General features: G+C 63.7%; 48 protein-coding genes. 30 read left to right on the top strand and 18 right to left on the bottom strand.

Going from position 1 to position 53,391, the window contains the following annotated elements:
• The 8 genes from ACIP1G_RS07140 to ACIP1G_RS07105 all read left to right on the top strand — a co-directional run.
• A partial coding sequence (locus ACIP1G_RS07140; protein WP_400735009.1) for a hypothetical protein occupies positions 1 to 194 on the top strand: 194 nt, incomplete at its 5' end.
• A protein-coding gene (gene prfB / locus ACIP1G_RS07135) for a peptide chain release factor 2 (RefSeq protein ID WP_400735007.1) occupies positions 173 to 1,268 on the top strand; the annotation gives its coding sequence in 2 pieces (ribosomal slippage) (positions 173 to 244 and positions 246 to 1,268; 1,095 coding nt in all). The genes ACIP1G_RS07140 and prfB, both read left to right, overlap by 22 nt.
• 92 nt (positions 1,269 to 1,360) lie before the next feature.
• The gene (gene lysS / locus ACIP1G_RS07130) at positions 1,361 to 2,863 is read left to right on the top strand and encodes a lysine--tRNA ligase (protein WP_400735005.1); all 1,503 of its coding nucleotides are present in this window, start codon (positions 1,361 to 1,363) and stop codon (positions 2,861 to 2,863) included.
• 208 nt (positions 2,864 to 3,071) lie between these two features.
• Positions 3,072 to 3,776, top strand: coding sequence for a TetR/AcrR family transcriptional regulator (locus ACIP1G_RS07125; protein ID WP_400735003.1), 705 nt, complete (start codon positions 3,072 to 3,074; stop codon positions 3,774 to 3,776).
• 29 nt (positions 3,777 to 3,805) lie between these two features.
• Positions 3,806 to 4,354: a hypothetical protein gene (locus ACIP1G_RS07120; protein WP_400735002.1), complete on the top strand. Its 549-nt coding sequence runs from the start codon at positions 3,806 to 3,808 to the stop codon at positions 4,352 to 4,354.
• A 151-nt stretch (positions 4,355 to 4,505) separates the two neighbouring features.
• Positions 4,506 to 5,783 (top strand): flavohemoglobin expression-modulating QEGLA motif protein, encoded by a 1,278-nt coding sequence (locus ACIP1G_RS07115; protein WP_400735000.1) that lies wholly within the window; start codon positions 4,506 to 4,508, stop codon positions 5,781 to 5,783.
• Positions 5,755 to 6,678, top strand: a complete 924-nt coding sequence (locus tag ACIP1G_RS07110) for an alpha/beta hydrolase (protein ID WP_400734998.1) — start codon at positions 5,755 to 5,757, stop codon at positions 6,676 to 6,678. Before ACIP1G_RS07115 ends, ACIP1G_RS07110 begins: the two co-directional genes overlap by 29 nt.
• Positions 6,675 to 7,001 carry a hypothetical protein gene (locus tag ACIP1G_RS07105; RefSeq protein ID WP_400734996.1) on the top strand — a complete coding sequence of 109 codons (327 nt, stop codon included), beginning with the start codon at positions 6,675 to 6,677 and terminating at the stop codon, positions 6,999 to 7,001. Before ACIP1G_RS07110 ends, ACIP1G_RS07105 begins: the two co-directional genes overlap by 4 nt.
• Positions 7,002 to 7,154: 153 nt before the next feature.
• Here the strand turns inward: ACIP1G_RS07105 and ACIP1G_RS07100 are convergent, their stop codons facing one another.
• From ACIP1G_RS07100 to ACIP1G_RS07090, 3 genes are all read right to left on the bottom strand, one after another.
• Positions 7,155 to 7,946 carry an OmpA family protein gene (locus ACIP1G_RS07100; RefSeq protein ID WP_400734994.1) on the bottom strand — a complete coding sequence of 264 codons (792 nt, stop codon included), beginning with the start codon at positions 7,944 to 7,946 and terminating at the stop codon, positions 7,155 to 7,157.
• A gap of 50 nt (positions 7,947 to 7,996) precedes the next feature.
• A complete protein-coding gene (locus tag ACIP1G_RS07095; protein WP_400734993.1) occupies positions 7,997 to 8,410 on the bottom strand; it encodes a DUF4398 domain-containing protein in 414 nt (137 codons plus the stop codon).
• A 574-nt stretch (positions 8,411 to 8,984) separates the two neighbouring features.
• Complete coding sequence (locus ACIP1G_RS07090; RefSeq protein WP_400734991.1) at positions 8,985 to 9,326, bottom strand: pilin assembly protein; 342 nt, start codon at positions 9,324 to 9,326, stop codon at positions 8,985 to 8,987.
• Between the two features lie 267 nt (positions 9,327 to 9,593).
• Here ACIP1G_RS07090 and ppc point away from each other — a divergent pair, with 267 nt between their 5' ends.
• From ppc to ACIP1G_RS07055, 7 genes are all read left to right on the top strand, one after another.
• The gene (gene ppc / locus ACIP1G_RS07085; protein ID WP_400734989.1) at positions 9,594 to 12,221 is read left to right on the top strand and encodes a phosphoenolpyruvate carboxylase; all 2,628 of its coding nucleotides are present in this window, start codon (positions 9,594 to 9,596) and stop codon (positions 12,219 to 12,221) included.
• Positions 12,222 to 12,478: 257 nt separating this feature from the next.
• Entirely contained in the window at positions 12,479 to 13,129 is a 651-nt protein-coding gene (gene adk / locus ACIP1G_RS07080; protein ID WP_029885102.1) for an adenylate kinase, read from the top strand.
• 308 nt (positions 13,130 to 13,437) lie between these two features.
• Positions 13,438 to 14,112: a tRNA (adenosine(37)-N6)-threonylcarbamoyltransferase complex dimerization subunit type 1 TsaB gene (gene tsaB / locus ACIP1G_RS07075; RefSeq protein ID WP_400734987.1), complete on the top strand. Its 675-nt coding sequence runs from the start codon at positions 13,438 to 13,440 to the stop codon at positions 14,110 to 14,112.
• A gap of 131 nt (positions 14,113 to 14,243) precedes the next feature.
• The gene (locus ACIP1G_RS07070; RefSeq protein WP_400734985.1) at positions 14,244 to 14,534 is read left to right on the top strand and encodes a hypothetical protein; all 291 of its coding nucleotides are present in this window, start codon (positions 14,244 to 14,246) and stop codon (positions 14,532 to 14,534) included.
• 3 nt (positions 14,535 to 14,537) lie between these two features.
• The gene (locus tag ACIP1G_RS07065) at positions 14,538 to 15,407 is read left to right on the top strand and encodes a DUF72 domain-containing protein (RefSeq protein ID WP_400734983.1); all 870 of its coding nucleotides are present in this window, start codon (positions 14,538 to 14,540) and stop codon (positions 15,405 to 15,407) included.
• A gap of 30 nt (positions 15,408 to 15,437) precedes the next feature.
• A complete protein-coding gene (locus ACIP1G_RS07060; protein WP_400734981.1) occupies positions 15,438 to 16,268 on the top strand; it encodes an oxaloacetate decarboxylase in 831 nt (276 codons plus the stop codon).
• Positions 16,268 to 16,957: an extensin family protein gene (locus ACIP1G_RS07055; protein WP_400734979.1), complete on the top strand. Its 690-nt coding sequence runs from the start codon at positions 16,268 to 16,270 to the stop codon at positions 16,955 to 16,957. Before ACIP1G_RS07060 ends, ACIP1G_RS07055 begins: the two co-directional genes overlap by 1 nt.
• 2 nt (positions 16,958 to 16,959) lie before the next feature.
• Here ACIP1G_RS07055 and ACIP1G_RS07050 read toward each other — a convergent pair whose 3' ends face one another.
• Positions 16,960 to 17,580: an energy transducer TonB gene (locus tag ACIP1G_RS07050; protein WP_400734977.1), complete on the bottom strand. Its 621-nt coding sequence runs from the start codon at positions 17,578 to 17,580 to the stop codon at positions 16,960 to 16,962.
• A gap of 103 nt (positions 17,581 to 17,683) precedes the next feature.
• On the opposite strand from ACIP1G_RS07050, the gene ACIP1G_RS07045 reads away from it, so the two are divergent.
• Positions 17,684 to 18,460 (top strand): class I SAM-dependent methyltransferase, encoded by a 777-nt coding sequence (locus ACIP1G_RS07045; RefSeq protein WP_400734975.1) that lies wholly within the window; start codon positions 17,684 to 17,686, stop codon positions 18,458 to 18,460.
• Between the two features lie 123 nt (positions 18,461 to 18,583).
• On the opposite strand, the gene ACIP1G_RS07040 is transcribed toward ACIP1G_RS07045, so the two are convergent.
• A complete protein-coding gene (locus tag ACIP1G_RS07040) occupies positions 18,584 to 19,225 on the bottom strand; it encodes a TetR/AcrR family transcriptional regulator (protein WP_400735285.1) in 642 nt (213 codons plus the stop codon).
• A gap of 710 nt (positions 19,226 to 19,935) precedes the next feature.
• On the opposite strand from ACIP1G_RS07040, the gene ACIP1G_RS07035 reads away from it, so the two are divergent.
• Together ACIP1G_RS07035 and ACIP1G_RS07030 are read left to right on the top strand one after the other, a co-directional pair.
• Entirely contained in the window at positions 19,936 to 21,036 is a 1,101-nt protein-coding gene (locus ACIP1G_RS07035) for an efflux RND transporter periplasmic adaptor subunit (RefSeq protein ID WP_400734974.1), read from the top strand.
• 6 nt (positions 21,037 to 21,042) lie between these two features.
• A complete protein-coding gene (locus ACIP1G_RS07030; RefSeq protein WP_400734972.1) occupies positions 21,043 to 24,108 on the top strand; it encodes an efflux RND transporter permease subunit in 3,066 nt (1,021 codons plus the stop codon).
• 138 nt (positions 24,109 to 24,246) lie between these two features.
• On the opposite strand, the gene ACIP1G_RS07025 is transcribed toward ACIP1G_RS07030, so the two are convergent.
• Together ACIP1G_RS07025 and plsB are read right to left on the bottom strand one after the other, a co-directional pair.
• Positions 24,247 to 24,933, bottom strand: coding sequence for a DUF4197 domain-containing protein (locus ACIP1G_RS07025; protein WP_400734970.1), 687 nt, complete (start codon positions 24,931 to 24,933; stop codon positions 24,247 to 24,249).
• Positions 24,934 to 25,380: 447 nt separating this feature from the next.
• Positions 25,381 to 27,867, bottom strand: coding sequence for a glycerol-3-phosphate 1-O-acyltransferase PlsB (plsB, locus tag ACIP1G_RS07020; protein ID WP_400734969.1), 2,487 nt, complete (start codon positions 27,865 to 27,867; stop codon positions 25,381 to 25,383).
• A gap of 233 nt (positions 27,868 to 28,100) precedes the next feature.
• Between plsB and ACIP1G_RS07015 the strand changes: the two genes are divergently transcribed.
• The gene (locus ACIP1G_RS07015) at positions 28,101 to 28,310 is read left to right on the top strand and encodes a cold-shock protein (RefSeq protein ID WP_003252255.1); all 210 of its coding nucleotides are present in this window, start codon (positions 28,101 to 28,103) and stop codon (positions 28,308 to 28,310) included.
• 111 nt (positions 28,311 to 28,421) lie between these two features.
• Here ACIP1G_RS07015 and ACIP1G_RS07010 read toward each other — a convergent pair whose 3' ends face one another.
• The 4 genes from ACIP1G_RS07010 to ACIP1G_RS06995 form a co-directional block, all read right to left on the bottom strand.
• Positions 28,422 to 28,799: a hypothetical protein gene (locus ACIP1G_RS07010; protein WP_051097386.1), complete on the bottom strand. Its 378-nt coding sequence runs from the start codon at positions 28,797 to 28,799 to the stop codon at positions 28,422 to 28,424.
• Between the two features lie 17 nt (positions 28,800 to 28,816).
• Positions 28,817 to 29,629, bottom strand: coding sequence for a putative RNA methyltransferase (locus tag ACIP1G_RS07005; RefSeq protein ID WP_400734967.1), 813 nt, complete (start codon positions 29,627 to 29,629; stop codon positions 28,817 to 28,819).
• Positions 29,629 to 30,780 carry a succinyl-diaminopimelate desuccinylase gene (dapE, locus tag ACIP1G_RS07000; protein ID WP_400734965.1) on the bottom strand — a complete coding sequence of 384 codons (1,152 nt, stop codon included), beginning with the start codon at positions 30,778 to 30,780 and terminating at the stop codon, positions 29,629 to 29,631. The genes ACIP1G_RS07005 and dapE overlap by 1 nt, the downstream gene beginning before the upstream one ends.
• Positions 30,781 to 30,980: 200 nt before the next feature.
• Positions 30,981 to 33,572 (bottom strand): glycosyltransferase, encoded by a 2,592-nt coding sequence (locus ACIP1G_RS06995; RefSeq protein ID WP_400734963.1) that lies wholly within the window; start codon positions 33,570 to 33,572, stop codon positions 30,981 to 30,983.
• Between the two features lie 119 nt (positions 33,573 to 33,691).
• On the opposite strand from ACIP1G_RS06995, the gene tcdA reads away from it, so the two are divergent.
• Positions 33,692 to 34,501 carry a tRNA cyclic N6-threonylcarbamoyladenosine(37) synthase TcdA gene (gene tcdA / locus ACIP1G_RS06990; protein WP_400734961.1) on the top strand — a complete coding sequence of 270 codons (810 nt, stop codon included), beginning with the start codon at positions 33,692 to 33,694 and terminating at the stop codon, positions 34,499 to 34,501.
• Positions 34,502 to 34,714: 213 nt separating this feature from the next.
• Here tcdA and ACIP1G_RS06985 read toward each other — a convergent pair whose 3' ends face one another.
• The 4 genes from ACIP1G_RS06985 to ACIP1G_RS06970 form a co-directional block, all read right to left on the bottom strand.
• Positions 34,715 to 35,125, bottom strand: a complete 411-nt coding sequence (locus tag ACIP1G_RS06985) for a SufE family protein (RefSeq protein WP_400734959.1) — start codon at positions 35,123 to 35,125, stop codon at positions 34,715 to 34,717.
• On the bottom strand, positions 35,122 to 36,327 hold the full coding sequence (locus ACIP1G_RS06980) for a cysteine desulfurase (RefSeq protein ID WP_400734958.1): 1,206 nt from the start codon (positions 36,325 to 36,327) through the stop codon (positions 35,122 to 35,124). Before ACIP1G_RS06980 ends, ACIP1G_RS06985 begins: the two co-directional genes overlap by 4 nt.
• Positions 36,328 to 36,408: 81 nt before the next feature.
• Positions 36,409 to 37,443 carry a 2,3,4,5-tetrahydropyridine-2,6-dicarboxylate N-succinyltransferase gene (gene dapD, locus ACIP1G_RS06975; RefSeq protein ID WP_400734956.1) on the bottom strand — a complete coding sequence of 345 codons (1,035 nt, stop codon included), beginning with the start codon at positions 37,441 to 37,443 and terminating at the stop codon, positions 36,409 to 36,411.
• A gap of 31 nt (positions 37,444 to 37,474) precedes the next feature.
• Positions 37,475 to 37,822, bottom strand: coding sequence for an ArsC family reductase (locus ACIP1G_RS06970; protein WP_400735284.1), 348 nt, complete (start codon positions 37,820 to 37,822; stop codon positions 37,475 to 37,477).
• Positions 37,823 to 38,415: 593 nt separating this feature from the next.
• Here ACIP1G_RS06970 and ACIP1G_RS06965 point away from each other — a divergent pair.
• Positions 38,416 to 40,062, top strand: coding sequence for a Na+/H+ antiporter (locus tag ACIP1G_RS06965; RefSeq protein WP_400734955.1), 1,647 nt, complete (start codon positions 38,416 to 38,418; stop codon positions 40,060 to 40,062).
• A 121-nt stretch (positions 40,063 to 40,183) separates the two neighbouring features.
• Here ACIP1G_RS06965 and dapC read toward each other — a convergent pair whose 3' ends face one another.
• Genes dapC through map form a run of 3 tightly spaced genes read right to left on the bottom strand, consistent with a single transcriptional unit; the run spans position 40,184 to position 44,937 of the window.
• Complete coding sequence (gene dapC, locus ACIP1G_RS06960; protein ID WP_400734953.1) at positions 40,184 to 41,380, bottom strand: succinyldiaminopimelate transaminase; 1,197 nt, start codon at positions 41,378 to 41,380, stop codon at positions 40,184 to 40,186.
• A gap of 30 nt (positions 41,381 to 41,410) precedes the next feature.
• Complete coding sequence (locus ACIP1G_RS06955) at positions 41,411 to 44,113, bottom strand: [protein-PII] uridylyltransferase (RefSeq protein ID WP_400734951.1); 2,703 nt, start codon at positions 44,111 to 44,113, stop codon at positions 41,411 to 41,413.
• Between the two features lie 41 nt (positions 44,114 to 44,154).
• Complete coding sequence (map, locus tag ACIP1G_RS06950) at positions 44,155 to 44,937, bottom strand: type I methionyl aminopeptidase (RefSeq protein WP_346644351.1); 783 nt, start codon at positions 44,935 to 44,937, stop codon at positions 44,155 to 44,157.
• A gap of 346 nt (positions 44,938 to 45,283) precedes the next feature.
• Between map and rpsB the strand changes: the two genes are divergently transcribed.
• The 9 genes from rpsB to ACIP1G_RS06905 all read left to right on the top strand — a co-directional run.
• A complete protein-coding gene (rpsB, locus tag ACIP1G_RS06945) occupies positions 45,284 to 46,021 on the top strand; it encodes a 30S ribosomal protein S2 (RefSeq protein ID WP_016501167.1) in 738 nt (245 codons plus the stop codon).
• Positions 46,022 to 46,206: 185 nt separating this feature from the next.
• Positions 46,207 to 47,070, top strand: a complete 864-nt coding sequence (gene tsf, locus ACIP1G_RS06940; protein ID WP_400734949.1) for a translation elongation factor Ts — start codon at positions 46,207 to 46,209, stop codon at positions 47,068 to 47,070.
• A gap of 180 nt (positions 47,071 to 47,250) precedes the next feature.
• Positions 47,251 to 47,994 carry a UMP kinase gene (gene pyrH, locus ACIP1G_RS06935; protein ID WP_201203084.1) on the top strand — a complete coding sequence of 248 codons (744 nt, stop codon included), beginning with the start codon at positions 47,251 to 47,253 and terminating at the stop codon, positions 47,992 to 47,994.
• Positions 47,991 to 48,548, top strand: coding sequence for a ribosome recycling factor (frr, locus tag ACIP1G_RS06930; protein ID WP_400734947.1), 558 nt, complete (start codon positions 47,991 to 47,993; stop codon positions 48,546 to 48,548). Before pyrH ends, frr begins: the two co-directional genes overlap by 4 nt.
• Positions 48,549 to 48,563: 15 nt before the next feature.
• The gene (gene uppS, locus ACIP1G_RS06925) at positions 48,564 to 49,319 is read left to right on the top strand and encodes a polyprenyl diphosphate synthase (protein WP_400734945.1); all 756 of its coding nucleotides are present in this window, start codon (positions 48,564 to 48,566) and stop codon (positions 49,317 to 49,319) included.
• Entirely contained in the window at positions 49,319 to 50,134 is an 816-nt protein-coding gene (locus ACIP1G_RS06920; protein ID WP_400734943.1) for a phosphatidate cytidylyltransferase, read from the top strand. The genes uppS and ACIP1G_RS06920 overlap by 1 nt, the downstream gene beginning before the upstream one ends.
• A complete protein-coding gene (gene ispC / locus ACIP1G_RS06915; RefSeq protein ID WP_400734941.1) occupies positions 50,131 to 51,321 on the top strand; it encodes a 1-deoxy-D-xylulose-5-phosphate reductoisomerase in 1,191 nt (396 codons plus the stop codon). The genes ACIP1G_RS06920 and ispC overlap by 4 nt, the downstream gene beginning before the upstream one ends.
• A 70-nt stretch (positions 51,322 to 51,391) precedes the next feature.
• On the top strand, positions 51,392 to 52,744 hold the full coding sequence (rseP, locus tag ACIP1G_RS06910) for an RIP metalloprotease RseP (RefSeq protein WP_400734939.1): 1,353 nt from the start codon (positions 51,392 to 51,394) through the stop codon (positions 52,742 to 52,744).
• Positions 52,745 to 52,817: 73 nt separating this feature from the next.
• Positions 52,818 to 53,391 (top strand): POTRA domain-containing protein (locus ACIP1G_RS06905; protein WP_400734937.1); only part of this gene is annotated, 574 nt, incomplete at its 3' end.

The following is a 53,391-nucleotide window of genomic DNA, read 5'->3' as shown; positions in this document are numbered from 1 at the left end:
CAGCCGGTGCCATGTACCGCGTCGCCTTCTTCGCGGGTAAATCCGCTCCTACAAAGTCCGAGCAATTCCTGGATGTGCTATTCACACGCTACCGCCCGGCGGGTCTGCCGCCCTGCGGCGGACTCGGTTATACTCGCAGGCTTTTCACCGAATTCGTGCGAGTAGCCAGCCCATGGAAATCCAACCGATCCTGAACACCATCAAGGACCTCACCGAGCGTTCCCAGTCTATTCGGGGGTATCTTTGACTACGATCACAAGCATGACCGCCTGATCGAAGTCAACCGCGAGCTGGAAGACCCTAACGTCTGGAACAAGCCCGAGTACGCCCAGGCCCTGGGCCGCGAGCGGGCCATGCTGGCGCAGGTGGTCGAGACCCTGGACAAGATGTCCAATGGCCTGTCTGACTGCAAAGACCTGCTCGACATGGCCGTCGAGGAAGAAGACGAAAGCGCCGTCGGCGACGTCGTGACCGAGCTGGAAGGCCTGGAAGAAAGCCTGGCCCAGCTTGAGTTCCGTCGCATGTTCAGCGGCGAGATGGACATGAACAACGCCTACCTGGACATCCAGGCCGGTTCCGGCGGTACCGAAGCGCAGGACTGGGCCAACATCCTGCTGCGCATGTACCTGCGCTGGGCCGACAAGCGTGGTTTCGATGCCACCATCATCGAGCTTTCCGAAGGTGAAGTCGCCGGTATCAAGGGCGCCACCGTGCACATCAAGGGCGAGTACGCCTTCGGCTGGCTGCGTACCGAAATCGGCGTGCACCGCCTGGTGCGCAAGAGCCCGTTCGACTCCGGTGCCCGTCGCCATACCTCGTTCTCGGCGGTGTTCGTCTCGCCCGAGATCGACGACAAGGTCGAGATCGATATCAACCCGTCCGACCTGCGCATCGACACCTACCGCTCCTCCGGTGCCGGTGGCCAGCACGTTAACACCACCGACTCGGCGGTACGTATCACCCACGTGCCGACCAACACCGTGGTGGCCTGCCAGAACGAACGCTCCCAGCACGCCAACAAAGACACCGCCATGAAAATGCTGCGGGCCAAGTTGTACGAGCTGGAAATGCAGAAGCGCAATGCCGCTTCGCAGGCACTGGAAGACAGCAAGTCGGACATCGGCTGGGGCCACCAGATCCGCTCCTACGTGCTGGATGACTCGCGTATCAAGGACCTGCGTACCGGCGTCGAGCGCAGCGACTGCAACAAGGTTCTGGACGGCGACATCGACCAGTACCTGGAAGCGAGCCTCAAGCAGGGCCTGTAAGCCGCACACCACTGCCGCGCTACCGGCCAATTGCCGGTAGCGCGTGCCCTGCCCGACAAGGGCAACGAATACCTGATGGAAAGAATGACGACATGAGCGACCTCAAGACCGAATCGCAAGACCTGCAACAGGAAGAAAATGCCCTGATCGCCCTGCGCAAGGAAAAACTTGCCGCCGAGCGCGCCAAAGGCAATGCCTTCCCCAATGACTTCCGTCGCGACAGCTACTGCAACGACCTGCAGAAACAGTACGCGGACAAGACCAAGGAAGAGCTGGAAGCAGCCGCGATCCCGGTCAAGGTAGCTGGCCGCATCATGCTCAACCGTGGCTCGTTCATGGTCATTCAGGACATGACTGGCCGCATCCAGGTCTACGTCAACCGCAAGACCCTGCCGGAAGAAACCCTGGCCGCAGTAAAAACCTGGGACCTGGGCGACATCATCAGCGCCGAAGGCACCCTGGCCCGTTCCGGCAAAGGCGACCTGTACGTCGAGATGACCAACGTGCGCCTGCTGACCAAGTCGCTGCGCCCGCTGCCCGACAAGCACCACGGCCTGACCGACACCGAGCAGCGCTATCGCCAGCGTTACGTCGACCTGATGGTCAACGAAGAAACCCGCCACACCTTCCGTGTGCGTTCGCAGGTGATCTCGCACATTCGCAAGTTCCTCATCGAGCGCGACTTCCTTGAAGTCGAGACGCCGATGCTGCAGACCATCCCGGGCGGTGCCGCCGCCAAGCCGTTCGAAACCCACCACAACGCCCTGGACATGGCCATGTTCCTGCGCATCGCGCCGGAGCTGTACCTCAAGCGCCTGGTGGTTGGCGGCTTTGAAAAAGTGTTCGAGATCAACCGCAACTTCCGTAACGAAGGCGTTTCGACTCGTCACAACCCAGAATTCACCATGCTTGAGTTCTACCAGGCCTACGCCGACTACAACGACAACATGGACCTCACCGAGGAACTGTTCCGCGAGCTGGCGCAACTGGTACTGGGCAGCACCGACGTGCCATACGGCGACAAGGTGTTCCACTTTGGCGAACCGTTCGTGCGCCTGTCGGTGTTCGACTCGATCCTCAAGTACAACCCTGAGCTGACCGCTGCCGACCTGCAGGACGTCGACCGTGCCCGTGACATCGCCAAGAAGGCCGGTGCCAAGGTTCTGGGCCACGAAGGCCTGGGCAAGCTGCAGGTGATGATTTTCGAAGAGCTGGTCGAGCACAAGCTGGAGCAGCCGCACTTCATCACCGAGTACCCGTTCGAAGTGTCGCCGCTGGCCCGTCGCAACGACGACAACCCGGCTGTTACCGACCGCTTCGAGCTGTTCATCGGTGGCCGTGAAATCGCCAACGCCTACTCCGAGCTCAACGATGCCGAAGACCAGGCCGAGCGCTTCCTGGCCCAGGTGGCCGAGAAGGACGCTGGTGACGACGAAGCCATGCACTACGACGCCGACTTCGTTCGCGCGCTGGAGTACGGCATGCCGCCGACTGCCGGTGAAGGCATCGGCATCGACCGCCTGGTGATGCTGCTGACCAACTCGCCGTCCATCCGCGACGTGATCCTGTTCCCGCACATGCGTCCGCAGGCCTGAGTGAATTGAACGAGCCGCCTTTCGAGGCGGCTTTTTCTTGCCTGAAGCTTTATGTTGTCTGTACCGGCCCCTTCGCGGCTAAAGCCGCTCCTACAGGGATTGCACAGGGCCTGAATGCTGTGCGGTCCTTGTAGGAGCGGCTTTAGCCGCGAAAGGGCCGGCACTGAAGAAACACTGCCCATGAGGTACCCCACCCGTGACACCCGCCATGCCTGACCAGGGCGCCGCCGGCATCGCCACCGCCGTCGCCGAAAGCGTGCAATACCAAGGCCGCAAGACTGCCCGCCAAGGCAGCGAACAGCGCCGTCAGCTGATCCTCGACGCCGCCATGCGCATCGTTGTGCGCGATGGCGTGCGCGGCGTTCGCCACCGCGCCGTGGCCGCCGAGGCCGGTGTGCCACTGTCGGCCACCACCTACTACTTCAAGGATATCGAGGACCTGCTCACCGATACCTTCGCCCAGTACGTCGAGCGCAGCGCCGCCTACATGGCCAAGCTGTGGGCCAACACCGAGGTGGTGTTGCGCGAGCTGCTGGCCCAGGGTGATGGCAGCCCGCAGGCACGGGCCCGGCTGGCTGACGAGGTGGCGCGCATGACCGCCGACTACGTCCAGCGCCAGTTGCTCAACCGCCGTGACTTCCTGATGGCCGAGCAGGCCTTCCGCCAGGAGGCGCTGCTGTGCCCACGCCTGGCCGAGCTGGTGTGCGCCCATGAGCAGATCCTGCTGCACGGCACCCGGCAATTGCTGCAGGTGGTAGGCTCGCGGCAACCGGAACAGGACGCCCAAATGTTGACGGCGATTATCGAGCAGATGGAATATCAGGGCCTGCTCAAGGATGCGAATGCGCAAGCCGATGGGCAGATGCTCGCTATGCTTACCCGATACCTGCAGCTGGTGCTGGCATCGGCCTGAGCCGAGACCGACTTTTCAAGGAGAACCTGATGAAAGCCTGGAGTGTGGTGTTGTTGACTCTGTCATTCCTGCTGCTGGGCGGTTGTCTGGTGACCTTCCACGAGCCTTTGCCCAGCAACCAGGCGGCGCCCAAGGCCCTGCTCGGCAAGTGGAGCAGCAAGGACGCCTGGGGTGAGCCGCTGAAGCTTACCATCAGCCGTAGCGGCGGCGATGCCTACAAGGCCGTGGCCACGGCCAAGGGCAAGGCCCCTGAAGAATACGTGTTCACCGTGTCGCGCCACGGCAACCGCTGGTACCTGTCGGCCGGTGTGCCCAAGCGCCTGGGTGGCAACTTCCTGATCGGTGGTTTCGACATCGTCGATGGCAAGGAACTGGTGGTGTACAACCTGGATGTCGAGCAGGTGCAGCAGGCGGTGGACAAGAAGGAACTGACCGGGCGTGGCACCGAGGTGCCGGAAGATAACGGTGACGGCGTGCTGATCGACAGCCCGTCGGCGCGGGTACTGGCCTACCTGGACGACCCGGCCAACTCCGACCTGTTCGTTGAAGTGGCGCGGTTCCAGCGTTCCGGCAAGTAATTACCTGTGCCGGCCTCTTCGCGGCTAAAGCCGCTCCTACATCGATATCACAGCCTTCAGCCCTGATGCAGTCGTTGTAGGAGCGGCTTTAGCCGCGAAGAGGCCGGTACAGGCATAGCAAAGCTTGGCCCTTTCGAATAAGGAGTCCCCGGTGGACGAATACCAGCAAACCATCCGCGCCCTGTCCGACCGCATCGTCGCGGCACAGACCCCGATCCGGGTGCTGGACGCGGTGAAATGGGACGACAACATCCGCCAAGGCTTCCTCAAGGCCAAGGGCAAGGAGCCGCCGGCGGTCGACCGCGCCTATTACCAGTCGCGCCCGCTGTCGTTCGACTCCAGCGCGGTCAAGGCCGAGTTCCAGGGCATCGAGCGCGACATCATTCGCCAGCTCGGCCAGTTCAACCCGGTCGGGCAGATCATGAAGCGCATGTGCCGCGAATACCGCATGGTGGTGCGCATGCTCGAAGCGCGGGGCACCGAAGACTTCGGCCTGATCTCCCAGGAACTGTACGGCGCGGCCTCTGATGCCTTCCACGCCGGTGACCCGACCCTGGCCGACCTCGGCATGATGTTCTCCGACTACCTGAATAACATCGACGGCCGTGGCGACCTCAAGGATGAGCCGAAGAACCTGACTGCCAAAGAGGCCGTGGACATTCTCCAGCGCCGGCTGAACAAGGTGTTCGGCGAAGCCGAGGAAACCATTCGGGTGTTCGAGTCCGACGGCATCGTCGCCGATGCTGCGGCCGGTGCCGACTACATCAAGGTGCGTGCCGACGCCATGTTCAACGCCCGCGACGTGCGCGCCCTGGAAGTGCACGAAGGGCTGGTTCACGTGGGCACTACACTGAATGGCCAGAACCAGCCCATCTGCACCTTCCTGGCCAAGGGCCCGCCCTCGTCGACAGTGACCCAGGAAGGCCTGGCCATCCTCATGGAGGTGATTGCCTTTGCCTCCTACCCCAGCCGCCTGCGCAAGCTGACCAACCGCACCCGCGCCATCCACATGGTCGAGGAGGGCGCCGATTTCATGCAGGTCTATGGCTTCTTCCGCGAGCAGGGCTTCGAGATGGCGCAAAGCTACAGCAACGCCAGCCGGGTGTTCCGTGGCTCGGTGCCCAATGGCCTGCCATTCACCAAGGACTTGTCCTATCTCAAGGGCTTCATCATGGTTTACAACTACATTCAGTTGGCCGTGAAGAAGGGCAAGCTCGAACAGATCCCGCTGCTGTTCTGTGGCAAGACCACCCTGGAAGACATGCGTACCCTGCGCCAGTTGGTCGAAGAAGGCCTGGTCGAGCCGCCCAAGTACCTGCCCGAACAGTTCCGCGACCTTAACGCACTGTCGGCCTGGATGTGCTTCTCCAACTTCCTCAACCACCTGAGCCTGGATCGCATTGAAGCTGACTACGCGAACATACTCTGAGCGCTGCCGCCTGCTGGCCCTGGCCTTTGTCCTGCTGGGGCTGGGCGGTTGCAGCAGCCTGCTGTTCTATCCCGATCGCGGCCAGGCGTTCACCCCCGAGCGGGCCAAGCTTGAATACCGCGATGTCAGCCTGGTCACGTCAGACGGCATCCGCCTGCACGGCTGGTGGCTGCCGGCCAAGGCGGGTGTCGAGGTCAAGGGCACGGTGCTGCACCTGCACGGCAATGGCGGCAACCTGCCTGGGCACCTGGGCGGCAGCTACTGGCTGCCGGAGCAGGGCTACCAGGTACTGATGATCGATTACCGGGGCTATGGCCTGTCCGAGGGCGAGCCGAGCCTGCCTGAGGTGTACGAGGACATCGCTGCGGCCATGGCCTGGCTGGACCAGGCGCCCGAGGTCAGGGGCAAGCCGCTGGTGCTACTGGGGCAAAGCCTTGGCGGCGCCATGGCCATTCACTACCTGGCGGCTCACCCCGAGCAGCGTCAGCGCTTCAGCGCGCTGGTGTTCGACGGCGTACCGGCCAGTTACCGTGCGGTGGGGCGTTTTGCCCTCAGCACCTCGTGGATGACCTGGCCGTTGCAGGTGCCGCTGTCGTGGCTGGTACCGGACGGCGACAGCGCGATCCGCTCGATTGAGCAACTGAGCAGCCCGCCCAAGCTGTTCTTCCACAGCATCGACGACAAACTGGTGCCGATGGACAACGGTATCCGCCTGTACCAGCACGCGCCAGCGCCGCGGGTGTTGCAACTGACCCGTGGTGGCCACGTGCAGACCTTCGCCGACCCGACGTGGCGCCAGGTGATGCTGCGTTTCCTTGACGACCCCAGCCATTTCAACGGCCTGCGGCGGCTGGCCGAAGTGCCCAACTACCCTGACGAGAAGACCAAGCAATGAGTGAAGAACGCAACGCCATCCCGCTGATCCTGACCGGCGTCGGCAGCATCATCGTGACGGTGGGGGCCTTGTGGTATTACGGTTACCTGCATTTCGCCAAGCCCGAGGATGCCCTGTTGCTGCAGGACTTCACCATGCTCAAGACAATCCCCGGTGAGGACTACAAGGTCTCGCTGGACCCGGCGCCACAAGTGGCCCAGTGCGTCGATGGCGTGCTGGTGCTGTTCGACACCGCGCAAAAAGGCCTGACCGGCGTGCTGGTGGACAACCGCAAGCGCGCGGTGCGTTGCATGGGTGAGGAAACCCCGCAGCAGGTGCAATAAGCCATTTTCTCTACTGCCTGTACCGGCCCTTTCGCGGCTAAAGCCGCTCCTACAACGATCGGTGTAGGAGCGGCTTTAGCCGCGAAGAGGCCTGATCAGGCAAAAGAAAGCCCCGCCTGGATCGCGGGACTTTGTCATTTCAGCCAACCGCTCTTACTGGCTTACCTGGCTCACCGAACGTGGCGCCACCGGCTGGTTGTCGTTGGAAATAGTCACCTCCACCCGACGGTTCTGCGCACGCCCCGAGTTGCTGCCGTTATCCGCCACCGGGTACTCCTTGCCATAACCCTGGGACACGATACGCGCCGGGTCGACGCCTGCACGCACCAGTGCCATGCGCACGCTGTTGGCGCGGCGCTCGGACAGGGTTTGGTTGTAGTTGGCCGAGCCGACGCTGTCGGTGTAGCCCTCTACAATCACTTTGCGCTCCGGGTTTTCCTGGAGGAACTGGGCCAGCTTGGTGACGTTCGGATAAGCGTTGCTCTTGAGTTCAGCCTTGTTGAAGTCGAACAGCACATCGCCGAAGGTGACCAGCGTACCGCGGTCGGTCTGCTTGGCGTTGAGGCTGTCCTGCAACTTGGCGATCTGCGCGTCGCGGGCGTCCAGCTTGGCCTGCGCGCGTTGGGCCGCGGCGTTCTTCAGCTCACCTTCGGCGGTGCGCAGGGCGATGGTCTGCTTGGCCACTTCGACGCGCTGGTTGGTCAGGTAGGCAAGCTGGTCGACCTTCTGCTGGTTTTCACGGTCCATGTAGGCCTTGTCAGCCTTGTTCAGCCAGTCCTGGGCGTCCTTGGTTTCCAGTGCCGCAACCTTGCTCGCTTGCGGGTCGCTCTGCAGCGCGGAGAAATTGGTGCGGGCCGCTTCCAGGTTGGCGTTTGGGTCGTGCGAGCAGGCGGCAAGGCCGACACTCAGGGCCAGCAGGGCGGGAATCATGACGGAGTTACGCATAGTGTTCATCCTTTGATCGTGTGCGAAAGCCAAGGTTGGCGGGGCAGGGCTCACTGAGCGCTACGCAGGCCTTCCTCGCGTACGTCCTGAACGCCCTGGCGGGCATCCTGCACGGCCTTCTGGGCCTTGGCCGCCTGGGCCTTGCGTTCGGCGAGGCGGGCATCCCACTCGGCCTGTTCGGCCAGGCGCCTGGCGTCGTCGAAGTGCTTGTCGTGCATGGCGATTTCGGCCTGCTTGAACTTGTCCTGGGCCGCTTTCATTTCCACGGCGGCAAACTCGGTGCCGCCAGCGCTGACGGCAGAATTCACGGCGGACTGGGTGAGCGCATACTGCTCGGTAGGCGGGTTGCCCGCACAGCCGGCCAGGACCAGGCTACTGCCAAGGGCCAGCGCGGCCAGCTTGAACCCGCGCACATGCGTGGATGAGGGGTTGCAAATGCGGGCTTTCTTGGTGGTCAGTTCCATTGGATCACTCCTGTTTACGACGATGTCCGTAGCAGTCCATCGCTCAATCCCTGACAAAACCGCGCGCTTCAGCTCAACGGTGCACAACGGCAGGGTGTGCAGGGTTTTAGCGTGATGGCTATACGCTGTGACTGAGGCGTTTTTTGGATAGTTCAGAAAAATCTGATCGGGGGGAGTGATTTGGGGGGCATGCCTTGAGATTTTCAGCGCCTGGTAGATCGAGCGCCGCCAGGTGTTCACCGAAACATTTTTAGCGCCTATGAGATCGAGCGCCGCCCGCGCGGCGCTTCGCGGCTAAAGCCGCTCTTACGTCTGTTTCGGGCCAGTCCATCCTGTGCCGGGCGCGCGCGACCGCCTTGTTTGTACGACGCGATATCGAGGTTTGCGCCAAGGCGTTCGCGCGCAAATCCCACAGGAATAATTGGCCCGAAACAAATGTAGGAGCGGCTTTAGCCGCGAAGCGCCGCGCGGGCGGCGCTCGATCTCATAGGCGCTAAAAATGTTTCGGTGAACACCTGGCGGCGCTCGATCTCCCAGGCGCTGCAATACCAACGCCCTACACACCGAGCATCCGCTATTCGCTATCGGCGGCAGGGTTGCTCAGGCTGTGCAGGTGCTGTCGTGACAGGGATAGAAAACGCGGCGTAGGGCCAATGTCCTCGTACAGCGGGTCGCCTTCTTCATCAGTGGCGATGACCTGGCGGCCCTGCACATAGGGAAAACTGGCTTCCAGTTCTTCAAGGGCCGCCGCCACCAGTTCGCCGAGCAGTTCCTCGGCGGTGCGCTTGGGGTACATGTCGATCAGCGCGGCCAGGCGCGCTTCGGACTCCAGGTCCAGGTGCAAGACATGGCCCGTGCGGCTGAGGGTGCCGGCGGCATTCTGTTCCCAGTGCTGGGCGAGTTCACGGATTTTCATGATGACCTCTTTTGATGCCTGGAATGGCTGCAGTGCATGGGAGTGCTGTGCTTTTACTCTAGTTTGCTTTGGCAGATCGCGGCTTGCCATTGCTGCTCGGCTGTGGGCACTCTTGGGGGCATGTATCGCGGCCCCCTTTTGTAGGAGCGGGTTCACCCGCGAACACCGGCGCAGCCGGTGCCCGACACCGCGTTGGATTCTTCGCGGGTGAACCCGCTCCTACATGGGATCGCGTGAAGCCGGGAAGGGATGTAACGGAGAGGGCCAATGACCGATATCGATGTGCGTTTGCGTGAAGATGTCCATGTGTTGGGTGAGCTGCTCGGCGAAACCATTCGCCAGCAGCATGGCGAGGCGTTTCTGCAGAAGATCGAGGACATCCGCCACAGCGCCAAGGCTGACCGCCGGGGTGCTGGCGAGCAGCTGAGCTCGACCCTGGCAGACCTGGCCGAAGAAGACTTGCTGCCGGTTGCCAGGGCTTTCAACCAGTTCCTCAACCTGGCCAACATGGCTGAGCAGTACCAGCTGATTCGCCGCCGCGACGCTGGCCAGCCCGAGCCTTTCGAAGCGCGAGTACTGCCCGAGTTGCTGGCGCGTCTGAAACAGGCCGGCCACAGCAACGATGCCCTGGCCCGGCAACTGGCCAAACTCGATATCCAGCTGGTGCTCACCGCGCACCCCACCGAGGTGGCCCGCCGCACCTTGATCCAGAAGTACGACGCCATTGCCGGCCAGCTGGCCGCCCAGGACCACCGTGACCTGACCCCGGCCGAACGCCAGCAGGTGCGTGAGCGCTTGCGCCGGCTGATCGCCGAGGCCTGGCACACCGAAGAAATCCGCCGCACCCGGCCGACGCCGGTGGACGAAGCCAAGTGGGGCTTTGCGGTGATCGAGCATTCACTGTGGCAGGCCATCCCCAGCCACCTGCGCAAAGTCGACAAGGCCCTGCTGGAGGCGACCGGCCTGCGCCTGCCGCTGGAGGCCGCGCCCATCCGCTTTGCCTCGTGGATGGGCGGTGACCGTGACGGCAACCCTAACGTAACCGCCACCGTCACCCGTGAAGTGCTGCTGTTGGCGCGCTGGATGGCCGCTGACCTGTTCCTGCGCGACATCGATGCACTGGCCGCCGAGTTGTCCATGCAGCAGGCCAACGACGCTGTGCGCGAACAGGTCGGTGACAGTGCCGAACCCTACCGCGCCGTGCTCAAGCAACTGCGCGACCGCCTGCGCGCTACGCGGGCCTGGGCGCATTCGGCGCTGACCAGCAGCCAAGCGGCCGGCGCCGAAGTGCTGGTGGATAACCGCGAGCTTATCGCGCCGCTGGAGCTGTGCTACCAGTCACTGCACGAATGCGGCATGGGCGTGATCGCCGAAGGCCCGCTGCTCGACTGCCTGCGCCGCGCCGTCACTTTCGGCCTGTTCCTGGGCCGCCTGGACGTGCGCCAGGACGCCGCCCGCCACCGTGATGCACTGACCGAAATCACCGACTACCTGGGCTTGGGGCGCTACGCCGACTGGGATGAAGAGCGCCGCATAGACTTCCTACAGGCCGAGCTGAAGAACCGCCGGCCGCTGCTGCCCGCGCACTTCAAACCGCAGGCAGATACCGCCGAAGTGCTGGCCACCTGCCGCGAAATCGCCGCCGCACCCGCCGCCTCGTTGGGTTCCTATGTCATCTCCATGGCGGGTGCCGCTTCGGATGTGCTGGCGGTGCAGCTGCTGCTCAAGGAAGCCGGCCTGACCCGCCCCATGCGCGTGGTACCGCTGTTCGAAACCCTGGCCGACCTGGACAACGCCGGCCCGGTGATGCAGCGCCTGCTCGGCTTGCCGGGCTACCGCGCGGGCTTGCGCGGCCCGCAGGAGGTCATGATAGGTTACTCCGACTCGGCCAAGGATGCTGGCACCACTGCGGCAGCCTGGGCGCAGTACCGGGCCCAGGAAAACCTGGTGCGCATCTGCGCCGAGCACCAGGTCGAGCTGTTGCTGTTCCATGGCCGTGGCGGCACGGTAGGCCGCGGCGGTGGCCCGGCCCATGCGGCGATCCTGTCGCAGCCACCGGGGTCGGTGGCGGGGCGGTTCCGTACCACCGAGCAGGGCGAGATGATCCGCTTCAAGTTCGGCTTGCCAGGCATTGCCGAGCAGAACCTCAACCTGTACCTGGCAGCTGTACTGGAGGCTACCTTGTTGCCACCGCCGCCGCCGCAGGCGGCCTGGCGCGAGGTGATGGACCAGCTGGCCGCCGATGGCGTCAAGGCCTACCGCGGTGTGGTGCGGGAAAACCCCGATTTCGTCGAGTACTTCCGCCAGTCGACGCCGGAGCAGGAGTTGGGCCGCCTGCCGCTGGGCAGCCGCCCGGCCAAGCGCCGCGCCGGAGGTATCGAAAGCCTGCGGGCCATCCCGTGGATCTTCGGCTGGACCCAGACCCGCCTGATGCTGCCGGCCTGGCTGGGCTGGGAAACCGCGCTGAGCAACGCCTTGGCCCGTGGCCAAGGTGAGCTGCTGGCGCAGATGCGCGAACAATGGCCGTTCTTCCGCACCCGCATCGACATGCTGGAAATGGTGCTGGCCAAAGCCGATGCGCAAATCGCCGAGGCCTACGACGAACGTCTGGTGCAACCGCACTTGCTTCCATTAGGTGCGCACCTGCGCGACCTATTGTCGCAGTCCTGCCAGGTGGTGCTGGGCCTGACCGGGCAACCGGTGCTACTGGCGCACAGCCCCGAGACGCTGGAATTCATCAGCCTGCGCAACACCTACCTGGACCCGCTGCACCGCCTGCAGGCCGAGTTGCTGGCCCGCTCGCGCAGCCGCGAAGCCGCTCTGGACAGCCCGTTGGAGCAGGCCTTGCTGGTGACTGTGGCGGGTATTGCCGCCGGCCTGCGTAACACTGGCTGAGGGCATGCTCGGGGCATGCCGGGCGAGTGCTGTGCAGGCCCGGCACAAGGACGGGGAGGGTGGTTGCGCCGGGCGCAACCGCCTGCCCGGTCAGCCGCAAGTGGCGCATTCCTGCAACTTTGGGACGCTTGTCTGGCTGCCGAGCGCTGTGTATCTTGAGCAGCCTTCTGACCGATTTATGGTCATACCCGATTTTCCGGACTTGGCCCTGGTCGCCGAATCCATTGAATTTCATAAAAAAATTTGAGGAGCACGAGATGCGCGTAATTCTGCTGGGAGCTCCCGGGGCCGGTAAAGGTACTCAGGCAAAGTTCATCACCGAAAAGTTCGGTATCCCCCAGATTTCCACCGGTGACATGCTGCGTGCTGCCGTCAAGGCCGGCACCCCGCTGGGCCTGGAACTGAAGAAAGTCATGGATGCCGGCCAGCTGGTCTCCGACGAGCTGATCATCAGCCTGGTCAAGGAGCGCATTGCCCAGCCAGATTGCGCCAACGGCTGCCTGTTCGACGGCTTCCCACGCACCATCCCGCAAGCTGAAGCCATGGTTGCTGCCGGTGTCGATATCGACGCCGTGGTCGAAATTGCCGTGGACGACGAAGAAATCGTCGGCCGCATGGCTGGCCGCCGCGTGCACCTGGCCTCGGGCCGCACCTACCACATTCAGTACAACCCGCCGAAAGTGGAAGGCAAGGACGACGTCACTGGCGAAGACCTGATCCAGCGCGACGACGACAAGGAAGAAACCGTTCGCCATCGCCTGTCGGTCTACCACAGCCAGACCAAACCGCTGGTGGACTTCTACCAGAAGCTGTCGGCTGCCAATGCCGGCAAGCCGAAGTACAGCCACATCGAAGGTGTCGGCTCGGTTGAAGCCATCACCGCCAAGGTCCTGGCAGCCTTGAGCTGATCCAGCACCTGACGCACCTCTACAACGGCCCGCTTGCGGGCCGTTGTTGTTTTGAGGCCCGCAGCAAAGTGCGGCCTGACGCGGTCCCTGTAGGAGCGGCCTTGTGTCGCGATGGGCCGCAAAGCGGCCCCGGCAATTTTTCGCGGCGAAGCTGAGATCGTGGGGCCGCTGCGCGCCCCATCGCGACGCAAGGCCGCTCCTACAGGGATCGCGTCATGCCGCAGGCCATACAGCGGCCCCTTCGGGACACGACGCCCCCGCTGCTCTATACTGCCGCTCTTTTCCCCCTGCACCTGGATACCCGTTCAATGACCACCCTGCTGGCCCTGGATACCGCCACCGAAGCCTGTTCCGTCGCGCTGCTGCATGACGGCAAGGTAACCAGCCATTACGAGGTGATCCCGCGCATGCATGCCCAGAAGCTGCTGCCGATGATCAAGCAGCTGCTGGCCGAGTCTGGCGTGGGCCTGAATGCGCTGGATGCCATCGCCTTCGGCCGTGGCCCGGGCGCGTTCACCGGCGTGCGTATCGCCATTGGCGTGGTCCAGGGCCTGGCCTTCGCACTCGAGCGCCCGGTGCTGCCAGTGTCCAACCTGGCCGCACTGGCCCAGGGTGCATTGCGCGAACAGGGCGTGCAGCAAGTGGCGGCCGCCATCGATGCGCGCATGGATGAAGTGTATTGGGGCTGCTACCAGGCCACAGCCGGCGAAATGCGCCTGGTCGGTCGCGAAGCAGTATTGCCGCCCGAGCAGGTAGCACTACCCGAAGGTAGTAATGGCGAGTGGTTCGGTGCCGGTACCGGTTGGGGCTATGCCGAGCGCCTGGCGGTGCAAGTAGCGGCCAGCAATGCCAGTGCCTTGCCCAACGCCCTGGACGTTCTCAGCCTGGCCAGCTTCGCCTGTGCACGCGGTGAGGCGATCGCTGCCGAGCAGGCGCAACCGGTGTACCTGCGCGATAATGTGGCCACACCCAAGAAGCGCTGAGTGCTGTTCGTCGGTTAGCACCGGTGGCACTCAAACCTTTTGTGCGGTCTGTGGTCCAGTTATCACTAAAGCATTAGCGACGGAACCCTGATGCTGCTAGATTGCCATCATTGGTCCTGAGTGCTCATGCCATGCGTATCGACGGTTTTTCATCGCAGTCCTACCCGATCAAGCGCACCCCGCGCAAGGCAGCGCTGCGTGACGAGGCCATCGACGATGCCGAGGTAATCGAAGAGGCCGAAGCCGCCCCGCAGGAAGCCACCGCCCGCCGTCGTAGCGGTGGCCTGCCAGCCCGCCAGCAGGACATGATCTTCCCCCGCGCGCGTGACCGGCGCACCGCCACCGCACTGGCCAGCTACCTGAGCACCGCCGGTTTTACCGACTGGGACATGGAAGTACTGGGGCTCGACCTGTACATTTAGTGGATGAGTCCATCACCACTGCCTTACTTTCTCGGTTGCCCGTCGTGGAGCGAAAACGCCTGGCGCGACTACCTGTACCCCGCCGACGTCAGAAATAATCAAATGCTTGGCTTCTATAGCCAGGTATTTAACGCCGTCGAGGGCAACACCACCTTTTACGCACGCCCCGCACCCGGCACGATTGCGCGTTGGGCGCAGGTGATGCCCGAACACTTTCGCTTCACCGCCAAGTTTCCCAGGGACATCAGCCATGAAGGTGACCTGCGTGATCAACTTGAGCCCGCCTTCGACTTCACTCGCCTGATGGCCCCGCTGGGCCGGCGCGTATCGCCGTACTGGCTGCAGTTGTCGGCCCAGTTCGGCCCCGCACGTTTGGGCGAGCTTTGTCACTTCCTCGACGAGATCAGCGTGCCGGTGGCCGTGGAGGTGCGCAACCCGGCATTCTTTGCCAAGGGGGAAGAGGAGCGGGTGCTCAACCGGCTGCTGCTGGAGCGCGGCGTGGAACGCATTTGCCTTGACCCGCGTGCCTTGTTCAGTTGCACCTCACGCGATGCTGCGGTGCTGCACGCCCAGTCGAAGAAGCCCAAGGTACCGCCGCGCCCGGCAGCCTTCAGCCAGCACCCACAGGTGCGGTTTATCGGCCATCCGGAACTGCAGGCCAACGAAACCTTCCTTGTGCCATGGGTGGACAAGGTAGCCGGTTGGATCGAGGAGGGCCGCAGCCCCTACATCTTCCTGCACACGTCGGACAATCGCCTCGCAGCAGCCCTGGCCCAGCGTTTCCACCAGCGCCTGATGGCTCGCTTGCCAGGCCTGGCACCTTTGCCGGAATTGCCGCGCGCCCCCGAGGTCGAACAACTGGGACTACTCTAACCACTCCCTGACCAGCCGGAGGTTGAGACCATGGATGTGCAAACCCTGCGAGCCGAAGCCTTCAAGGCGCTGCATGAGCGTGACGGTGCGTTCGTTATCCCCAACCCATGGGATGCAGGTTCCGCCAAGCTGCTGGCCAGCCTGGGCTTCGAGGCGCTGGCGACTACCAGTGCCGGCCTGGCCTTCAGCCTGGGCCGCCCGGACGCCGAAGGTGCGTTGAGCCTGGACGATACCCTGGACAACGCCGGGGAGATCGTCGATGCCACGCCGTTGCCGGTGGCTGCGGACCTGGAAAATGGCTTTGGCGACCTCCCCGAAAATTGCGCCCAGACCATTCTGCGTGCTGCCGAGGCCGGCCTGGTGGGTGGCTCCATCGAGGATGCCAGTGGCCGTAGCGATGCGCCCATCTATGAGTTCGGGCTGGCCGTGGAGCGTGTACGCGCAGCTGTGCAGGCAGCGCGAAGCCTGCCGTTCCCGTTCACCCTGTGTGCCCGGGCAGAAAACCTGCTGCATGGGCGCATGGACCTGGACGATACCATCCTGCGCCTGCAAGCCTTTGCCGAGGCTGGCGCCGACGTGCTCTACGCCCCTGGGCTGCGCACCGTCGAAGAAATACGCGCGGTGGTGCAGGCAGTCGCACCACGGCCGGTGAATGTGCTGATGGGCATGGCGGGCGTGGCGCTGAGCGTCAACCAGTTGCAGGACCTGGGCGTACGGCGCATCAGTGTCGGTTCGTCGCTGGCCCGTGCGGCACTCGGGGCGTTTCACCGGGCCGCGCTGGAAATTCGTGATGAGGGCACGTTCGGCTACGGGGAGCAGGCACTGCCGTTCGCCCAGCTCAACGACCTGTTCCGCCGCTGATGCGGGCCGCGCTGGCGCTGCTGGCCGGCCTGCTATTACTGGCCGGCCTGGCCTGGCACTTCGGCTGGCGCCTGCCTGCGGTGTGGAACCCTTGGGCGCCATTGGACGTGCGCCAACCGCCCAACCTGCTGACTACTTACAAGCTGTCGCGCCTTCGCGATGACCCGGTGCTGTGCCGCCAGGCACTGGAAACCAGCCAGTTACGCTACCGGGCACAGGCCGACAGCCCGGCCTCGGCCAACTGCCCGCTGCAAAATGTATGGCGTATCGAAGGTGGCCAGGCGCGGCTCAGCAGCAGCTTCCTGGCCAGTTGCCCGTTGGCGGTGGCTTATGCGCTGTTCGAGTACCATGGCTTGCAACCTGTCGCACAACGGGTGCTGGGCCAGCCGGTAGCGCAGGTCGATCACCTGGGCAGCTTTGCCTGCCGCAACGTCTACCACCGCAAGCATGGCCGTTTGAGCCAGCACGCCACGGCCAACGCCTTGGACATCAGCGGTTTTCGCCTGCAGGACGGCCAGCGCATTGTGCTGGCGCGTGACTGGCAGGCGGGCGGGCAGAAGGCGGAATTTTTGCGTCAGGTGCAGCAGGCGGCTTGCGAACGCTTTAGCACGGTACTGGGGCCGGGCTATAACGCCGCGCACCACAACCACTTTCATTTGGACATGGGGCGCTGGCAGGTCTGCCGTTAGCCTCAGGCGTAGGCGCGCACGTTGTTCAGCACCACCGGGCGCGCCCAGTGGATATCGAACTTCAGGTCGTTCTGCTGCTTGGCCAGGGTGGCGTCGTCGAACGGTTCCGGGGCCGGGTCCAGCAGGTGTGTCTCGAACTCGGCAATGGGCAGGAACAGCGAGCGTGGAGCAGGGCCCGGGCCGGGCTCGGCAATCGGCTGGCCCTGGCTCATTACCACCGGGCGCAGCCAGCTGTTGTTGATGTCGAGCTGGCGCTGCTGCTCGATCAGTTCCATGGCGCTGAACGGCTCGGGAGCGGGCGGCAGCAGTTTGGCTTCCAGTTCTGCCTTGGGCAGGAACAGCGGCTCGGGTGGTGCCACCACGGTGTCTTGCACCGGGCAGGTGCGTTGAGCGTCGATCATGGCCAGCGCGCGGGCGCCGCCGATGGGCTCGCCGCTGTCCTGGTCGTACTGCACGAACGACTGGCTGACGCTGTCTACCGGCTCTTCCTGCTGCTCGGCCATGGCCCGGGCAAAGAAATCCTGCCACAGGTGGCTGACGCCCCCGAGTGCCTGGGTGTTGTGCTGACTGTAGTTGCCGACAGGCGACAAATAGGTCAAGCCGATGGGAAGAGTATCTGACATGGCAGTCGCGCGCGTTGTGCTCTGGCAGAATAGCGGGATATTGCCTGTATCGGCCGTGGCGGCCGATACCTTAATGGCTGGGTTCAATTTCTAGGTGTTAAAGATGGAAGAGCAGGGCACAGGTATCCGGGTCGAGGCACTGTCGGCTGAATTCGAGGCACAAGCCGCCGCATGGGCCGAGCGCCTGGCGCTGCCGCTGCAGGACGATGCCGCCGGGTTTGCCGTGCAGGTGGGCATTGATGGCTTGCAGATCCAGCAACTGGGCCCACAGGCACCGGGGCCGGTGCGGGTGGACTTCGTAGAGGGCCAGGCCGCGCACCGACGCCAGTTTGGCGGTGGTAACGGGCAGATGATCGCCAAGGCCGTGGGTATCGCCCAGGGCGTGCGGCCGCAGGTGCTGGATGCCACGGCAGGTCTGGGCAAGGACGCGTTCGTGCTGGCCAGCCTGGGCTGCCAGATGACCCTGATCGAGCGCCAGCCGCTGATTGCCGCGCTGCTGGAGGATGGCCTGGCGCGCGCTCGTGTGGATGATGAGGTGGGGCCGATTGTCGAGCGCATGCGCCTGCTGACCGGCAATGCCATTGAGCGTATGCGCGCCTGGGAAGGTGAGGCGCCGCAGGTAATCTACCTCGATCCGATGTTCCCGCACCGCGACAAGAGCGCGCTGGTGAAGAAGGAAATGCGCGTATTCCGGCCTTTGGTGGGCGATGACCTGGATGCCCCGGCGCTGCTCGAAGCCGCCCTGGCACTGGCCAGCCACCGGGTGGTGGTAAAGCGGCCGCGCAAGGCGCCGATTATCGATGGGCCGAAGCCGAGCCATAGCCTGGAGGGCAAGTCGAGCCGGTATGACATCTATCCGAAGAAAGCCCTGAAGGCTTGATCCCCTGTTCCGGCCTCTTCGCGGCTAAAGCCGCTCCCACAGGTGCCGTACAGTGCTTGAAACCTGTGATATCCCTGTGGGAGCGGGTTTACCCGCGAAGAGGCCCGCACAGGCATGCAGAAATCAGGGCTGGAACGCCCGCAAGAACACTCCAACCACCTCACGTACATGCGCTTCGGCTTCATCACCTTGCAGCGGCCCCGCACACCCCAGCAACAACCGGTAATCCGGCGCGCCCTTGACCAGGCAGAAGAAATGCTCCGCCGCCCGCAGTGGGTTGTCGATACGCAGCAACCCACGCTCATCCGCGCCACGCAGCAGCGCTTCCATCCCCGCCAGCACCCGCTTAGGCCCGGCCTCGTAGAAGTACTCGCCAAAACTCGGGTCCAGGCTGCCCTGGGCCATGATCAGGCGGCTGAGCTTGACCGCCTCGTCACTGCTGATCAGCGCCTGGAAACCACGGGCGATGGTCAGCAGCACTTCTTCCACCGGCTCCCCCTCGGGGTACTCGAACAGCAGGTCGGGCAACTGCAACTGACAAGTAGCCATGACCGCCGAGCAGAACAGCGTCTGCTTGTCGGTAAAGTGGCTGTACACGGTGAGCTTCGAAACACCTGCCGCCGCAGCGACCGCATCCATGCTGGTGTTGGCGTAGCCAAGGCTTAAGAACAGCGACTTGGCCGCTTCGAGAATCGCCTCGCGCTTGGCCAGGTCCTTGGGCCGGCCCGGGCCGATGGGTGCGTCGTTGGACATTGTGGTCTGCAATCTGGTTGAAGAGTCGCTCATCTTAACGGGTCAGACGCCATCCGGCTAAAGCCAGGCTGAATATCTGGAAAAGGGTGTCGAGCTTGCGTTAGTGGCGGTCGAGCTGGCAGGTGTTTGGCGGGAGGGTTGCAGCGCCTGTGAGATCGAGCGCCGCAGGTGTTCACCGAAACATTTTCAGCGCCTATGAGATCGAGCGCCGCAGGTGTTCACCGAAGCATTTGCAGCGCCTGCGAGATCGAGCGCCGCCCGCGCGGCGCTTCGCGGCTAAAGCCGCTCCTACGTTTGTTTCGGACCAGTCCATCCTGTGGCAGACGCGCGCGACCGCCTTGTTTGTACGACGCGATATCGAGCCATGCGCCAAGGCGTTCGCGCGCAAATCCCACAGGCATAACTGGCCCGAAACAAACGTAGGAGCGGCTTTAGCCGCGAAGCGCCGCGCGGGCGGCGCTCGATCTCGCAGGCGCTGAAAATGTTGCGGTGAACATCTACGGCGCTCGATCTCCCAGGCGCTGAATCCCTTTCGTCGAACCCCCACCAGGCGCCGAATCTCTCTCGTCGAACCCTCAACAGGCACTGCAAATCGCCCGCCGAACCCCTGTCAGCCATACCCCCGCAAAAACCACCCCGCACACCCTTCCCGCCACCGCTAACCTGACTTAATATACCCGCCAGTACAAATATTCGAAGTGCACTCCGCGAAAGGATTCATCATGTTGCGCCATGCCTTGTCCATCGCCTTGCCTGCCGCCGCTGCCCTGCTTCTGGCAGCGTGTGGCCAGGAAGCCGCCCCGCCTGCTGCTCCACGCCCGGCGCTGGTGGTGCAGCCGCAGCCGGCCGAAGCCGCTGCCGACAGTTACCCCGGTGAAGTGCGCGCGCGCTTCGAGCCCGAGCTGGCCTTCCGCATTGGCGGCAAGGTCAGCAAACGCCTGGTCGAAGAGGGGCAGCGGGTCAAGGCTGACCAGCCGCTGGCCGAACTGGACCCACAGGACGTGCGCCTGCAACTGGAGGCCAACCGCGCCCAGATGGCGGCTGCCGAGGCCAACCTGTCGCTGGTACGCGCCGAGCGCGACCGCTATCAGAAGCTGCTGGACCGGCAGATGGTCAGCCACTCCCAGTTCGACAATGCCGAAAACCTCTACCGTGCAGGCCTTGCCCGCCTGAAGCAGGCCAAGGCCGAGTTCGACGTGGCCGGCAACCAGGCCGAATATGCCGTGCTGCGCGCGCCGCAGGCCGGGGTGATCGCCAAGCGCCAGGTCGAAGTGGGCCAGGTGGTCGCCGCCGGGCAGACGGTCTTCACCCTCGCCGCCGATGGCGAGCGGGAAGTGGCCATCGGCCTGCCAGAGCAGCAATTCGCCCGCTTCGCCGTGGGCCAGCCGGTGAGCGTGGAACTGTGGTCGCACCCGCAACAGCGCTTCCAGGGGCGCATCCGCGAGCTGTCACCGGCCGCCGACCCGCGATCGCGCACCTTCGCCGCACGCATCGCCTTCACCTCGGCGGCCACACCGGCCGAGCTGGGCCAGAGCGCGCGGGTGTACATCGCCCATGAAGGGCAGATCCCGCTGGCGGTGCCGCTGTCGGCAGTTACAGCAGAAAACGGCCAGGCCTATGTCTGGCGGGTCAACAAGGACAGCCGCCTGGAGCGGGCAGTGGTGCGCCTGGGGGCGTACGGCAGCGAAAGCGTGCCGGTGCTGGAGGGCCTGGCCCCGGGCGACTGGGTGGTTGCCGCCGGTGGCCATGTACTGCGCGAGGGCCAGGAGGTACGCCCCGTGGACCGTACCAACCGTGTAGTGAACCTGACGGCCAAGGAGTAAGTCCCGATGGGTTTCAACCTTTCTGCCTGGGCGCTGCGCAACCGCCAGATCGTCCTGTTCCTGATGATCCTGCTGGCGGCCATTGGCGCCATGTCCTACACCAAGCTGGGCCAGAGCGAGGACCCGCCGTTCACCTTCAAGGCCATGGTCATCCGCACCCTTTGGCCGGGGGCTACTGCCGAGGAAGTGTCGCGCCAGGTCACCGAACGCATCGAGAAGAAGCTGATGGAAACCGGCGAGTACGAGAAGATCGTCTCGTTCTCCCGTCCTGGTGAATCGCAGGTCACCTTCATGGCCCGCGACTCGCTGCATTCCAAGGACATTCCCGAGCTGTGGTATCAGATCCGCAAGAAGGTCGCGGACATCCGCCACACCTTGCCACCGGAAATCCAGGGCCCGTTCTTCAACGACGAGTTCGGCACCACCTTCGGCAACATCTATGCGCTGACCGGTGAAGGCTTTGACTATGCCGTGCTCAAGGATTACGCAGACCGTATCCAGATCCAGCTGCAGCGGGTCAAGGATGTGGGCAAGGTCGAGCTGATCGGCCTGCAGGACGAGAAGGTCTGGATCGAGCTGTCCAACCTCAAGCTGGCCACCCTCGGCGTGCCGCTGGAGGCCGTGCAGCAGGCCCTGAAGGAGCAGAACGCGGTGAGCACCGCCGGCTTCTTCGAGACGCCCAGCGAGCGCCTGCAACTGCGGGTGAGCGGGCGCTTCGACAGCGTCGAGCAAATTCGCCTGTTCCCCATTCGCGTCGGTGACCGTACCTTCCGTATCGGTGATGTGGCCGATGTGCACCGCGGCTTCAACGACCCGCCCGCACCTCGCATGCGCTTCATGGGCGAAGATGCCATTGGCCTGGCGGTGTCGATGAAGGCCGGCGGCGACATCCTGGTGCTGGGCAAGGCGCTGGAAGGCGAGTTCGAGCGCCTGGCGCGCAACCTGCCGGCCGGCATGGAACTGCGCAAGGTCTCGGACCAGCCGGCGGCGGTCAAGGCCGGCGTGGGCGAGTTTGTCCAGGTACTGGTCGAGGCGCTGGTCATCGTGCTGCTGGTGAGCTTCTTCTCCCTGGGCCTGCGCACCGGCCTGGTAGTGGCGTTGGCCATTCCCCTGGTACTGGCGATGACCTTTGCCGCCATGCATTACTTCGGTATCGGCCTGCACAAGATTTCCCTGGGTGCGCTGGTGCTGGCCCTGGGCTTGCTGGTGGACGACGCGATCATTGCCGTGGAGATGATGGCGATCAAGATGGAGCAGGGCTATGACCGCCTCAAGGCGGCCAGCTATGCCTGGAGCAGCACAGCCTTCCCGATGCTCACCGGCACCCTGATCACCGCTGCGGGCTTCTTGCCCATTGCCACGGCGGCCTCCAGCACCGGCGAGTACACTCGCTCGATCTTCCAGGTGGTGACCATTGCCTTGCTGACTTCGTGGGTGGCGGCCGTGGTGTTCGTGCCTTATCTGGGCGAGCGCCTGCTGCCAGACCTGGCCAAGCTGCATGCCGCGCGCCATGGCAAGGACGGCCATGCGCCAGACCCTTACGCCACACCGTTCTACAACCGCGTGCGGCGGGTGGTGGAGTGGTGCGTGCGGCGGCGCAAGACGGTGATCCTGCTGACCATTGCCGCCTTTGTCGGCAGCATCCTGCTGTTCCGCTTCGTGCCCCAGCAGTTCTTCCCGGCCTCCGGGCGCCCGGAGCTGATGGTCGACCTGAAGCTGGCCGAAGGCGCCTCGCTGGCCAATACCGCCGAGCGGGTCAAGCAACTGGAGGCGCTGCTCAAGCAGCAGGAAGGCATCGACAACTATGTGGCCTACGTTGGCACTGGTTCACCGCGCTTCTACCTGCCGCTGGACCAGCAACTGCCGGCGGCCAGCTTTGCCCAGTTCGTGGTGCTGGCCAAGTCGATGGAGGACCGTGAGCGCCTGCGCAGCTGGCTGATCAGCACCATTGACCAGCAGTTCCCTGACCTGCGCGCGCGGGTCACCCGCTTGGAAAACGGCCCGCCCGTGGGCTACCCGGTGCAGTTCCGCGTGACTGGCGAGCACATCGAGAAGGCCCGTGCATTGGCCCGCGAAGTGGCCGACAAGGTGCGCGAGAACCCGCATGTAGTGAACGTGCACCTGGACTGGGAAGAGCCAAGCAAGGCGGTGTTCCTGGAGATCGATCAGGACCGTGCCCGTGCCCTGGGCGTGAGCACCGCGCACTTGTCGAGCTTCCTGCAAAGCTCGCTGACCGGCACCACGGTCAGCCAGTACCGCGAGGACAACGAGCTGATCGAGATCCTGCTGCGCGGTACCCCGCAGGAGCGCAGCGAGCTGGGCAACCTCGGCAGCCTGGCACTGCCGACCGACAACGGCCAGAGCGTGGCGCTGTCGCAGGTGGCGACCCTGGAGTATGGCTTTGAGGAAGGCATCATCTGGCACCGCAACCGCTTGCCGACGGTGACCGTGCGCGCCGATATCTACGACAAGGAGCAACCGGCGACGCTGGTGAAGCAGATCGAGCCGACCCTGCGGGAGATTCGCGCCAAGCTGCCGGATGGCTACCTGCTGGAAGTGGGCGGTACGGTGGAGGACTCCGAGCGCGGGCAGAAGTCGGTGAATGCCGGCATGCCGCTGTTCGTGGTGGTGGTGCTGAGCTTGCTGATGATTCAGTTGCGCAGCTTCTCGCGCACGGTGATGGTGTTCCTTACCGCACCACTGGGGCTGATTGGCGTGACCTTGTTCCTGCTGGTGTTCCGCCAGCCGTTCGGCTTTGTCGCCATGCTCGGCACCATTGCCCTGGCGGGGATGATCATGCGCAACTCGGTGATCCTGGTGGACCAGATCGAGCAGGACATTGCGGCGGGGATGGAACGTTGGCAGGCGATCATCGAGGCCACGGTACGGCGCTTCCGGCCGATCGTGCTGACCGCGCTGGCGGCGGTGCTGGCGATGATCCCGTTGTCGCGCAGCGTGTTCTACGGGCCGATGGCGGTGGCGATCATGGGTGGGTTGATTGTGGCCACGGTGCTGACGCTGCTGTTCCTGCCGGCGTTGTATGCGGCGTGGTTCAGGGTGAAGAAGGGGTGAGGACCGCAGGGGAGGGCTTCGCCCTCCTATCGCGACACAAGGCCGCTCCTACAGGCGATCGCACATCCATGAGGGATCGCGTTCCGGTGTAGGAGCGGCCTTGCGTCGCGATGGGCTGCGCAGCAGCCCCCAGGGCCATCACAGGGCGCCGAAAACCTTCTTGGCCAGGCTGGTAGCTGCTGCAGCCGGGTTCTGGCGAATGCTCTGCTCTTGCTTGCCAATCATCTCGAACAGGCCATCCAGCGCCTTTTCGGTCACGTAGTTCTCGATATTGGCGTCATCCTTGACCAGCCCGAGGCCTTTGGCCTGGGCAGCGAAGGCATTGTACTGCTGGGCCACGCCGACCTTGTCGGTGGCCTGCTTGACGATCGGCAGGAACTTGGCGCGGATCTGCTCGCGGCTGCTCTTGTTCAGGTACTGGGTGGCCGAGTCGTCGCCGCCGCTGAGGATGCCCTTGGCATCGGTCACGCTCATGTTCTTCACCGCATCCACCAGAATCGCCTGGGCCTGCGGCACGGCAGCCTCGGCGGCTTTGTTCATGCTGGTTTCCAGGGCTTCGACCTGTTCACCCTTGCCGAACATCTTCATCGCCTTGGCCGCCTTGCCGAGGTTGCCCGGCAGCTCGATGCGCACGTCCGGGTTGTTGCTGAAGCCGCCCGGGGTGCTCAGCTGCTTGACGGCCAGTTGTGCGCCTTGGGTCAGGGCGTCCTTGAGGCCGCCGGTGGCATCTTTCTGGGTCAGGTCACCCAGCGACAGGGCCAGGGCGCTGGCCGACAGCAGCAGGCCGGCGCACAGGGTGGTGAAGCGCAGGGACGTGCGGATCATGAAGCTTTCCTTGTAAGCAGTTAAGGCTTTGGATTTTGCCGGGTGGGGGAGGCTTGTCAACCATGGCTTGCAGGTGTTCGCCGTTAGGGTTGCAGCGCCTGTGAGATCGAGCGCCGAAGTGTTCACCGGAACATTTTCAGCGCCTGCGAGATCGAGCGCCGCCCGCGCGGCGCTTCGCGGGTAAACCCGCTCCTACGTTTGTTTCGGGCCAGTCCCTCCTGTGCCAGGCGCGCGCGACCGCCTTGTTTGTACGACGCGATATCGAGACATGCGCCAAGGCCTTCGCGCGCGAATCCCACAGGCATAATTGGCCCGAAACAAACGTAGGAGCGGCTTTAGCCGCGAAGCGCCGCGCGGGCGGCGCTCGATCTCATAGGCGCTGAATGTGTCGAGGCGAACACTTCGGCGCTCGATCTCACAGGCGCAATAAATGTCATGACGGACATCTCAGATGGTCGAAGTCTCCAGCCCGTCCTCCCGGTGCAACGCCACCTGACGGATCGACAGCCGCAGCTCGGCCGACAACACACGCTTGGCCACGCCCTCGGCCAACTCGCCGAGCTTGTCGTGATACCCCAGCTTGCCTTGCGCGTCGGTGTGCAGCACGCGCTGCTGGAGCAAGGTCTGGATGAAGTGGCGGAACAATGTCTTGTCGAAGAACTCCGGCGCGTTCAGGCCATGCAGGATTGACAGGCGCTGGGCCATCATCACGCACAGGTCTTCCAGCTCTTCGGCGCTCAGGCTGTTCTGCCCGCTGTTGAGCAGCAGCGAAGTGGCCATGTAGAAGCGCTGCAAGGTCTGGGTGATGGTGCGAGCGAGCAGGGTCAGCAACACGAACTGCCGCGAGCTTGGTGCCGGGCGTACGTATACGTCGTTGTCCAGGCGCAGCAGGCCTTGCTCGACCAGCGCTGCCAGCCACTGGTCGAGCACCTCGTCCAGTTGCTCAGGCGTCCAGCGCAAGAACAGTTCGGCCTGCAGGTACGGGTACAGCGCGTGCACATACTGGCCCAGCAGTTCACGGCTCATGCGCGAGCTGCTGAGGAAGAAGCTGGCCAGCAGCGCCGGCAGGGCGAAGATGTGCAGTACGTTGTTGCGGTAATAGGTCATCAGTACCGCGTTGCCTTCATCCAGGTACAGGATGCGGCCCAGGGCGTCTTTCTGCTCGGCCACCAGGTTCATGCCACGCACGTGCTCGATCAGCGCCGCGCCGTCGCCGTCGGGCAGGGTGGTGTGCGGCGAGTAGGGCACCTGGCGCAGCAAGGCAAGGTACAGGTCGAGCACGCGGGTCAGGGCGCGTTCGTCCAGGGCCAGGCGGCTGGTGGACAGCAGCGCCAGGGCCACCAGGTTTACCGGGTTGATCGCCGCCGCTTCGTTGAGGTGGCGGGCTACGGTTTCGCCCAGGCGGGTGGTGGTGGCGTTGAGCCAATCCGGGCGGAACTGCGGGCCGTGGTCCTGTTCACGCCAGCCGGGCTGCTGTTCATCAAGGAAACCGGCCAGGCGGATCGGTTCGCCGAAGTTGACGTAGACCTGGCCAAAGCGCTGCTTGAGCGCGCCGAACACCTTGAAGATGTCGAACACCGACTCTTTCTTCTTGCTGGCACCGCGCAGCTCGCCCAGGTAGGTACGGCCTTCGAGCACGCGCTCGTAGCCGATGTACACCGGCACGAACACGATCGGCGTGCGCGACGAGCGCAAGAAGCTGCGCAGGGTGATGGCCAGCATCCCGGTGCGTGGCTGCAGCATGCGCCCGGTGCGCGAACGGCCGCCTTCGACGAAGTACTCGACCGGGAAGCCCTTGGTGTACAGGGTGTGCAGGTACTCGTTGAACACCGCGGTATACAGCGGGTTGCCCTTGAACGTGCGGCGCATGAAGAAGGCGCCGCCACGGCGCAGCAGGTTGCCCACCACCGGCATGTTGAGGTTGATGCCGGCGGCCACGTGCGGCGGGGTGAGGCCGTTGCGGAACAGCAGGTACGACAGCAGCAGATAGTCGATGTGGCTGCGGTGACACGGTACGTAGATCACTTCGTGGCCAGGGGCAATGCCCTGCACCTGCTCGATGTGGTTGACCTTGATGCCGTCGTAGATCTTGTTCCAGAACCAGCTGAGCACCACTTCGAGGAAACGGATAGCGGTGTAGGTATAGTCCGAAGCGATCTCGTTGCCGTAGCGCAGCGCCTGGGCTTCGGCCTTGGCCAGAGGCAGGTTCTCGCGCTGCGCCTCGTCGGCGATGGCCTGGCGCACCTGCGGGGCGTGGACCAGGCCTTTGACCAGGTTGCGCCGGTGCGAGATGTCCGGGCCGATGACGGCGGTCTTGAGGTTGCGAAAATGCACGCGCATCAGGCGCTGGGCCATGCGCACGGTGCGCTCGTGGCCCTTGTTGTGCTGCACCAGTTCGCGCAGGTGGATCGGTGCAGAGAACTGCACCCGGGTCTTGCGCCCCAGGATCAGCACCGTCAGCAGCCGGCGCAGGCGCCCGGTCACCGCCCAGCTGTCGGCGAACAGCAGCTTCCATGGGCTGGATTCGCTGGCTGGGGTCTGGCCCCAGAACACGCTGACCGGAATGATCTGCGCATCTTCCTCGGCATGCTGGCTGATGGCTGCGACCAGGCGCTCAAGCGTGGGCGGGGCGCCGCGCTTGTCCTGGCGGCCGAGCCAGTCCGGGTCGGGGGTCAGGTAGAAGAACGCCGCAGGCTCGTGGAGTGAGCCGACCGCTACCGGCAGCACCGGACGCGGCAGCCCCGCCTTGGTGCACTCGTGGTCGAGTACGGCCAGGTCGGTGAGCGCCGGTGACGGCAGGGCATAGAACACTGGCCGGCTGCGGTCCAGGTTCAATGACATGGAAGACTGGTTGATGGTCTCGGAGCGCACCCACAGGTACAACAGGCGACGCAGGGCGCCGAAAATCAGGCGGCGCAGGGGGGAACGGGTCATGGGGTGAGTGCCCTGGGTGTGATGTTCAGGTGAGTATCCAGCTATTTAGTCTGCCGTATGTGCGTAAGTTCAGCAAAAATCGGCTAACAGCGGGACCGTCATCAATTTTTTTTGTTCTGTGTCATATACTCGGCCTGCCACTTGCAGGGTATTTCGGCAAGCGGCGTTGGTACGGGGCAGGTAACCCCATGCCTGCAAGGCGATTTTCACAATAAAAATCCGGAGTAGTTCAGATGTCGTCTCGTGAGACTGGGAATGTAAAGTGGTTCAACGATGCCAAGGGTTATGGCTTCATTCAGCGCGAAGGTGGTGCGGATGTGTTCGTCCACTATCGGGCGATCCGCGGTGAGGGGCATCGTACCCTGGTCGAAGGGCAGCGCGTGGAATACGCCTGCGTGCAGGGCCAGAAAGGCCTGCAAGCCGAAGACGTAGTAGGCCTCTGAGCCTGTAGGAGCGGGCTTGACCCGCGAAAGCAGCCACCCCGATCGTTGGCACGGGCATAGCCCGTGTTCGCGGGTAAACCCGCTCCTACAGAAACGAGCAAGGCTTTAGTTTTATGAGGTGCGCCAGGTGATTTCCTCTTCACCGTCGGCACTGATGCGGACCCAGCGGTCGGCATCTTCTTCCCCGTCTTCCTCCACCCAGCCACCCGGTGCGCAGCGCACTTCCACACCCAGTGCGGCAAATGCGGCGCGGGCGCAGGCAACGTCATCGGCCCATGGCGTCTGGTCGCTTTCCAGGTACAGGCTGTTCCATTTCCCTACAGCCTTCGGTAACCAAGTGACCGGAATGTTACCGGCCTGGCATTTGAAGGTCTGGCCTTTCTGCTTCCATTCGCTGCACGGGCCGATCGCCTGGGCGAGCCACTCGGCAATCTGCTTGTGGTCGACGTCGGCGTCCTTCAGGTAGATCTCGATATCAGGTTGACGCATAAGGGCTCCGGTTGTGCTCAGTCTTGGCGCACGAAATAGTCATAACGCATGGAAACCGTAACCTCGAACGGCTCGGGCTGGTCGATCACCCGCGCACGTTTTTCGGCGCTGGCGCGCCAGCCGTGCGGGGTCATGGCCAGCAGGTCGGCGCGGGCCTTGGGCGCGGCAAGGCTCAGGCGGAACTCGAGGATTTCGCTGTGGGCATGGGCCATGCCTTCGGGTACAAGGGCCAGGTGCTTGTCGTCGGCGTAAGGGCGTACTTCATCGTAGAGCACTTCGCGCAGTTCCATCAGGTGGCCGCTGGTCGGGCCGACGCGCATCAGGCCACCGCCGGGGCTGAGCAGGCGCTTGGCCTCGGCCCAGTCCAGCGGGCTGAACACGCTGGCGATGAACTGGCAACTGGCGTCGGCTAGCGGCACGCGGGCCATGCTGGCAACCATCCAGGTGACCTGCGGCGCACGGCGGCAGGCACGCTTGACCGCCTCGCGGGAGATGTCCAGGGCATAGCCATCGGCGGCCGGTAGGGCCTGGGCGAGCTGCGCGGTGTAGTAACCCTCGCCACAGCCGATGTCCAGCCAGGCGCCAGGCTGGCGCTCGGCGGCCAGTTCGGCCAAGCGGCGGGCCACCGGCGCATAGTGGCCGCCGTCGAGGAAGTCGCGGCGGGCCTCGACCATAGCCTGGTTGTCACCTGGGTCGCGGCTGTTCTTGTGCTGCACCGGCAGCAGGTTCAGGTAGCCCTGGCGGGCGCGGTCGAAGCGGTGGCCGGCAGGGCAGGCCACACCGTTGTCGACTTGCGCCAGGGGCGCCTGGCAAAGAGGGCAGGCGAGCATCAGGCGAGCAACCGGACCAGGGTCTGGTAGTAGATTTCTGTCAGCAGGTCGAGGTCGCTGGCCAGGATGCGCTCGTCGACCTGGTGGATGGTGGCGTTGACCGGGCCGAGCTCGACCACCTGGGTGCCCATGGTGGCGATGAAGCGGCCATCGGAGGTGCCGCCACTGGTCGACGGTTGGGTGTCGCGGCCGGTGACACCTTTGATGCTGGCCGAAACGGCATCCAGCAGTTCGCCCGGCTCGGTGAGGAACGGCAGGCCCGACAGCGCCCAGTCGACCGACCAGTCCAGTTCGTGCTTGTCGAGGATCGCCGACACCCGCGCCTGCAGGCCTTCGACGGTGGACTCGGTGGAGAAACGGAAGTTGAAAAGTGCGGTCAGCTCGCCCGGTACCACGTTGGTGGCGCCGGTGCCGGAGTTGAGGTTGGAGATCTGGAAGCTGGTGGGCGGGAAGAACGCATTGCCTTCGTCCCAGTGCTCGGCGGCCAGTTCGGCCAGGGCCGGGGCGGCCAGGTGGATCGGGTTGCGCGCCAGGTGCGGGTAGGCCACATGGCCCTGCTTGCCGCGCACGGTCAGCTTGGCGCCCAACGAACCACGGCGGCCGTTCTTGACCACGTCACCCAGCAGGGTGGTGCTGGACGGTTCGCCGACGATGCACCAGTCCAGGCGCTGGTTACGTGCTTTCAGGCGTTCGACCACAGCCTTGGTGCCGTGGTGGGCCGGGCCTTCTTCGTCGCTGGTGATCAGGAAGGCGACCTTGCCGCGGTGGTTCGGGTAGTCCTGCACAAAGCGCTCGCTGGCAATCACCATGGACGCCAGGCTGCCTTTCATGTCGGCGGCGCCACGGCCGCAGAGCATGCCGTCGGCGTCGATCAGCGCTTCGAACGGCTCATGCTGCCATTGCTGCACGGGGCCAGTGGGTACTACGTCGGTGTGACCGGCGAAGCACAGTACCGGGCCGTCCTGGCTACCGTGGCTGGCCCAGAAGTTGTCGACATCTTCAATGCGCATCGGCTCCAGCTGGAAGCCCACAGCGCCCAGGCGGTTCATCATCTGCGCCTGGCAGTCGGCGTCGACTGGGGTGACCGAGGGGCGGCGGATCAGGTCGCAGGCCAGTTGAAGGGTAGGCGAGAGCTCGGCAGGGGCCGTCATGGGGGACTCCGGGGCAAGGCAAGGCGGGGAAATCTGAGGGGCGTTATCTTATATCAAAGCGATGAGGCAGTGGGGCCGCGTTGCGGCCCATTCGCGGCACAAGGCCGCTTCCACAGGTATTGCACATGCCTGATGGGCTGCGGTCATCCTGTGGGAGCGGCCTTGTGCCGCGAATGGGCTGCAAAGCAGCCCTGGCATTCTCAAGCCTGCTGCGCCTCGGCAGCCTTTTCTACGGGCTTGGGCAGCGAAGACAGCAACGCCATCACCAGCGCCGCCAGGTACGGCAACGACTGCACCAGCAGCATCGCCACCCAGAAGCGCATGTCCGAGCTCGGCAGCCCTTGCACCAGGTAGATGCCCAGCGCCGCGCCCCACAGCAGCAACATGATGAACAGCTCTTCCCGCGCCTCGGAAATCGCCACCAGCAAGCCATGGCTGTCGGCATGTTTTGGCGTGCGGATGAACGGCATGCTGCTGGTAAAGAACCCATACAGCACCGCCTTGGCGATGGTGTGTGACAGTGCCAGCCCTGCCAGCGCTGCGGCGAAGGCGTCCTTGAGGTTCACCCCTACCGCGCGGCGGTAAAGGAAGATGATCTTGCCGACCTTGAAGAAGAACAGCGCCAATGGCGGGATGGCGAAGATCATCAGCGGCGGATCGACCCGGTGCGGCACGATGATCATCGCCGCCGACCACAACAGTGCGCCGACGGTGAAGAAGATGTTCATGCCATCGGCGATCCACGGCAGCCAGCCGGCCAGGAAGTGATAGCGCTGGCCACGGGTCAGCTCGCTGCCCTTGCCGCGCAACAGGGCGCTGGCGTGGTGCTTGATGATCTGGATGGCGCCATAGGCCCAGCGGAAGCGCTGCTTCTTGAAGTCGATGAAGGTGTCGGGCATCAGGCCCTTGCCGTAGCTGTTATGGGCGTAGGCGGCCGACAGGCCTTTCTCGAACACGCGCAGGCCCAGCTCGGCGTCTTCGCAGATACACCATTCGGCCCAGCCCAGCTCTTGCAGCACGCTGCGCCGGGTCATGGTCATGGTGCCGTGCTGGATGATCGCGTCACGGTCGTTGCGGGTGACCATGCCGATGTGGAAAAAGCCCTTGTACTCGCTGTAGCACAGCTTCTTGAAAGCGCTTTCATGCTGGTCGCGGTAGTCCTGCGGCGACTGCACCACGGCAATTTTCGGGTCGGCGAAGTGCGGCACCATGTGCTTGAGCCAGTTGCGGTCGACGCAGTAGTCCGAGTCGATCACCGCGATCACTTCGGCGTCCTTGGCGGTGTGCGGGATCAGGTAGTTCAGCGCGCCGCCCTTGAAGCCGGCCAGGGGTGCGACGTGAAAGAACTTGAAGCGCTCGCCGAGCTTCTCGCAGTGGGCCTTGAGCGGCTCCCACACGGCCGGGTCCTTGGTGTTGTTGTCGATCACCAGTACTTCGTAGTCGGGGTAGTCCAGCGCGGCCAAGGCGTCGAGGGTCTGCTTCACCATCTCTGGCGGCTCGTTGTAGCACGGCACATGCACCGACACCTTGGGCCGGTAGGCGCTGTCGGCCTGCACCGGCAGGAACTCGCGGCGGCGCTTGTGGATCCACACTGCCTCGGCCAGTTCGTGGGCCTCGGTGAGCAGCACGATGAACACGCCCAGCGCGCCGAGCGCCAGCAACACGCCCACGGTCAGGCTGAACCAGGTGCTGTATTGCTGGCTGTAGTCGTAGGCGATCCACACCAGTACCGACCCGCACAGGAAGGTGATGAAGGTGAGGAAGGTACGGCCGCGCTGGCGCAGGGCCGAGCCGTCGATGAACAGCACCATCAGGGCAATCATCGCCAGCACCACTGAGGCTACCGCCAGGGCACGCCACTGCGGGATCGCCACCACCGGCCCTTCGAAGTTGAACTTTTGCTGGCGTTCGGCGTTGTACACGCCCCAATAGGCGCCCACCGAGCCCTCATCGTTGGCCTTCCATGGCTGGTCGTAAGCCTCGATGACGAAGTAGTTGTAGCCACGGCGGTTCAGTGTATTGACCAAGGTGCGCAGGTAGATGGCCTGGTCGGCCTGGGTGGCGTCGGCGCCACCGCGCATGCGGCCGTTGCTTGGCCAGCCGACTTCCGAAAGCAGCAGCGGCTTGCGCGAGAACTGGTGGCGCAGCTCGCGGGCGCGGTCGAGGACGAACTGCACCGAATCTTTCATCGGTACGAACTCCCAGTACGGCAGGATGTGTGCGGCGATCAAATCGACGTGCTTGGCCAGTTCCGGGTGTTCCTTCCAGATATGCCATTGTTCACTGGTGGTCACTGGTACCTTGACGGCGGCGCGTACACGGTCGAGGTACTGGATAAGTTCTTCAGGTGTGACCTCTTTGCGGAACAGCGCTTCGTTGCCGACCACCACGCGCACCACGCTGCGGGAGTTGTTGGCCAGTTCGATGCCTTTGGCAATCTCGCGTTCGTTGCGTTCCAGATCGTTGCTGATCCAGATACCCAGGGTCACCCGCAGGCCGAACTCCTCGGCCAGCCGGGGAATTTCCGCCTGGGTGCCCTCGACGGTATAGATACGGACGTTGTCGGTCAGCTTGTTCAGCTGTTCCAGGTCCTGGCGAATCTCGTCTTCGCTGGGGTATTGGCCCTTTTGCGGGCTCTCGCCAAGGCGGAACGGCGAGTACGAGAAGCCGGAGATCTGTTCCGGCCAGGCAGGTGCGGATACCGGGCGGTTGATCAACGCCCAGAAGCCGGTGAACAGCGCGGCGATGGCCAGGACCACGACCAGGTTCAGGCCGAATTTTCGTGAAGACATTGTCGTCCATATGTGTCGAAGTGATAGGACATTAAAGCAGGGTTGGTAGTCTCTTTCCTAACGATGCAGGCCATGGGCCCGCTGGCATATAATGCGCGCCGGTTTTTTGGGGTATGAACATGAGCACAGAAGATCCACGCTTTGCCGGCGTAGCCCGGCTGTACGGTGACCAGGGGCTGCAACGCCTGGGCCAGGCCCATGTGGCCGTGGTCGGTATTGGCGGGGTGGGTTCGTGGGCGGCCGAAGCGCTGGCCCGTAGTGGCGTGGGTGAGATCACCCTGTTCGACCTGGATGATGTCTGCGTCAGCAACACCAACCGCCAGGCCCATGCTCTGGAAGGGCAAGTGGGGCGGGCCAAGGTCGAGGTGATGGCGGAGCGCCTGCGGGCGATCAACCCGGCGTGCACCGTGCATGCGGTGGCCGACTTCGTCACCCGCGAGACCATGGTCGAGTACATCACCGAGAACCTGGATTGTGTAATCGACTGCATCGACAGCGTCATGGCCAAGGCCGCACTGATCGCCTGGTGCCGGCGGCGCAAGATTGCCATTGTCACCACGGGTGGCGCTGGCGGGCAGATCGACCCGACGCAGATCCAGATCGCCGACCTGAACAAGACCTTCAACGACCCGCTGGCCTCGCGGGTGCGCTCCACCTTGCGCCGCGATTACAACTTCTCGCGCAATGTCAGCCGCAACTATGGCGTGCCGTGCGTGTTCTCCAGCGAACAGCTGCGTTACCCCAAGGGCGATGGCAGCGTGTGCCTGCAGAAGAGCTTTGTCGGCGAGGGTGTGCGGCTGGATTGCTCGGGGGGCTTTGGTGCGGTGATGATGGTGACTGCGACCTTTGGCATGGTGGCGGCGAGCAAGGCGGTGGAAAAACTGGTGGCCGGTGCGCGACGGCCTTCGGAGCGGGTCAAACCTGAGTAAATCTCACAGGATTGCTCGGTCTCCTGTAGGAGCGGCCTTGTGTCGCGATAGGGGCGCGCAGCGGCCCCACATTTTCAGCCTGGCCGCGAAGATTGCCGGGGCCGCTTTGCGGCCCTTTCGCGACACAAGGCCGCTCCTACAGGTACAGCACCAGCCTGAGCGCTGCGCGGTCCCTGTAGGAGCGGGTTCACCCGCGAAGAAGCCAGCACCGATTCAGCGGTTGGACGCCAATTCCGCCATCCGCTGCAACACCGCATGCAGCCCATTGCTGCGCGAAGGGGACAACTGGCGCTCCAGCCCCAGCTGGGTAAACCACTCCCGCAGATCAAGCCCGGCCAGCTCGTCACTGGCCAACCCCTGCACCCGCACCAGCAGCAACGCCAGCAGCCCGCGCAACAAGCGGGCATCGCTACTGGCCTTGAACTGCCAAAGCCCATCAACCTGCTCGGCCACCAGCCATACCAGGCTTTCGCAGCCGTGCACCCGGTTGGCCTCGGTCTTTTCGTTGTCAGCCAGCGGCTCCAGCCGGTCGCCCCATTGCATCAGCAAGCGCGCGCGCTGCTCCCAACCTTTGCCCTGTTCGAAGGCCGCCAGCGCTTGGCACGCTTGCTCCGGCAGGGTCATCGCAACAGCTCCAGGCCCTGATCCAGCGCGTCGAAGAAGCGCTGCAAGTCATCACTGTCGTTGTACAAACCCAACGACACCCGTATCGCCCCCTCCAGGCCTAAGCCCGCCAGCAGCGGCATGGCGCAATGATGCCCGGCACGCACTGCAATGCCCTGCTCGGTGAGCAGGTGAGCGATATCGGCGTTGTGCACGCCTTCAATGACAAAGCTGGCCAGGGCCGTTTGCGGTGCGCCCAGCACGCGCACCCCCTCGCGGTCTGCCAGGCCGCGCAACAGGTGCTGGTGCAGGCTGGCTTCATGGGTCTCTACTGCCTGGGCATCGAGGCTGGCCAGGTAATCCAGGGTGGCGCCAAGGCCGATCACCCCGGCAATCGGCGGCGTGCCCGCCTCGAAGCCCAGCGGCGCTGGGCGGAAGCTGGCGCTCTGGTACTCAGCCAGCTGCACCATCTCGCCACCGAACTGCCAATGGCGCAGCAGTTCAAGGGCGTGGTTGCGACCGTAGAGCACGCCGACGCCATCAGGGCCGTAGAGTTTGTGGCTGGAAAACACATAGAAGTCGCAGCCCAGTTGCTGCACATCGTGGCGGCCATGCACCACCCCTTGGGCGCCATCGACCACGGTCAATGCACCTTGCGCGCGGGCATGGGCCAGCAGGGCCGGCAGCGGCTGCCAGGTGCCCAGCACGTTGGACAACTGGCTGACGGCTAGCACGCGAGTGCGCGGGCCGATCAATTGCAATGCCTGGTCCAGGTCGATGTGGCCACGGGCATCCAGCGGCAGCACCACCAGGCGCAGATTGCGCCGGCGCGCAAGCTGTTGCCAAGGCAGCAGGTTGGCATGGTGCTCCAGGGCGCTGACGGCAATTTCGTCACCGGCTTCGAAGCGGTATTCCAGGCCATAGGCCAATAGGTTCAGTGCCGAGGTGGCGCCATGGGTGAACACGATCTGCCGTGAGTCGGCGGCATTGAGCCAGGCGGCGACCTTGTCGCGGCTGGTTTCGAAGGCCTGGGTCGCCAGTGCGCCGGGCAAGTGCTGGGCACGGTGCACGTTGGCCGCGCCATGGCCGTAATAATGGCTCAGGGCATCGAGCAGGGCCTGCGGCTTCTGGGTGGTGGCGGCGCTGTCCAGGTAGGTCTGGTGCTGCCGTTGCAGGGCGGCGATGGCGGGGAAATCGGCACGCCAGGGGGAGGGCTGGAACATGTTTGCGAGGCCTGGAATGAAAATCGGGTCTGGCGTATTCGCGCCAGACCCGATCTTAACACCTCAAACCCGGCAAGGTTCTCAGTTGTGAGCGTGCAATGCTTCGTTCAGCTCGATGGCCGACTTGTGGGTCTTGCACTCAACCGCGCCGTTCAGCGAGTTGCGGCGGAACAGCAGGTCGGTCTGGCCGGCCAGGTCGCGGGCCTTGACCACTTTGACCAGCTCGTTGTTCTCGTCCAGCAGGTTCACCTTGGTACCAGCGGTGATGTACAGGCCGGCTTCGACGGTATTGCGGTCGCCCAGCGGAATGCCGATACCGGCGTTGGCACCGATCAGGCAGCCTTCGCCGACCTTGATGACGATGTTGCCGCCACCGGACAGGGTACCCATGGTCGAGCAGCCGCCGCCCAGGTCCGAGCCCTTGCCAACGAATACGCCAGCGGAAACGCGGCCTTCGATCATGCCCGGGCCTTCGGTGCCAGCGTTAAAGTTGACGAAGCCTTCGTGCATGATGGTGGTGCCTTCGCCGATGTAGGCGCCCAGGCGTACACGGGCGGTGTCGGCGATACGCACGCCGGCCGGGACCACGTAGTCGGTCATTTTCGGGAACTTGTCTACCGAGAACACTTCCAGCAGCTCGCCCTTCAGGCGCGCTTCCAGTTGCATTTCGGCCAGTTCGCTCAGGTCGACAGCGCCCTGGTTGGTCCAGGCCACGTTCGGCAGCAGCGGGAAGATGCCGGCCAGGCTCACGCCGTGCGGTTTGACCAGGCGGTGCGACAGCAGGTGCAGCTTGAGGTAGGCCTCTGGGGTAGAGGTCAGTGCAGCGTCTTCGGCCAGCAGGGTGGCGACCAGCGGCTTGTGGCTTTCGGCCAGGCGGGTCAGCAGTGCGGCCTGGGCGGCGTCGACGCCTTTCAGGGCTTCGGCCAGTTGTGCGGCTTGGGCGTTGCTGAAGGCGATGGCCTGGTTGCCACCTTCGTAACCAAGAACGGGGGCTACTGCAGCAACCAGTTCGGCGCTCGGGTTGAGCAGCGGTTGTGCGTAGAACACTTCCAGCCAGGCGCCCTGGCGGTTCTGGGAGCCGACACCGAAGGCCAGGCTGAACAGGGTATTGGACATGTGATTACCTCGTGCGAAATAGGGTAGGGGCTCAGGCCAGGGCAGCGGCGTACAGGTCGGGCTTGAAGCCGACCAGGGTACGCGCGCCAAGGTCGAGCACCGGGCGTTTGATCATCGACGGCTGGGCCAGCATCAGCTCGACGGCCTTGGCCTGGTCGAGGTCTGCCTTGCTGGCGTCGTCCAGCTTGCGGAAGGTGGTGCCGGCACGGTTGAGGATGACTTCCCAGCCGTGCTCGTCGCACCAGCGGTTCAGGCTGTCACGGTCGATGCCTTGGGTTTTGTAATCGTGGAATTCGTAGGCGACGGCTTGGTCTTCGAGCCAGGTACGTGCCTTTTTCATGGTGTCACAGGCTTTGATGCCGTAGAGCGTGTAGGTCATTGTGTGCATTGGGGATCACAGGTTGCCCCAATCTCTCCGTTTTCCGATGTCAGTCGCGGGATTATGCGGGAACGACGTTGTGAGCGCCACGGGTGTGCATGTCTTGGGTTTTGCGAGCGCCGCAGGTGTGCATGTCTTGAGTCTTGCATCGCTTATGAGATCGAGCGCCGCCCGCGCGGCGCTTCGCAGCACAAGGCTGCTCCTACATTTGTTTCGGGCCAGTTATTCCTGGGGCGCAAGCGCGCGGCCCCTTGGTGTCCACCTCGATATCGCGTCGGACAAACCAGGCGGTTGCGTACGCAGGCACAGGCGTGATTGGCCCGAAACAGATGTAGGAGCAGCCTTGTGCTGCGAAGCGCCGCGCGGGCGGCGCTCGATCTCCGCCACACTGCAAAGCTCTAGGCATGCACCCTGGGCAAGACTTGGCCCATCCTGCCCCGCCACCAAACCGAAGTATCATCATGTTACATATTCACCTGCCACCTGCGACTATCGTGCAGCGGCCTCAACTCGCCGATCGCCGCTAACATATTGTTTCAATGGCGATGTTTCGCCCTGTTGTCGTTTCTGGTTCACAAAGGAAGCTTTCCCGGATGCAGTCCGCCTACACCGTCCTCATCCTGCTGACGCTGGTCAGCGTGTCGAAGCTGGTCGGCCGCATGATTCCGCTGCCCTTGCCGCTGGTGCAGATTGCCGCTGGCGCCTTGCTGGCGTGGCCGACGCTGGGCCTGCATGTGGCCCTGGACCCCGAGTTGTTCCTGTTCCTGTTCCTGCCACCGCTGCTGTTCGCCGACGGCTGGCGCATTCCCAAACGCGAGCTGTGGCGCATTCGTGGGCCGGTGGTGGCGCTGGCCGTGGGCCTGGTGTTGTTCACTGTGGTCGGCGCCGGCTACTTCATTCACTGGCTGATGCCGAGCATCCCGCTGCCAGTGGCCTTCGCCTTGGCCGCTGTGCTGTCACCGACCGACGCCGTGGCCGTTTCGGCGATTACCCAGGACCGCCTGCCCACTCCGCTGATGCACATGCTGCAGGGTGAGGCCCTGATGAATGATGCCTCGGGCCTGGTGACCTTCAAGTTCGCCCTGGCGGCAGCGATCACCGGGGTGTTCTCGCTGACCGACGCAAGCTTCAGCTTCGTCCTGGTCGCCCTGGGTGGCCTGGCGGTGGGCGTGGCCCTTAGCTGGCTGATTGGCCGCCTGCGCACCTGGATGATCGCCCGCGGCTGGGACGACCCTGCCACCCATGTTGTGTTCATGCTGTTACTGCCGTTTGCCGCCTACGTGCTGGCCGAGCGCCTGGGCGTGTCGGGCATTCTCTCCGCGGTGGCGGCCGGCATGATGCAGAGCTGGCTCGACCTGCTGCCACGACAGACCAGCACCCGCCTGCTCAACCGTAGTGTGTGGTCGCTGCTGGAGTTCGCTTTCAACGGCCTGATCTTCCTGCTGCTGGGTTTGCAGCTGCCAGACATCATCAAGGCCGTGGTCAGCCATGAAGCGACTGTTTGGCCGACCCTGGCCTACCGCTGCCTGGACGTGGTGGCGATCTTCGCTGCGCTGATCCTGCTGCGGTTTGTCTGGGTGCAGAGCATCTGGCGTTCGATCGGTGTGGTACGTCGGTGGCGCGGCAAGCCCGCGCTGGTGCTGATGCCTACCGCGCGCTCCTGCTGGCTGCTGACCCTGGGTGGGGTGCGCGGTGCGGTGACCCTGGCCGGTGTGATGTCGGTGCCATTGCTGATGGGCGCGGGCAAGGCCTTCCCGGAGCGGGACCTGCTGATCTTCATTGCTGCCGGGGTGATCCTGCTGTCGTTGATCAGTGCCTGTATCGCTCTGCCGCTGTTGCTGCGTGGGGTGACCAAGAGCCCGGATGAGCGCTTGCACCAGGAGGTGCAGGAAGCCTGGCGGCGCACGGCCGAGGCGGCGATTCATGCCCTGGAGGCAGAGGAAGTGATTGACAGCAATGCCCCGCAGGATGCTGCGCAGGCAACTTTGGCGACCGAGCTGAAGGCGCGCTTGATGGCGGAATACCGGGATGAGCTGGACAGTTATAACGACAGTGCCGAAGCCAAAGCCCTGGCCGAGCAGATGGATTTGCTGGAGCGGCGTTTGCGCTTGCGCGCGCTAAGGGCGCAGCGGCTGGAGCTGTACAACCTGCATCGCCAGCACGAAGTGGGGGATGAGGTGGTGCGGCAGGTGCTGGGGGAGCTGGATATGAGTGAGGCGAACCTGGGGCAGGTCAAATAGATCGCTGGGGGCTGCTTTGCAGCCCGATCGCGACACAAGGCCGCTCCTACAGGTGTTTCGCGTACCCCTGTAGGAGCGGCCTTGTGTCGCGAAAGGGGCGCAAAGCGCCCCCCCGATCCATTCAGCGGGTTTGCAGGAATGCGCGGATCCGCTCCGCCGCCTCGATGCACTCGGCAAGTGGTGCAACCAGTGCCATGCGCACACGCCCGGCGCCCGGGTTCACGCCATCCACCTCGCGCGACAGGTAAGACCCCGGCACCACTGTCACATGCTGGGCCTCGAACAGGTCACGGGTGAACTCGGCATCGCCGCCCGGCACCTTGGCCCAGAGGTAGAAGCTGCCATCCGGGCGCTGCACGTCCATCACCGGCTGCAGGATATCCAGCACGGCATCGTACTTGGCGCGATACTGGTCGCGGTTCTCGCGCACATGCGCCTCGTCCTGCCAGGCGGCGATGCTGGCCAGCTGGGTTTGTACCGGCATGGCGCAGCCATGGTAGGTGCGGTACAGCAGGAACGGCTTGATGATCTCGGCATCGCCGGCGACGAAGCCCGAGCGCAGGCCTGGCAGGTTGGAGCGCTTGGACAGGCTGTGGAACACCACGCAGCGCTTGAAATCGCTACGGCCAAGCTCGGCACAAGCGCTCAGCAGGCCCGGTGGCGGCGCGTCTTCGTCAAAGTACAGCTCGCTGTAGCACTCGTCGGCGGCGATCACGAAATCGTGCTCGTCGGCCAGGGCAATCAGCTTCTTCAGGGTGTCCATCGGCACCAGCGCGCCAGTGGGGTTGCCCGGCGAGCAGAGGAACAGGATCTGGCAACGCTTCCACACTTCGGCCGGCACAGCGTCGAAGTCGGGGTTGAAGCCGTTGTTTTCCAGGCATGGCAGGTAGTGCGGGGTAGCCCCGGCCAGCAGCGCTGCGCCTTCGTAGATTTGATAGAACGGGTTGGGGCTGACCACCAGGCCGTCATCGGCGCGGTTGACCACGGCCTGGGTAAACGCGAACAGTGCTTCACGCGTGCCATTGACCGGCAGGATGTGGCGGTCGGCGTCCAGCCAGCCGGCCGGCACGCCAAAGCGTCGCTCGCACCACTGGCCGATGGCCTGGCGCAGGGCCGGCAGGCCGATGGTGCTGGGGTACACCGCCAGCTTGTCGAGGTTGTCGGCCATGGCCTGGGCGACGAATGCCGGCGATTCATGCTTCGGCTCACCGATCGACAGGGCGATGGCGCGTTTGTCTGCCGCAGGCTTCACGCTGCCCAGCAGGGCGCGGAGCTTTTCGAACGGGTAGGGCTGAAGCTGGGTCAAGGCATGGTTCATCGGCGCAAGGTCTCGTCAATCGTCTAATCGTTAAAAGGTCACGCGGGTCGGGCTGGCGTCGCTGCCTTGGCCGGCCTGTAGCTGCTGCACGATAGCCTCCTGCAGGCGGCTGCACAGCTGCGGGTCGGACAGCGGCTGGTTGTCGGCATCGGTGATGAAGAACACGTCTTCCACGCGCTCGCCAAGGGTGGCGATCTTGGCGTTCTGCAGCGACAGGTCGAACTCCAGGAAGATCCGCCCCAGCCGAGCCAGCAGCCCCGGGCGGTCTGGCGCGGTAATTTCGAGGATGGTCACTGGCCGTTGGGCATCGTTGAGGATGGTCACCTGCGGCGGGAAGTCGAAGTGCTTGAGCTGGCGCGGTACCCGGCGCTGGATGATGGTCGGGTAGTCCTCGGGGTTGCGCAGTGCTTCGGTCAGGCCGTCGCGAATCTGCCGCACCCGTTGCGGATTGTCGCCGATCGAGCCGCCGTCGTTGTCCAGCACGATATAGGTGTCGAGGGTGAACTGGCTGCTCGAGGTGATGATCCGCGCATCGTGAATGTTCAGGTTCAACTGCGACATGGCTGCCACCGTCACCGCGAAGAAGTCGTGCTGGTCGGGGGCGTAGATGAAGATCTGCGTACCGCCCTCGAATTCACGCTGGGTGGTTTCCTTGATCAGTACCAGCGGCCCGCCATCGGCTGGCTGCTGCAGTATCGCGTCGGTATGCCAGGCTACGTCGGCGGCGTTGTGCTTGAGGAAGTAGTCATCCCCCAGCTGCGACCACAGTTGCTCGACGTCGTCCGGGTCGGTGCCCTCGCGCACCAGGATGTCCAGCGCCGCGGACTGGGTCTGGCGAATCTGCTCTTCGCGGTCCAGCGGGTTTTCCAGGCCGCGGCGCAGAGCGCGCTTGGTCTCGGTGTAGAGCTGGCGCAGCAGGCTGGCCCGCCACGAGTTCCACAGGCTGGGGTTGGTGGCGTTGATATCGGCCACGGTCAGCACATAGAGGTAGTCCAGGCGCGTCTCGTCGCCCACGTGCAGGGCAAAATCGTTGATTACCTGCGGGTCGGACAAGTCCTTGCGCTGGGCGGTGGTCGACATCACCAGGTGGTTCTGTACCAGCCAGACGATCAGCCGGCTGTCCCAGGCCGGCAACTGGTGGCGTTCGCAGAACTTCTGCGCATCCACCGCGCCCAGCTCGGAGTGGTCACCTTTACGGCCTTTGCCTATGTCGTGGTACAGGCCGGCCAGGTAGATCAGCTCGGGTTTGGGCAGGCGCCCCATGAGCTTGCTGGCCAGCGGGAATTTCTCGGACACCGGCGTGTACTGTAGCTTGCGCAGGTGCTTGATGAGGTTGAGGGTGTGCGCATCGACCGTATAGATGTGGAACAGGTCGTGCTGCATTTGCCCGACGATCAGGCCGAACTCTGGCAGGTAGCGGCCGAGGATGCCGTAGCGGTTCATCCGCCGCAGGTTGCGGTGGATGCCGATTTCGCACTTGAACAGCTCGATGAACAGGCTGGTGTTGCGGATATCGGTGCGGAAGGTGTCATCGATCAGGTGGCGGTGCTCACGCAGCAGGCGCACGGTATCGGCGCGCACCCCCTTGATCTCCGGGTGCTGGGCCATCAGCACGAAAATTTCCAGCATGGCGAACGGCGTGCGCTTGAACACGTTCGGGTTGGCGGCTTCGATATAGCCGTCGTGCAGGCGGAAGCGCGCATTCAGTGGCTGGGTGCTACCGCTGTCATCGTCGGCGAGGATGACCTCCTCGAAGTGCTGGATGATCAGGTCGCACAGCTGGCTGATGCTCATCACCACCCGGTAATACTGCTGCATGAACTGCTCGATCGCCTGCTTGGGGTTGTCGCCGCTGTAGCCCAGCAATGCGGCAATGCTGCGCTGGTGGTCGAACAGCAGGCGGTCTTCAGCGCGCCCGGCCAGCATGTGCAGGGCGTAGCGCACCTTCCACAGGAAGTCCTGGGACGAGGCCAGCAGCTCGTTTTCGCTTTCCAGCAAGAAGCCTTCGCCGGCCAACGCATGCAGGTTGAGTGTACCGTACTGGCGGCGGGCTACCCACAGCACCGTCTGGATGTCGCGCAGGCCACCGGGCGAACCCTTGACGTTGGGCTCCAGGTTGTACTCGGTGTCGTTGTACTTGTGGTGGCGGGCCTTGAGCTCGGCGCGCTTGGCCAGGAAGAACTCCTTGCTTTGCCACATGTGCGCAGTGCTGGTCACTTCCAGCATGCGCTGGCGCAGGGCCTCGGGGCCGGCAATGGTGCGGCTTTCCATCAGGTTGGTGATGACCGTCAGGTCGGCGCGGGCCTGTTCGGCGCACTCGTCGACGGTGCGCACGCTCTGGCCCACTTCCAGGCCGATGTCCCACAGTAAGGTCAGAAAGCGCTCGATAGCGTCGCGGTACTGCTCATGCTCGGCCGCGCCCAGCAAAATCAGCAGGTCGATGTCCGAATGCGGGTGCAGTTCACCGCGCCCGTAGCCGCCCACTGCGACCAGGGCGATACCGGCCTGGTCGCCCCATTCGAACTGGTTCCAGGCCTGTTGCAGGATATTGTCGACGAGCCAGGCGCGGGCCTCGATCAGCGGGCGGATTTCACCGCCAGCGCGAAAGCGCCTGTCGAGCACCTCGCCCGCCAGGCGGATGGCTTTCTTGAAGGCGGCGATAGGGCTCGCCTTGAGGGCCAGTTCCGCCTGGAACTGGCCGCGGTCGAACAGCTCGGGGTCCACCTGGGGCATCGCGTCACGTTCCTGTCGTGGGGTGGCCTGTCGGGGTGCGGTCAGGCCGAGGTGCGCGGGATGGTGTCGTCCTTGCGCAGGGTGAAGATCTCGTAGCCGGTCGCGGTCACCACCAGGGTGTGCTCCCACTGGGCCGAGAGCTTGCGGTCCTTGGTGATGGCGGTCCAGCCGTCGCCCAGCACCTTGGTGTCGGCCTTGCCCTGGTTGATCATCGGCTCGATGGTGAAGGTCATGCCTTCTTTCAGCTCCATGCCGGTGCCGGCACGGCCGTAGTGGAGGATTTGCGGTTCTTCGTGGAACACCTTGCCGATGCCGTGGCCGCAGAACTCGCGTACCACCGAGAAACCGTTCTTTTCCGCGTGCTTCTGGATCACTTCGCCGATGTCGCCCAGGCGGCAGCCCGGCTTGACCAGCTCGATGGCCTTGTACATGCACTCCTGGGTAACCTTGGACAGGCGCTCGGCCCATACCGGCACGCTGCCGACGTGGAACATGCGGCTGGTGTCGCCGTGGTAGCCATCCTTGATCACGGTGACGTCGATGTTCAGCGTGTCACCGTCCTTGAGCGGCTTGTCGTTGGGGATGCCGTGGCAGACCACATGGTTGATCGAGGTGCAGATCGACTTCGGGTAGCCCTTGTAGTTGAGCGGTGCCGGGATGGCCTGCTGGACGTTGACGATATAGTCGTGGCACAGGCGGTCGAGCTCTTCGGTGGTGATACCGGGCTTGACGTGTTCTTCGATCATTTCCAGCACGTCGGCGGCCAGGCGGCCAGCGATGCGCATCTTCTCGATGTCTTCTGCGGTCTTGATGGTGACGGTCATTACAGGCTCTCTACGGCGCCGTGCACGGCGCGAACAAACGGGAAAGGCCGGATTCTAGCAGAGCAGGGCGCCGATCGGTCGGGATAAAGGCGGCCATGCTGCTGTCTACAGCTGGCATTCTGGCGCGAAACCCAGGGTGCTGCAAAAACCGCTGACGGACGCAACAGTATCCGGGTTCCGTTCGGCTGCGGTCTGTGGTATAAAATGCGCCGCTTTCGGGGACGACCCCGGAAGTACCAAACCCACACACGTGTCGACACGATGACCTGGGTGCCCGACCTGTTCGCAGGTGCGGGTTGGTCATTGGGATGCGTGGAGGCCCAACCCGACTTACCAAGGAACTATCATGTCCCAAGTCAATATGCGCGATATGCTGAAGGCCGGTGTGCACTTCGGCCACCAGACCCGTTACTGGAACCCGAAAATGGGCAAGTACATTTTCGGCGCGCGTAACAAGATCCACATCATCAACCTGGAAAAAACCCTGCCAATGTTCAACGAAGCTCTGGCTTTCGTAGAACGTCTGGCTCAGGGCAAGAACAAGATCATGTTCGTCGGCACCAAGCGTTCCGCCGGCAAGATCGTCGCCGAGCAAGCTGCTCGTGCCGGTTCGCCATACGTTGACCACCGCTGGTTGGGCGGCATGCTGACCAACTACAAAACCATCCGTGCTTCGATCAAGCGTCTGCGCGACCTGGAAACCCAGGCCGAAGATGGCACCTTTGCCAAGCTGACCAAGAAAGAAGCCCTGATGCGTTCGCGCGATCTGGAAAAGCTGGACCGCAGCCTGGGTGGTATCAAGGACATGGGCGGCCTGCCTGATGCCCTGTTCGTGATCGACGTTGACCACGAGCGCATTGCTATCACCGAAGCCAACAAGCTGGGCATCCCGGTTATCGGCGTTGTCGATACCAACAGCAGCCCAGAAGGTGTTGACTACATCATCCCAGGTAACGATGACGCCATCCGCGCTATCGAGCTGTACATGACTTCGATGGCTGACGCCATCATCCGCGGCCGCAACAACGTTGCTGGCGGCACCGAAGTCTATGTTGAAGAAGCGGCTGCACCTGCTGCTGAGTAATTAGGCGCTAGCGTCTACTTGGCACGCAAAAAGGGGGCTTTGCCCCCTTTTTGCCACCTTGAAATCCTGCTGTCAGCATCGGCCCCTCATCATGGGCCTGCTGAATGAAGTCAGCGGATTTGCAGAATTTAACGCCCGTGACAAGCGGGTGGAATGGTTGAAAAACTTTCCAAGAGGATTTTGAAATGGCAGCAATTACTGCAGCGCTGGTCAAAGAACTGCGCGAGCGTACCGGCGAAGGCATGATGGATTGCAAGAAGGCCCTGGAAAAGGCCGGCGGCGACATCGAGAAAGCCATTGACGACATGCGTGCCTCGGGCGCCATCAAGGCCGCCAAAAAGGCTGGCAACGTCGCTGCTGAAGGCGCTATCGCGGTCAAGACCGACGGTAAATCCGCCGTACTGCTGGAAGTGAACTCGCAGACCGACTTCCTGGCCCTGCAAGACGACTTCAAGAACTTCGTTGCCGAAAGCCTCGAAGAAGCCTTCGCCCAGAAGCTGACCGACGCTGCTCCGCTGATCGCTTCGCGTGAAGCTGCTCGTGAAGCCCTGGTTGCCAAGTGCGGCGAGAACGTCAACATCCGTCGCCTGGTGCGCGTTGAGGGTGACGTTGTCGGTGCCTACCTGCACGGCAACAAGATCGGTGCCGTTGTTGTCCTGAAAGGCGGCGACGTCGAGCTGGCCAAGAACATCGCCATGCACGTTGCAGCTTCGAACCCAGAGTTCCTGGATTCGTCGGAAATCTCCGCCGAGGCCATCGAGCGCGAGAAGGGCGTCTTCCTGCAGCTGAACGCCGACAAGATCGCCGGCAAGCCGGAAAACATCGTTGAGAACATGATCAACGGTCGTATCACCAAGTTCAAAGCCGAAGCTTCGCTGAAAGAGCAAGCCTTCGTCATGAACCCGGAAGTCAAAGTTGGCGATCTGGCCAAGAAAGCCGGTGCTGAAATCGTTTCCTTCACCTACTTCAAAGTAGGCGAAGGCATCGAGAAGCCAGTCGACGACTTCGCTGCTGAAGTTGCCGCTCAGGTAGCTGCTGCCAAGCAGTAAGACAGCCCCGTCTGTCGCCCCAAAGAGGCTGCCCGCTCACGCGCGCAGCCTCTTTGTCAAAACGGCGAAGGGTTTATAAAGCCCGGCGCCGCTGGCACCAAAACGGTGCCACGCTACAGTTAGCAAGCCGAAAACGGCTCGCACGAATTTTCTAAAAGTACGCCGCAGGAGAGACTCGCAATGGCTCAGCAGGTGAGTGGTCGCCAACCTCGCTATAAACGCATTTTGCTCAAACTTAGCGGCGAGGCCCTGATGGGCTCGGAAGACTTCGGGATCGACCCGAAGGTGCTGGATCGCATGGCCCTTGAAGTTGGCCAGCTGGTAGGGATCGGTGTCCAGGTCGGCCTGGTGATCGGTGGTGGCAACCTGTTCCGCGGCGCCGCGCTCAGCGCAGCCGGCATGGACCGCGTCACCGGTGACCACATGGGCATGCTGGCCACCGTGATGAACGGCCTGGCCATGCGCGACGCGCTGGAGCGTTCGAACATCCCGGCCCTGGTCATGTCGGCCATTTCCATGGTCGGTGTCACCGATCATTACGATCGTCGCAAAGCTATTCGCCACCTCAACTCCGGGGATGTGGTAATTTTCTCCGCCGGTACCGGTAACCCGTTCTTCACCACCGACTCCGCAGCGTGCCTGCGCGGCATCGAAATCGATGCAGATGTGGTGCTGAAGGCGACCAAGGTCGACGGCGTCTACACGGCTGATCCATTCAAGGACCCGCATGCCGAGAAGTTCGATCACCTGACCTACGATGAGGTCCTGGATCGCAAGCTCGGTGTCATGGACTTGACCGCGATCTGCCTGTGCCGTGACCACAAGATGCCGCTGCGGGTATTCAACATGAACAAGCCTGGCTCCCTGCTGAACATTGTAGTGGGTGGCGCCGAAGGCACTTTGATCGAGGAAGGCCAAGCATGATCAACGACATCAAGAATAACGCGCAGGAGCGCATGACCAAGTCCCTTGAGGCCCTGGGTCGCAACCTGGCGGCAATCCGCACTGGTCGCGCTCACCCAAGCATCCTGGACACCGTCAAGGTCACTGCCTGGGGCAGCGAAATGCCGCTGAACCAGGTGGCCGCGATTTCGGTCGAAGATGCCCGCACCCTGAAGATCGTCGCCCACGACAAGAACCTCAGCGCCGCCATCGAAAAGGCCATCCTGAACTCCGACCTGGGTCTGAACCCGATGAGCGCCGGTACCACCATCCGCGTGCCGATGCCGGCCCTGACCGAGGAAACCCGCAAGGGCTACACCAAGCAGGCCAGTGGTGTTGCCGAGGACGCCAAGGTAGCCGTGCGTAACGTGCGTCGCGACGCCCTTGCCGACCTGAAGAAGCTGACCAAGGACAAGGAAATCAGCGAAGACGACGAGCGTCGCGCTGCTGACGAAATCCAGAAGCTGACCGACAAGTTCGTTGCCGAAGTCGATGCTGCCTTCAAAGCCAAGGAAAAGGACCTGATGGCCGTTTAAGGCCGGGGTTTTTTAATGGAAAAGACCAAGCCAGCGGCGCCGTCCTCGGTGCCGCGTCATGTCGCGATCATCATGGATGGCAACAACCGCTGGGCGAAAAAACGCCTGCTGCCCGGCGTTGCCGGGCACAAGGCGGGTGTCGACGCCGTTCGCGCGGTCATCGAAGTCTGTGCCGAGTCCGGGGTCGAGGTACTGACCCTGTTCGCGTTCTCCAGCGAAAACTGGCAGCGCCCAGCCGAAGAGGTCGGTGCGCTGATGGAGTTGTTCTTCTCGGCCCTGCGCCGTGAGGCCAGGCGCCTCAACGAAAACAACATCAGCCTGCGCATCATCGGTGACCGTTCGCGTTTCCACCCTGAGCTGCAGGTTGCCATGCGCGAGGCCGAAGCACTGACCGCCGGCAGCAACCGATTCATCCTGCAAATCGCGGCCAACTACGGTGGCCAGTGGGATATCGCCCAGGCTGCCCAGCGCCTGGCGCGGGAAGTGCAGGCCGGGCACTTGCGCCCGGAAGACATCACTCCGGGCCTGCTGCAGACCTGTCTGGCAACCGGTGAACTGCCGCTGCCGGACTTGTGCATTCGCACCGGTGGCGAGCACCGCATCAGCAACTTCCTGCTGTGGCAGCTGGCCTACGCCGAGTTGTACTTCTCCGACCTGTACTGGCCGGACTTCAAACACGAGGCCATGCGCAAAGCCCTGGCCGATTTCGCTTCGCGCCAGCGCCGCTTCGGTAAGACCAGCGAGCAGGTCGAGGCTGGAGCTCGTGCTTAATGCTTAAACAACGCATCATTACCGCGCTGATCCTGCTGCCGATCGCGCTGGGTGGCTTTTTCCTGCTCAATGGTGGGGATTTCGCCCTGTTCATCGGCTTCGTGGTGACCCTCGGTGCCTGGGAGTGGGCGCGTCTGGCGGGGCTGATGGCCCAGCCGCTGCGTATCGCCTATGCCGTGGTCGTTGGTGGGGCGCTGATGCTGCTTCACCTGCTTCCGGAGCTGGCGCCCTGGGTGCTGGGCGCTGCGGTGATCTGGTGGGGGCTGGCCACCTGGCTGGTGCTTACGTACCCGCGCAGCAGCGAGCTGTGGGCCAGTGCCGCCTGTCGGCTGCTGATCGGCCTGCTGGTGTTGCTGCCGGCCTGGCAGGGGCTGGTGCTGCTCAAGCACTGGCCGCTGGGTAACTGGCTGATCCTGTCGGTCATGGTGCTGGTCTGGACTGCCGATATTGGCGCGTACTTCTCTGGCCGTGCTTTCGGCAAGCGCAAGCTGGCGCCGCAGGTCAGCCCGGGCAAGAGCTGGGAAGGCGTATATGGCGGCCTGGGCGTCAGCCTGGTGATTACCTTGGTGGTCGGCATCAGCCGCGACTGGGGCTTCGGCCAGATCCTGCTGGGCCTGCTGGGCGCCGCGCTAGTGGTCATGTCGTCGGTGGTCGGTGACCTGACCGAGAGCATGTTCAAGCGCCGTTCCGGCATCAAGGACAGCAGCAACCTGCTGCCCGGCCATGGAGGCGTGCTTGATCGCATCGACAGCCTGACCGCGGCGATCCCGATTTTCGCCGTGCTGTTGTGGGCTGCCGAATGGGGTGCGATGTGAGTCGCCCGCAGCGTATTACCGTGCTCGGCGCCACTGGCTCCATCGGCCTGAGCACGCTGGATGTCATCGCGCGCCACCCCGACCGCTACCAGGCGTTTGCCCTGAGCGGCTATTCGCGTATCGACGAGCTGCTGGCCCTGTGCGTGCGCCATCGCCCGGCGTTTGCCGTGGTGCCGAGCGCCGAGGCGGCCGCACGGCTGCGTGAAAACCTGGCCGCGGCGGGTTGTGTCACCGAGGTGCTGGAAGGCGAGGCCGGGCTGTGCCAGGTGGCTGCCGCGTCGGAGGTGGACGCGGTGATGGCGGCCATCGTCGGCGCTGCCGGGCTGCGTCCCACCCTGGCGGCGGTCGAGGCGGGCAAGAAGGTCTTGCTGGCCAACAAGGAAGCCCTGGTGATGTCCGGGGCCCTGTTCATGGAGGCGGTGCGGCGTAGTGGTGCCGTGCTGCTGCCAATCGACAGCGAGCACAACGCGATCTTCCAGTGCATGCCGGGTGACTACGCCCGCGGCCTGAGCGCCGTTGGCGTGCGCCGGATCATGCTCACCGCCTCGGGTGGCCCGTTCCGCGAGACACCCACCGAAGCGTTGCTGGACGTCACGCCTGAGCAGGCCTGCGCGCACCCCAACTGGTCCATGGGGCGCAAGATTTCCGTGGATTCGGCCAGCATGATGAACAAGGGCCTGGAGCTGATCGAAGCCTGCTGGCTGTTCGATGCCGTGCCGGCCAAGGTCGAGGTGGTGGTGCACCCGCAGAGCGTGATCCACTCCCTGGTGGACTACGTGGACGGTTCGGTGCTGGCGCAGCTGGGTAACCCGGACATGCGCACGCCGATTGCCAATGCCCTGGCCTGGCCCGAGCGGATCGACTCCGGGGTGGCCCCGCTGGACCTGTTCGCCATCGCCCGTCTGGATTTCCAGGCCCCCGACGAACAGCGCTTCCCTTGCCTGCGCCTGGCGCGGCAGGCTGCCGAGGCCGGCAACAGTGCACCGGCCGTGCTCAACGCGGCCAACGAGGTCGCGGTCGAGGCATTTCTCCAGCGGCGTATCCGCTTCCCGGAGATCGCGGGTATGATCGAACAGGTGCTCGATCAGGAGCCCGTCGTGCCGCTGCCGTCGCTGGACGCGGTGTTCGCCGCCGACCAGCGTGCCCGGGAGCTTTCCCGTGAGTGGCTGAGGCGTCACGGTCGCTGATGCAGGCCCACTACGGTTCGCGAGGGGGCTGGGTATACGCCGGCCCGCTGAACATCATTCGGAGATGGACATGACAGCGCTCTACATGATTATCGGCACCCTCGTGGCCTTGGGTGTGCTGGTCACTTTCCATGAATTTGGCCACTTCTGGGTGGCGCGCCGCTGCGGCGTCAAGGTGCTGCGCTTCTCGGTGGGCTTCGGCACGCCGCTGTTGCGTTGGCATGATCGCCATGGCACCGAGTTTGTGGTTGCGGCGATTCCGCTGGGTGGCTACGTCAAGATGCTCGACGAGCGCGAAGGCGACGTGCCGCCAGCGCTGGCCGGGCAGTCGTTCAACCGCAAGTCCGTGCGCCAGCGTATCGCTATTGTCGCGGCGGGCCCGATCGCCAACTTCCTGCTGGCCATCCTGTTCTTCTGGGTGCTGGCAATGCTGGGCACCCAGCAGGTTCGCCCGGTAATCGGTGCGGTGGATGCTGGCAGCCTGGCGGCCTCGGCCGGTTTGACCGCAGGTCAGGAAATCGTCTCGGTCGACGGCAAACCGACCAACGGCTGGTCGGCCGTCAACCTGCAGCTGGTTCGCCGCCTGGGCGAGAGCGGCACCTTGCAGGTTGGCGTGCGTGATGAAGGCGCCAGCGCCGAGCGCCAGCTGCAGGTGAAACTGGACAGCTGGCTCAAGGGCGCCGACGAGCCGGACCCGATTCAATCCCTGGGGTTGCACCCTTGGCGTCCGGCTATCGTGCCGGTTCTGGCCGAGATCGACCCGAAGGGGCCGGCTGCCGCTGCGGGCCTGAAAACGGGTGACAAACTGCTGGCTGTCGATGGCGTGGCAGTGACCGAATGGCAGCAGGTGGTCGACAGCGTGCGTGCTCGCCCGGATGCCAAGGTGGTGGTGCATGTGGAGCGCGATGGCGCGGCCCTGGACGTGCCGGTCACCCTGGCGCGCAAGGGTGAAGGCAAGGCCGCCGGCGGCTATCTGGGTGCCGGGGTAAAAGGTGGCGAATGGCCTGCCAGCATGCTTCGCGAAGTCAGCTACGGCCCGCTGGATGCGGTGGGTGAGGGCTTGTCGCGCACCTGGAACATGAGCGTCCTGACCCTTGAATCGCTGAAGAAAATGCTGTTCGGAGAGCTCTCGGTAAAAAACTTGAGCGGACCGATAACCATTGCTAAAGTGGCGGGCGCTTCAGCCCAGTCCGGCGTGGGGGATTTCCTGAATTTCCTGGCCTACCTGAGCATAAGCCTGGGGGTTCTTAACCTGCTGCCCATCCCGGTACTGGATGGGGGGCATTTGCTGTTTTACCTGGTCGAGTGGGCGCGCGGTCGTCCGCTGTCAGATCGGGTGCAAGGTTGGGGGGTCCAGATCGGTATCAGTTTGGTCATTGGGGTGATGTTGCTCGCCCTGATCAACGATCTGGGTCGACTATAAAGCTTCGCTCAATTGCGAACCTGCCGTGTTGAAGCGGCGGGTTGTTTATTGCCAGTTGGAATAAAAGGACTTCATGAAACGTCTGCTGCTAACTGCGGTCATGTCCGCACTGATGATCGCTGAAGTTCACGCCGAGTCCTTCACCATCTCCGATATTCGCGTCAACGGCCTGCAGCGGGTTTCCGCCGGCAGTGTCTTCGGTGCCTTGCCGCTGAACGTCGGCGACCAGGCTGATGACCGCCGCCTGGTGGACTCGACCCGTTCCCTGTTCAAGACCGGTTTCTTCCAGGACATCCAGCTGAACCGCGATGGCAATGTCCTGATCATCAACGTGGTCGAGCGCCCGTCGGTGTCGAGCATCGAGATCGAAGGCAACAAGGCGATCAGCACTGAAGACCTGATGAAGGGCCTGAAACAGTCGGGCCTGGCCGAAGGCGAAATTTTCCAGCGTGCCACCCTCGAAGGCGTGCGTAACGAGCTGCAGCGCCAGTACGTGGCCCAGGGCCGCTACTCGGCCGAGGTCGACGCCGAGGTGGTGCCGCAGCCGCGCAACCGCGTGGCACTGAAGATCAAGATCAACGAAGGCACCGTCGCCGCCATCCAGCACATCAACATCGTTGGCAACAACGTGTTCGACGATGAAACCC

It is taken from the genome of Pseudomonas sp. NPDC089392, assembly GCF_044749595.1.
Lineage (GTDB): Bacteria > Pseudomonadota > Gammaproteobacteria > Pseudomonadales > Pseudomonadaceae > Aquipseudomonas.
Note: the sequence above shows the minus strand (reverse complement) of the source record. Positions and strands in the feature narration are given on the sequence as shown.

Bases quoted from the DNA above. Each gene is read 5' to 3' on its own strand.
- lysS (WP_400735005.1), top strand. From the start codon at position 1,361: ATGAGCGACCTCAAGACCGAATCGCAAGACCTGCAACAGGAAGAAAAT.
- ACIP1G_RS07125 (WP_400735003.1), top strand. From the start codon at position 3,072: ATGCCTGACCAGGGCGCCGCCGGCATCGCCACCGCCGTCGCCGAAAGC.
- ACIP1G_RS07120 (WP_400735002.1), top strand. From the start codon at position 3,806: ATGAAAGCCTGGAGTGTGGTGTTGTTGACTCTGTCATTCCTGCTGCTG.
- ACIP1G_RS07105 (WP_400734996.1), top strand. From the start codon at position 6,675: ATGAGTGAAGAACGCAACGCCATCCCGCTGATCCTGACCGGCGTCGGC.
- ACIP1G_RS07100 (WP_400734994.1), bottom strand. From the start codon at position 7,946: ATGCGTAACTCCGTCATGATTCCCGCCCTGCTGGCCCTGAGTGTCGGC.
- ACIP1G_RS07095 (WP_400734993.1), bottom strand. From the start codon at position 8,410: ATGGAACTGACCACCAAGAAAGCCCGCATTTGCAACCCCTCATCCACG.
- ACIP1G_RS07090 (WP_400734991.1), bottom strand. From the start codon at position 9,326: ATGAAAATCCGTGAACTCGCCCAGCACTGGGAACAGAATGCCGCCGGC.
- ppc (WP_400734989.1), top strand. From the start codon at position 9,594: ATGACCGATATCGATGTGCGTTTGCGTGAAGATGTCCATGTGTTGGGT.
- adk (WP_029885102.1), top strand. From the start codon at position 12,479: ATGCGCGTAATTCTGCTGGGAGCTCCCGGGGCCGGTAAAGGTACTCAG.
- tsaB (WP_400734987.1), top strand. From the start codon at position 13,438: ATGACCACCCTGCTGGCCCTGGATACCGCCACCGAAGCCTGTTCCGTC.
- ACIP1G_RS07070 (WP_400734985.1), top strand. From the start codon at position 14,244: ATGCGTATCGACGGTTTTTCATCGCAGTCCTACCCGATCAAGCGCACC.
- ACIP1G_RS07065 (WP_400734983.1), top strand. From the start codon at position 14,538: ATGAGTCCATCACCACTGCCTTACTTTCTCGGTTGCCCGTCGTGGAGC.
- ACIP1G_RS07060 (WP_400734981.1), top strand. From the start codon at position 15,438: ATGGATGTGCAAACCCTGCGAGCCGAAGCCTTCAAGGCGCTGCATGAG.
- ACIP1G_RS07055 (WP_400734979.1), top strand. From the start codon at position 16,268: ATGCGGGCCGCGCTGGCGCTGCTGGCCGGCCTGCTATTACTGGCCGGC.
- ACIP1G_RS07050 (WP_400734977.1), bottom strand. From the start codon at position 17,580: ATGTCAGATACTCTTCCCATCGGCTTGACCTATTTGTCGCCTGTCGGC.
- ACIP1G_RS07045 (WP_400734975.1), top strand. From the start codon at position 17,684: ATGGAAGAGCAGGGCACAGGTATCCGGGTCGAGGCACTGTCGGCTGAA.
- ACIP1G_RS07035 (WP_400734974.1), top strand. From the start codon at position 19,936: ATGTTGCGCCATGCCTTGTCCATCGCCTTGCCTGCCGCCGCTGCCCTG.
- ACIP1G_RS07030 (WP_400734972.1), top strand. From the start codon at position 21,043: ATGGGTTTCAACCTTTCTGCCTGGGCGCTGCGCAACCGCCAGATCGTC.
- ACIP1G_RS07025 (WP_400734970.1), bottom strand. From the start codon at position 24,933: ATGATCCGCACGTCCCTGCGCTTCACCACCCTGTGCGCCGGCCTGCTG.
- plsB (WP_400734969.1), bottom strand. From the start codon at position 27,867: ATGACCCGTTCCCCCCTGCGCCGCCTGATTTTCGGCGCCCTGCGTCGC.
- ACIP1G_RS07015 (WP_003252255.1), top strand. From the start codon at position 28,101: ATGTCGTCTCGTGAGACTGGGAATGTAAAGTGGTTCAACGATGCCAAG.
- ACIP1G_RS07010 (WP_051097386.1), bottom strand. From the start codon at position 28,799: ATGCGTCAACCTGATATCGAGATCTACCTGAAGGACGCCGACGTCGAC.
- ACIP1G_RS07005 (WP_400734967.1), bottom strand. From the start codon at position 29,629: ATGCTCGCCTGCCCTCTTTGCCAGGCGCCCCTGGCGCAAGTCGACAAC.
- dapE (WP_400734965.1), bottom strand. From the start codon at position 30,780: ATGACGGCCCCTGCCGAGCTCTCGCCTACCCTTCAACTGGCCTGCGAC.
- ACIP1G_RS06995 (WP_400734963.1), bottom strand. From the start codon at position 33,572: ATGTCTTCACGAAAATTCGGCCTGAACCTGGTCGTGGTCCTGGCCATC.
- tcdA (WP_400734961.1), top strand. From the start codon at position 33,692: ATGAGCACAGAAGATCCACGCTTTGCCGGCGTAGCCCGGCTGTACGGT.
- ACIP1G_RS06985 (WP_400734959.1), bottom strand. From the start codon at position 35,125: ATGACCCTGCCGGAGCAAGCGTGCCAAGCGCTGGCGGCCTTCGAACAG.
- ACIP1G_RS06980 (WP_400734958.1), bottom strand. From the start codon at position 36,327: ATGTTCCAGCCCTCCCCCTGGCGTGCCGATTTCCCCGCCATCGCCGCC.
- dapD (WP_400734956.1), bottom strand. From the start codon at position 37,443: ATGTCCAATACCCTGTTCAGCCTGGCCTTCGGTGTCGGCTCCCAGAAC.
- ACIP1G_RS06970 (WP_400735284.1), bottom strand. From the start codon at position 37,822: ATGACCTACACGCTCTACGGCATCAAAGCCTGTGACACCATGAAAAAG.
- ACIP1G_RS06965 (WP_400734955.1), top strand. From the start codon at position 38,416: ATGCAGTCCGCCTACACCGTCCTCATCCTGCTGACGCTGGTCAGCGTG.
- dapC (WP_400734953.1), bottom strand. From the start codon at position 41,380: ATGAACCATGCCTTGACCCAGCTTCAGCCCTACCCGTTCGAAAAGCTC.
- ACIP1G_RS06955 (WP_400734951.1), bottom strand. From the start codon at position 44,113: ATGCCCCAGGTGGACCCCGAGCTGTTCGACCGCGGCCAGTTCCAGGCG.
- map (WP_346644351.1), bottom strand. From the start codon at position 44,937: ATGACCGTCACCATCAAGACCGCAGAAGACATCGAGAAGATGCGCATC.
- rpsB (WP_016501167.1), top strand. From the start codon at position 45,284: ATGTCCCAAGTCAATATGCGCGATATGCTGAAGGCCGGTGTGCACTTC.
- tsf (WP_400734949.1), top strand. From the start codon at position 46,207: ATGGCAGCAATTACTGCAGCGCTGGTCAAAGAACTGCGCGAGCGTACC.
- pyrH (WP_201203084.1), top strand. From the start codon at position 47,251: ATGGCTCAGCAGGTGAGTGGTCGCCAACCTCGCTATAAACGCATTTTG.
- frr (WP_400734947.1), top strand. From the start codon at position 47,991: ATGATCAACGACATCAAGAATAACGCGCAGGAGCGCATGACCAAGTCC.
- uppS (WP_400734945.1), top strand. From the start codon at position 48,564: ATGGAAAAGACCAAGCCAGCGGCGCCGTCCTCGGTGCCGCGTCATGTC.
- ACIP1G_RS06920 (WP_400734943.1), top strand. From the start codon at position 49,319: ATGCTTAAACAACGCATCATTACCGCGCTGATCCTGCTGCCGATCGCG.
- rseP (WP_400734939.1), top strand. From the start codon at position 51,392: ATGACAGCGCTCTACATGATTATCGGCACCCTCGTGGCCTTGGGTGTG.